Origin of the sequence: Polaromonas sp. YR568, assembly GCF_943369415.1 — a bacterium.
Taxonomy (GTDB): domain Bacteria; phylum Pseudomonadota; class Gammaproteobacteria; order Burkholderiales; family Burkholderiaceae_C; genus Polaromonas.
This window is the reverse complement of record NZ_CALRNF020000027.1, coordinates 1-55,257: the sequence shown is the minus strand read 5'-3', so window position 1 is coordinate 55,257 and position 55,257 is coordinate 1. Positions and strand designations below refer to the sequence as shown.

The 55,257-nt window shown below is 65.5% G+C and carries 54 protein-coding genes (1 of these 54 only partly in view); 16 read left to right on the top strand and 38 right to left on the bottom strand.

Translation table 11 applies throughout. The features are described from left to right. The 9 genes in view from ACLV74_RS17085 to paaA are tightly spaced (at most 49 nt apart) and all read right to left on the bottom strand, a layout consistent with a single transcriptional unit that may run on beyond the window. Window positions 1–838, bottom strand: partial view of an ABC transporter substrate-binding protein gene (locus ACLV74_RS17085; protein WP_411880601.1) — the 5' portion only. Its footprint begins 314 nt before the window's first position; the window shows 838 of its 1,152 coding nt (coding positions 1–838); its start codon is at window positions 836–838; its stop codon lies off the left edge, out of view. 46 nt (window positions 839–884) lie between these two features. Then, window positions 885–2,204, bottom strand: a complete 1,320-nt coding sequence (paaK, locus tag ACLV74_RS17080) for a phenylacetate--CoA ligase PaaK (RefSeq protein WP_411880600.1) — start codon at window positions 2,202–2,204, stop codon at window positions 885–887. 49 nt (window positions 2,205–2,253) lie between these two features. After that, window positions 2,254–3,051 carry a 2-(1,2-epoxy-1,2-dihydrophenyl)acetyl-CoA isomerase PaaG gene (gene paaG / locus ACLV74_RS17075; RefSeq protein ID WP_411880599.1) on the bottom strand — a complete coding sequence of 266 codons (798 nt, stop codon included), beginning with the start codon at window positions 3,049–3,051 and terminating at the stop codon, window positions 2,254–2,256. Further along, complete coding sequence (gene paaN, locus ACLV74_RS17070) at window positions 3,048–4,727, bottom strand: phenylacetic acid degradation protein PaaN (RefSeq protein WP_411880598.1); 1,680 nt, start codon at window positions 4,725–4,727, stop codon at window positions 3,048–3,050. The genes paaG and paaN overlap by 4 nt, the downstream gene beginning before the upstream one ends. 29 nt (window positions 4,728–4,756) lie before the next feature. After that, window positions 4,757–5,848, bottom strand: coding sequence for a 1,2-phenylacetyl-CoA epoxidase subunit PaaE (gene paaE, locus ACLV74_RS17065; protein ID WP_411880597.1), 1,092 nt, complete (start codon window positions 5,846–5,848; stop codon window positions 4,757–4,759). A gap of 34 nt (window positions 5,849–5,882) precedes the next feature. After that, a complete protein-coding gene (paaD, locus tag ACLV74_RS17060) occupies window positions 5,883–6,425 on the bottom strand; it encodes a 1,2-phenylacetyl-CoA epoxidase subunit PaaD (RefSeq protein ID WP_411880596.1) in 543 nt (180 codons plus the stop codon). Beyond that, window positions 6,422–7,171: a 1,2-phenylacetyl-CoA epoxidase subunit PaaC gene (gene paaC / locus ACLV74_RS17055; protein ID WP_411880595.1), complete on the bottom strand. Its 750-nt coding sequence runs from the start codon at window positions 7,169–7,171 to the stop codon at window positions 6,422–6,424. The genes paaD and paaC overlap by 4 nt, the downstream gene beginning before the upstream one ends. 13 nt (window positions 7,172–7,184) lie before the next feature. Then, complete coding sequence (gene paaB / locus ACLV74_RS17050; RefSeq protein ID WP_411880594.1) at window positions 7,185–7,475, bottom strand: 1,2-phenylacetyl-CoA epoxidase subunit PaaB; 291 nt, start codon at window positions 7,473–7,475, stop codon at window positions 7,185–7,187. 1 nt (window position 7,476) lies between these two features. Beyond that, on the bottom strand, window positions 7,477–8,472 hold the full coding sequence (paaA, locus tag ACLV74_RS17045; protein ID WP_411880593.1) for a 1,2-phenylacetyl-CoA epoxidase subunit PaaA: 996 nt from the start codon (window positions 8,470–8,472) through the stop codon (window positions 7,477–7,479). Between the two features lie 96 nt (window positions 8,473–8,568). Here paaA and paaX point away from each other — a divergent pair, with 96 nt between their 5' ends. Continuing rightward, window positions 8,569–9,486 carry a phenylacetic acid degradation operon negative regulatory protein PaaX gene (gene paaX, locus ACLV74_RS17040; protein WP_411880592.1) on the top strand — a complete coding sequence of 306 codons (918 nt, stop codon included), beginning with the start codon at window positions 8,569–8,571 and terminating at the stop codon, window positions 9,484–9,486. An 87-nt stretch (window positions 9,487–9,573) separates the two neighbouring features. After that, window positions 9,574–11,541 (top strand): ATP-binding protein, encoded by a 1,968-nt coding sequence (locus ACLV74_RS17035; protein WP_411880591.1) that lies wholly within the window; start codon window positions 9,574–9,576, stop codon window positions 11,539–11,541. Here ACLV74_RS17035 and ACLV74_RS17030 read toward each other — a convergent pair. After that, window positions 11,527–11,742: a hypothetical protein gene (locus ACLV74_RS17030; RefSeq protein WP_411880590.1), complete on the bottom strand. Its 216-nt coding sequence runs from the start codon at window positions 11,740–11,742 to the stop codon at window positions 11,527–11,529. The genes ACLV74_RS17035 and ACLV74_RS17030 overlap by 15 nt on opposite strands. A 412-nt stretch (window positions 11,743–12,154) precedes the next feature. Here ACLV74_RS17030 and ACLV74_RS17025 point away from each other — a divergent pair, with 412 nt between their 5' ends. The 9 genes from ACLV74_RS17025 (at window position 12,155) to ACLV74_RS16985 (ending at window position 20,271) form a co-directional block, all read left to right on the top strand. Then, entirely contained in the window at window positions 12,155–12,601 is a 447-nt protein-coding gene (locus ACLV74_RS17025; protein ID WP_411880589.1) for a nuclear transport factor 2 family protein, read from the top strand. Between the two features lie 292 nt (window positions 12,602–12,893). Continuing rightward, window positions 12,894–13,406, top strand: a complete 513-nt coding sequence (locus tag ACLV74_RS17020) for an RNA polymerase sigma factor (RefSeq protein ID WP_411880588.1) — start codon at window positions 12,894–12,896, stop codon at window positions 13,404–13,406. Window position 13,407: 1 nt separating this feature from the next. Next, window positions 13,408–14,256: an anti-sigma factor family protein gene (locus tag ACLV74_RS17015; protein WP_411880587.1), complete on the top strand. Its 849-nt coding sequence runs from the start codon at window positions 13,408–13,410 to the stop codon at window positions 14,254–14,256. A gap of 72 nt (window positions 14,257–14,328) precedes the next feature. Further along, window positions 14,329–15,690: a beta-propeller fold lactonase family protein gene (locus ACLV74_RS17010; protein ID WP_411880586.1), complete on the top strand. Its 1,362-nt coding sequence runs from the start codon at window positions 14,329–14,331 to the stop codon at window positions 15,688–15,690. After that, window positions 15,687–16,193 carry a DUF305 domain-containing protein gene (locus ACLV74_RS17005; RefSeq protein WP_411880585.1) on the top strand — a complete coding sequence of 169 codons (507 nt, stop codon included), beginning with the start codon at window positions 15,687–15,689 and terminating at the stop codon, window positions 16,191–16,193. The genes ACLV74_RS17010 and ACLV74_RS17005 overlap by 4 nt, the downstream gene beginning before the upstream one ends. Before the next feature lie 109 nt (window positions 16,194–16,302). Continuing rightward, the gene (locus ACLV74_RS17000) at window positions 16,303–16,662 is read left to right on the top strand and encodes a hypothetical protein (protein WP_411880584.1); all 360 of its coding nucleotides are present in this window, start codon (window positions 16,303–16,305) and stop codon (window positions 16,660–16,662) included. Window positions 16,663–17,062: 400 nt separating this feature from the next. After that, window positions 17,063–17,638: an SCO family protein gene (locus ACLV74_RS16995; protein WP_411880633.1), complete on the top strand. Its 576-nt coding sequence runs from the start codon at window positions 17,063–17,065 to the stop codon at window positions 17,636–17,638. A 24-nt stretch (window positions 17,639–17,662) separates the two neighbouring features. Continuing rightward, on the top strand, window positions 17,663–18,133 hold the full coding sequence (locus ACLV74_RS16990; protein ID WP_411880583.1) for a copper chaperone PCu(A)C: 471 nt from the start codon (window positions 17,663–17,665) through the stop codon (window positions 18,131–18,133). A gap of 26 nt (window positions 18,134–18,159) precedes the next feature. Beyond that, a complete protein-coding gene (locus ACLV74_RS16985; protein WP_411880582.1) occupies window positions 18,160–20,271 on the top strand; it encodes a TonB-dependent receptor in 2,112 nt (703 codons plus the stop codon). 165 nt (window positions 20,272–20,436) lie between these two features. Here ACLV74_RS16985 and ACLV74_RS16980 read toward each other — a convergent pair whose 3' ends face one another. The 3 genes from ACLV74_RS16980 to ACLV74_RS16970 all read right to left on the bottom strand — a co-directional run bounded on the left by ACLV74_RS16980 (window position 20,437) and on the right by ACLV74_RS16970 (window position 24,992). Then, on the bottom strand, window positions 20,437–21,651 hold the full coding sequence (locus ACLV74_RS16980; RefSeq protein WP_411880581.1) for a porin: 1,215 nt from the start codon (window positions 21,649–21,651) through the stop codon (window positions 20,437–20,439). A 463-nt stretch (window positions 21,652–22,114) separates the two neighbouring features. Then, window positions 22,115–23,053: a tripartite tricarboxylate transporter substrate binding protein gene (locus tag ACLV74_RS16975; RefSeq protein ID WP_411880580.1), complete on the bottom strand. Its 939-nt coding sequence runs from the start codon at window positions 23,051–23,053 to the stop codon at window positions 22,115–22,117. 124 nt (window positions 23,054–23,177) lie between these two features. Beyond that, a complete protein-coding gene (locus ACLV74_RS16970) occupies window positions 23,178–24,992 on the bottom strand; it encodes a CocE/NonD family hydrolase (protein ID WP_411880579.1) in 1,815 nt (604 codons plus the stop codon). On the opposite strand from ACLV74_RS16970, the gene ACLV74_RS16965 reads away from it, so the two are divergent. Continuing rightward, window positions 24,975–25,163 carry a hypothetical protein gene (locus ACLV74_RS16965; protein WP_411880578.1) on the top strand — a complete coding sequence of 63 codons (189 nt, stop codon included), beginning with the start codon at window positions 24,975–24,977 and terminating at the stop codon, window positions 25,161–25,163. The genes ACLV74_RS16970 and ACLV74_RS16965 overlap by 18 nt on opposite strands. 340 nt (window positions 25,164–25,503) lie before the next feature. Here the strand turns inward: ACLV74_RS16965 and ACLV74_RS16960 are convergent, their stop codons facing one another. From ACLV74_RS16960 to ACLV74_RS16945, 4 genes are all read right to left on the bottom strand, one after another. Beyond that, window positions 25,504–26,256, bottom strand: a complete 753-nt coding sequence (locus tag ACLV74_RS16960) for an IclR family transcriptional regulator (RefSeq protein WP_411880577.1) — start codon at window positions 26,254–26,256, stop codon at window positions 25,504–25,506. A gap of 45 nt (window positions 26,257–26,301) precedes the next feature. Then, window positions 26,302–27,429 (bottom strand): ABC transporter substrate-binding protein, encoded by a 1,128-nt coding sequence (locus ACLV74_RS16955; protein ID WP_411880576.1) that lies wholly within the window; start codon window positions 27,427–27,429, stop codon window positions 26,302–26,304. 317 nt (window positions 27,430–27,746) lie between these two features. Then, entirely contained in the window at window positions 27,747–27,986 is a 240-nt protein-coding gene (locus tag ACLV74_RS16950; RefSeq protein ID WP_411880575.1) for a hypothetical protein, read from the bottom strand. A 19-nt stretch (window positions 27,987–28,005) separates the two neighbouring features. Continuing rightward, on the bottom strand, window positions 28,006–28,911 hold the full coding sequence (locus tag ACLV74_RS16945; protein ID WP_411880574.1) for a LysR substrate-binding domain-containing protein: 906 nt from the start codon (window positions 28,909–28,911) through the stop codon (window positions 28,006–28,008). A gap of 143 nt (window positions 28,912–29,054) precedes the next feature. Between ACLV74_RS16945 and ACLV74_RS16940 the strand changes: the two genes are divergently transcribed. After that, window positions 29,055–29,462: a RidA family protein gene (locus ACLV74_RS16940; RefSeq protein ID WP_411880573.1), complete on the top strand. Its 408-nt coding sequence runs from the start codon at window positions 29,055–29,057 to the stop codon at window positions 29,460–29,462. Here ACLV74_RS16940 and ACLV74_RS16935 read toward each other — a convergent pair. After that, the gene (locus ACLV74_RS16935; RefSeq protein WP_411880572.1) at window positions 29,459–30,247 is read right to left on the bottom strand and encodes an SDR family NAD(P)-dependent oxidoreductase; all 789 of its coding nucleotides are present in this window, start codon (window positions 30,245–30,247) and stop codon (window positions 29,459–29,461) included. The genes ACLV74_RS16940 and ACLV74_RS16935 overlap by 4 nt on opposite strands. A 138-nt stretch (window positions 30,248–30,385) precedes the next feature. Between ACLV74_RS16935 and ACLV74_RS16930 the strand changes: the two genes are divergently transcribed. Further along, complete coding sequence (locus tag ACLV74_RS16930) at window positions 30,386–31,939, top strand: cation:proton antiporter (protein ID WP_411880571.1); 1,554 nt, start codon at window positions 30,386–30,388, stop codon at window positions 31,937–31,939. A gap of 96 nt (window positions 31,940–32,035) precedes the next feature. Here the strand turns inward: ACLV74_RS16930 and ACLV74_RS16925 are convergent, their stop codons facing one another. Next, on the bottom strand, window positions 32,036–33,793 hold the full coding sequence (locus ACLV74_RS16925; RefSeq protein WP_411880570.1) for a sensor histidine kinase: 1,758 nt from the start codon (window positions 33,791–33,793) through the stop codon (window positions 32,036–32,038). A 364-nt stretch (window positions 33,794–34,157) separates the two neighbouring features. Here ACLV74_RS16925 and ACLV74_RS16920 point away from each other — a divergent pair, with 364 nt between their 5' ends. Beyond that, on the top strand, window positions 34,158–34,295 hold the full coding sequence (locus ACLV74_RS16920) for a hypothetical protein (RefSeq protein ID WP_411880569.1): 138 nt from the start codon (window positions 34,158–34,160) through the stop codon (window positions 34,293–34,295). A 151-nt stretch (window positions 34,296–34,446) separates the two neighbouring features. Here ACLV74_RS16920 and ACLV74_RS16915 read toward each other — a convergent pair whose 3' ends face one another. Continuing rightward, window positions 34,447–35,349: an AraC family transcriptional regulator gene (locus ACLV74_RS16915; protein ID WP_411880568.1), complete on the bottom strand. Its 903-nt coding sequence runs from the start codon at window positions 35,347–35,349 to the stop codon at window positions 34,447–34,449. Window positions 35,350–35,447: 98 nt separating this feature from the next. Here ACLV74_RS16915 and ACLV74_RS16910 point away from each other — a divergent pair, with 98 nt between their 5' ends. Next, complete coding sequence (locus ACLV74_RS16910; RefSeq protein WP_411880567.1) at window positions 35,448–36,197, top strand: SDR family oxidoreductase; 750 nt, start codon at window positions 35,448–35,450, stop codon at window positions 36,195–36,197. A 27-nt stretch (window positions 36,198–36,224) separates the two neighbouring features. Here the strand turns inward: ACLV74_RS16910 and ACLV74_RS16905 are convergent, their stop codons facing one another. The 18 genes from ACLV74_RS16905 to ACLV74_RS16820 form a co-directional block, all read right to left on the bottom strand. Beyond that, window positions 36,225–36,818, bottom strand: a complete 594-nt coding sequence (locus ACLV74_RS16905; protein WP_411880566.1) for a DUF308 domain-containing protein — start codon at window positions 36,816–36,818, stop codon at window positions 36,225–36,227. Window positions 36,819–36,988: 170 nt separating this feature from the next. Further along, a complete protein-coding gene (locus ACLV74_RS16900) occupies window positions 36,989–37,576 on the bottom strand; it encodes a TetR/AcrR family transcriptional regulator (RefSeq protein ID WP_411880565.1) in 588 nt (195 codons plus the stop codon). Window positions 37,577–37,775: 199 nt separating this feature from the next. Then, complete coding sequence (locus tag ACLV74_RS16895; RefSeq protein ID WP_411880564.1) at window positions 37,776–38,021, bottom strand: hypothetical protein; 246 nt, start codon at window positions 38,019–38,021, stop codon at window positions 37,776–37,778. A 74-nt stretch (window positions 38,022–38,095) separates the two neighbouring features. Continuing rightward, entirely contained in the window at window positions 38,096–39,739 is a 1,644-nt protein-coding gene (locus ACLV74_RS16890; RefSeq protein WP_411880563.1) for a methyl-accepting chemotaxis protein, read from the bottom strand. 154 nt (window positions 39,740–39,893) lie between these two features. Continuing rightward, window positions 39,894–40,016 (bottom strand): hypothetical protein, encoded by a 123-nt coding sequence (locus ACLV74_RS16885; protein WP_411880562.1) that lies wholly within the window; start codon window positions 40,014–40,016, stop codon window positions 39,894–39,896. A gap of 57 nt (window positions 40,017–40,073) precedes the next feature. Next, on the bottom strand, window positions 40,074–40,781 hold the full coding sequence (locus tag ACLV74_RS16880; protein WP_411880561.1) for an ABC transporter ATP-binding protein: 708 nt from the start codon (window positions 40,779–40,781) through the stop codon (window positions 40,074–40,076). Beyond that, window positions 40,774–41,562: an ABC transporter ATP-binding protein gene (locus ACLV74_RS16875; protein ID WP_411880560.1), complete on the bottom strand. Its 789-nt coding sequence runs from the start codon at window positions 41,560–41,562 to the stop codon at window positions 40,774–40,776. Before ACLV74_RS16875 ends, ACLV74_RS16880 begins: the two co-directional genes overlap by 8 nt. Then, window positions 41,559–42,584 (bottom strand): branched-chain amino acid ABC transporter permease, encoded by a 1,026-nt coding sequence (locus ACLV74_RS16870; RefSeq protein ID WP_411880559.1) that lies wholly within the window; start codon window positions 42,582–42,584, stop codon window positions 41,559–41,561. The genes ACLV74_RS16875 and ACLV74_RS16870 overlap by 4 nt, the downstream gene beginning before the upstream one ends. Next, on the bottom strand, window positions 42,577–43,470 hold the full coding sequence (locus ACLV74_RS16865; protein ID WP_411880558.1) for a branched-chain amino acid ABC transporter permease: 894 nt from the start codon (window positions 43,468–43,470) through the stop codon (window positions 42,577–42,579). The genes ACLV74_RS16870 and ACLV74_RS16865 overlap by 8 nt, the downstream gene beginning before the upstream one ends. Window positions 43,471–43,523: 53 nt before the next feature. Continuing rightward, window positions 43,524–44,693, bottom strand: coding sequence for an ABC transporter substrate-binding protein (locus tag ACLV74_RS16860; RefSeq protein WP_411880557.1), 1,170 nt, complete (start codon window positions 44,691–44,693; stop codon window positions 43,524–43,526). Window positions 44,694–44,750: 57 nt separating this feature from the next. Beyond that, a complete protein-coding gene (locus tag ACLV74_RS16855) occupies window positions 44,751–45,557 on the bottom strand; it encodes an enoyl-CoA hydratase/isomerase family protein (RefSeq protein ID WP_411880632.1) in 807 nt (268 codons plus the stop codon). Between the two features lie 32 nt (window positions 45,558–45,589). Further along, window positions 45,590–47,146 (bottom strand): AMP-binding protein, encoded by a 1,557-nt coding sequence (locus tag ACLV74_RS16850; protein WP_411880556.1) that lies wholly within the window; start codon window positions 47,144–47,146, stop codon window positions 45,590–45,592. Then, window positions 47,139–47,690: a (2Fe-2S)-binding protein gene (locus ACLV74_RS16845; protein ID WP_411880555.1), complete on the bottom strand. Its 552-nt coding sequence runs from the start codon at window positions 47,688–47,690 to the stop codon at window positions 47,139–47,141. The genes ACLV74_RS16850 and ACLV74_RS16845 overlap by 8 nt, the downstream gene beginning before the upstream one ends. Next, window positions 47,687–48,532 (bottom strand): FAD binding domain-containing protein, encoded by an 846-nt coding sequence (locus ACLV74_RS16840; RefSeq protein ID WP_411880554.1) that lies wholly within the window; start codon window positions 48,530–48,532, stop codon window positions 47,687–47,689. Before ACLV74_RS16840 ends, ACLV74_RS16845 begins: the two co-directional genes overlap by 4 nt. Then, window positions 48,529–51,561, bottom strand: coding sequence for a xanthine dehydrogenase family protein molybdopterin-binding subunit (locus ACLV74_RS16835; protein WP_411880553.1), 3,033 nt, complete (start codon window positions 51,559–51,561; stop codon window positions 48,529–48,531). Before ACLV74_RS16835 ends, ACLV74_RS16840 begins: the two co-directional genes overlap by 4 nt. A 169-nt stretch (window positions 51,562–51,730) precedes the next feature. Beyond that, window positions 51,731–52,615, bottom strand: a complete 885-nt coding sequence (locus ACLV74_RS16830; RefSeq protein ID WP_411880552.1) for a helix-turn-helix domain-containing protein — start codon at window positions 52,613–52,615, stop codon at window positions 51,731–51,733. 141 nt (window positions 52,616–52,756) lie between these two features. Continuing rightward, the gene (locus ACLV74_RS16825; RefSeq protein ID WP_411880551.1) at window positions 52,757–53,806 is read right to left on the bottom strand and encodes an NADP-dependent oxidoreductase; all 1,050 of its coding nucleotides are present in this window, start codon (window positions 53,804–53,806) and stop codon (window positions 52,757–52,759) included. 24 nt (window positions 53,807–53,830) lie between these two features. Continuing rightward, window positions 53,831–55,060: an MFS transporter gene (locus ACLV74_RS16820; RefSeq protein WP_411880550.1), complete on the bottom strand. Its 1,230-nt coding sequence runs from the start codon at window positions 55,058–55,060 to the stop codon at window positions 53,831–53,833. Window positions 55,061–55,257 lie beyond the last annotated feature (197 nt).

The following is a 55,257-nucleotide window of genomic DNA, read 5'->3' as shown; positions in this document are numbered from 1 at the left end:
CGACCAGCAGCGCGGGCGACGGCATGCGCACGCCTTCGGCGGCGGGGCCGGCGAGCTTGAGGAACTCGTTGGACGCGACGCCGTGCGACTGGTACAGCGGCAGCTTCATGCCCAGCTGGGCGGCGTTCTTGGTGACGACCGCGGGCCCCTGCCCCAGGCCGAAGACCAGCAGGGCCTGGATGCCGGCAACACCGCGGATCTTGGTGAGCTGCGCGGTGGTGTCGGTGTCTTTCGGGCCGTAGGTTTCATCGGCCACCAGGGTGATGCCGTACTTCTGCGCCACGAGTTTGGTTTCTTTCGCGCCGGACTGGCCGAAGCCGCTGGTCTCGCTGAGCAGGCCGACCTTGGTGAAGCCGCGCTTTTTCATGTCCTCAAAAACCTTCTCGGCGGCCATGCGGTCGGTGTGCGGCGTCTTGAAGATCCATTTCTTGACCGGCTCCACCACCACGACGGCGCCGGACAGCGAGATCAGCGGAATGCCGGCTTTTTCCACCAGCGGCGCCATGGCCATGGTGGCGCCCGTGGTGGTGCCCGCGATCAGGAAGTCCACCTTGTCGTCGTCGATCAGGCGCTTGGTGAAGCCGTTGGCCTTGCCGGCTTCCGAGGCGTCGTCGTAGTGGACCAGCTCCAGCTTGCGCCCCAGCACGCCGCCGTCCTGGTTGAGTTGTGCGATGTAGGTCTGCAGGGTCTTGAGCTGCGGGTCGCCCAGGTAGCCGGCGGGCCCGGTGGTGGACAGGACCGCGCCTATGCGGATGGGGTCCTTGTTCTGCGCGGCGGCAGGCAGGGCCAGCGCGGCGGTCCACACGGCGGCCAGGGCGATCAGGGTGCGTTTTTTCATGTTTGTCTCCTCAGGTTAAAAATGGCAAGGCGGGAATCAGTCTTGGTCAGTTTTTGGGCCGCTTGTCGATGACGCGGCGCGACTTGCCGGTCAGGGTGCGTTCGATGGAATCGGGCCCAAGCACCGTGACCCGGGTGCTGATGCCCACCATGGTCTTGATGCGCTGCTGCAGCCAGCGGCTGATGTCGGCCACCTCGCTGGAGGGCATGGCCGCTTCGGCGGGCTGCAGCTCCGTCAGCACCTCGACTTCGTCCAGGTTGCCGTCGCGCGTGACCAGCAGCTGGTACAGCGGCGAGAGCTTGCCGTGCTTGAGCACCAGCTCCTCGATCTGCGTGGGGAACACGTTCACGCCGCGGATGATCAACATGTCGTCCGAGCGGCCCACGATCTTGCCCATGCGGCGGAAGGCGCGCGACGTGGGCGGCAGCAAACGCGTCAGGTCGCGCGTGCGGTAGCGGATCACCGGAAAGGCTTCCTTGGTGAGCGAGGTGAAGACCAGCTCGCCCTCCTCGCCGTCGGGCAGCAGTTCGCCGGTTTCGGGGTGGACGATCTCGGGGTAGAAGTGGTCTTCCCAGATCACCGGGCCGTCCTTGGATTCGATGCATTCGCTGGCCACGCCCGGCCCCATGACTTCGGAGAGGCCATAGATGTCGACGGCGTCTATGCCCGCGTTGGTCTCGATCTCGCGGCGCATGGCTTCCGTCCACGGTTCCGCGCCGAAGATGCCGATCTGCAGCGAGGTGCTGCGCGGGTCCACGCCCTGGCGCACGAACTCTTCGACGATGACCTGCATGTAGGAGGGCGTGACCATGATGATGCGGGGCTTGAAGTCCTGGATCAGCTGGACCTGCTTTTCGGTCTGCCCGCCCGACATCGGGATCACGGTGCAGCCCAGGCGCTCGGCGCCGTAATGCGCGCCCAGCCCGCCGGTGAACAGGCCGTAGCCGTAGGCGACGTGCAGCATGTCGCCGGCGCGCCCGCCCGCGGCGCGTATCGAGCGGGCGACCAGGTCGGCCCAGCGATCGATGTCGCCGGCGGTGTAGCCCACCACCGTGGGTTTGCCGGTGGTGCCCGACGAGGCATGGATGCGCGAGACCTGCGACTGCGGCACGGCGAACATGCCGAAGGGGTAGTTGTCGCGCAGGTCCTTCTTGGTGGTGAAGGGAAACTTCGCGAGGTCCTTGAGTTCCTTGAGGTCGTCCGGGTGCACGCCCTTGGCGTCAAAGGCCTTGCGGTAGTGCGGCACGTTTTCGTAAACGCGGTTCAGCGTGTCCTTGAGGCGCCGCACCTGCAAGGCGGTGATCTCGTCGCGGCTGGCCCGCTCTATCGGGTCCAGCAGGTCGGTGGGCGTGGTGTGGGCGGGCATCGCTTGTCTCCGTTTTTATTGATGTGTTGCATCCGGCCGGTTGGCGGCGCTAAGGCCCCGCGAACTTCGGCGCTCGTTTTTCCGTGAAGGCGCTCACGCCTTCGGCATAGTCCCGGCTGTAGCCCAACTCGCGCTGGAAGTCGCGTTCGAGGTCCAGCTGCTGGTCCAGCGTGTGGCCGGCTGCGGCGTCGATCGCCTGTTTGGTGCGGGCCAGGCCCAGTGTCGGGCCGGCGGCCAGTTTGCGCGCGACGGCATCGACCTCGGCCTCGAAATCAGCAGCGGGCACGCATTTCCAGATCAGCCCCCAGTCCGCCGCCTGCCGCGCGCCCAGCGCGTCGCCCAGCAGGGCCAGGCCCAGCGCACGCGCGCGGCCCACCAGCTGGGGCAAGGCCCAGGTCCCGCCGGCATCGGGCACCAGGCCCAACTTGCAAAAGGGCTGGATAAAGCTGGCGCTCTCCACGGCGATCACCACGTCGCAGGCCAACGCGATGTTGGCGCCCGCGCCAGCGGCCACGCCGTTGACCGCGCAGACCACGGGCTTGGGCATGGCGCGCAGGCGGCGCACCAGCGGCGCGTAATACTTTTCAATCGATTCGCCGAGGTCGGGCCTGGCCGCGCCGGCGCCGGCCGAAACGGCGCGGTCGCCCAGGTCCTGGCCGGCGCAGAACGCCCTGCCCGCACCTGTCAGCACCAGGGCGCGCACCTGCGGATCCGCCGCGGCGGCGTCCAGCGCGTGCTGCATCTCCAGGTGCATGGCGGCGGTGAAGCTGTTGAGCTTGCCGGGGCGGTTGAAAGTCAGGCGCGCCAGTCCCTCATCGACGGTGTAGGTGATGTCCTGGTAGCTCATGCAGGTTCCGGGGCCTGGATATGAAAGCGCCGCTGCACGACACGGAAGCGGTTGGCCACAAAGGCCGAGTCGGTGTAGGAAGCGTTTGCCGACGGGTTGCCGCCCGTGCCGTGGAAGTCCGAAAAACCCGCCGACTGGTTGACGAAGATGTTGCTGGTCAGGTTGATGGACAGCGCCACCTTGCCGCGCCAGGTCGCCTGCACCATGGCGTCCAGCACCTCGGGGCGCGTGGAGTAAATGCCCGCCGTCAGCGCGCCGTGCTCGCGCACGATGCGCTCGGACAGCGCAATCGCCGCCTGCGCATCGGCGGCGCGCACCACAAAGCTGATAGGGCCGAAGCGCTCTTGCATATAGGCTTTTTCATCGCTCGCGTCGCACTTGAGCAGCGTGGGCGTGCGGACCCGGGCATCGGGGAATTCAGGGTTGGCCAGCTTGCGGGAAGGCAGGACCACTTCGGCGTAGTGCGGCGACTCGTCAATGCGCCGCAGCGTGGCGTCCGACTGGATGGCGCCCAGCACGGCGATGGCGATTTTGGGGTCGGACACAAAGTCGGACATCGCAGCGCCCAGGTCGGCCGCGACCTCGTCGAAAGTCTTGTGCCCTTCGTCGGTATCAATCCCACCCGCGGGAACAATGAGGGCCTGCGTCGTGGTGCACATCTGGCCCGAGTACAGCGACAGCGTGAAAGCCAGGTTCTTGAGCATGGCGCGGTAGGCGTCGGTGGATTCGATCACCACGTTGTTGACGCCGGCCAGCTCGGCATACACCTGCGCCTGCTTGCAGTTCTCCATCAGCCAGGCGCCGAACTGGTTGCTGCCGGTGAAGTCCACCGACTTCACGTCCGCGTGGGTGGCCAGTAGCTGGGTGGCGCTGCGCTCGGGTGTCACAGCCAGGCTGATGAGGTTGGGGTCCATGCCCATTTCGGCCAGTACCTGGCGTATCACCGCCACCGTGATGGCGGCCGGCAGGATGGCATTTTCGTGCGGCTTGACGATCACCGGGTTGCCGGTGGCCAGCGCGGCAAACACGCCCGGGTAGGTGTTCCAGGTCGGGAAGGTGCCGCAGCCGATCACCAGCGCCACGCCGCGCCCGACGATCTCGAAATGCTTTTGCATGCGCAGCGGCGCGTTCTTGCCCTGCGGCTTTTCCCACACCACTTCGCGCGGGATGGCGGCCTGCTCGCGCCAGGCGGCCGCCACCGCTTCCAGGCCGCGGTCCTGGGCGTGGGGCCCGCCCGCCTGGAAGGCCATCATCCAGCCCTGGCCCGTCGTCATCATGACGGCGTGGCTGATCTCGAAGCTGCGCTTGTTCAGGCGCTCCAGCGCTTCCATCAGGATGCCGGTGCGCCCTTCGGCGCCCAGGGCGCCCCAGGCGGGCATCGCGGCGAGCGCCGCATCCACCAGGGCCTGCGGGTCGCAGACCGGGTAGCTGACATTCAAGGGGGCGCCGTAGGGCGACATCTCGCCGGCGTGCACGCCGGTCTGCCCCGGCTGGCCCAGTTCAAACACTTTTCCGAGCAAGGCATCGAAGGCCTGCTTGCCGTCCGCGGCGGCGGACTCACCGTACACCCTGGGGCTGGGCTGTTCGCTGTAGGGGCTCCAGAAGCCGCGCGTGGCGAGGGCTTGCACGGCCTGGGCTAGCAGGGGTTGGTGTTTTTCGAACAGGGATTGGCTCATGAGGTCTTTAAAGGGTTGGTAATAGTGGGTCAGATGTGCGCATGGTCTTCGTCGAAGTCGATGACCAGCTTGTCGGTGACGGGATAGCTCTGGCAGCACAGCACGAAGCCGCGCGCGACTTCATAGTCTTCCAGCGCGAAGTTGATGTCCATGTCGACCTCGCCCTGGACCACTTTGGCGCGGCAGGTCGAGCAGACGCCGCCCTTGCAGGAATAAGGCATCTCCAGCCCGGCCTTGAGCCCCGCGTCGACGAGGTTGTCCTGGTTCTTCTTCATCGTGAAGCTGCGCCGCGTGCCGTCCAGCACGATCTCGACTTCGCACGTGTCGTGGCCCTGCACCGTCGGGCGCGGCACGCGTGCCGCGCCGGCCGGGGTGCTGGTGCCGAACAGCTCGATCTTGATGCGCGACTTCTCCACGCCCTGGTCCTGCAGCGCTTTCGAGGCGGCCAGCATCATGTCTTCGGGGCCGCAGATGAAGGCGGCGTCGATGCCGGCCGGGTCTATCCAGTGGGTCAGCAGCTGGCTGCACTTGTCGTAATCGATGCGGCCGCTGAAAAGGGGAATCTCCTGCGACTCGCGGCTCATGATCCACACCAGGTTGAAGCGCCCCAGGTAGAGGTCCTTCAGGTCTTCGAGTTCTTCCTTGAACATGACGCCGCTGGACGAGCGGTTGCCGTAGACCAGGGTCACGCTGGTGAGTGGCTCGGCCAGCAGCGTGGTCTTGATGATGGACAGGACGGGCGTGATGCCGCTGCCCGAGGCAAAGGCCACGATGTGGCGGGCCGATTGCGGCGCCAGCGGAATGTTGAAATGACCTTGCGGCGGCATCACGTCGATGCGCATCCCCGGCAGCAGGGTTTCGGCGGCCCAATTGGAAAACGCGCCGCCCGCGACACGCTTGATGGCCACGCGCAGGCGCTTGTCCTGCACGGCCGAGCAGATGGAATAGGAGCGGCGCAGTTCCTGCCCGTCTATGTCCGTGCGCAGCGTCAGGTACTGGCCCTGCGCATAGGCAAACGCCTCGTTCAGGTGCTCAGGCACGTCGAAGCAGACGGCCACCGCGTCCCGCGTGACGGGCCGGACCTCGCGGATGCTCAGTGAATGGAATTGGGGTGATGCCACGGTGTTCAGTATGTTGGGTTCAGCACGCTTGGGTTCAGTGCGGTTTGAAATAGTCGAAGGGCTCCAGGCAGTCGCTGCACTGGTAGAGCGCCTTGCAGGCGGTGGAGCCGAACTGGGACAGCAAGCGCGTTTTGCGCGAAGCGCACCGGGGGCAAGGTACGGCGGCGCGATGCGGCATGAGGGCGGTGATGTCTATGACCTGGCCGCCGGCACCGGAGGCGCGATGCACCGGGGGCGCAATGCCGTAGTCGCGCAAGGCATCGCGGCCTCTGGGCGTCATCCAGTCCGTCGTCCAGGCGGGCGAGAGCTGCGTGCGCACCTCCACCTCGCCAAGGCCGCGATCGCGCAGCGCGTCGCGGATGGACGCGGCGATCACTTCGGTCGCGGGGCAGCCGGAATAGGTGGGCGTGACGATGACAGCCCAATCCGCGCTGTCGGCCCGCCACTGCACGTCGCGCACGATGCCGAGGTCGACCACCGAGACCACGGGCACTTCGGGGTCCATCACCTCGCCCAGCCACGCGAAGATTTTTTCGCGAGTGGCGGGCTCGGTGCGCGGCAAGGCGGCGGCGCTCACCACTGCGCTCCCGGGTAGGTGCGCTGCACGAACTGCAGCGAGGTGAGCAGGTGGCCCAGGTGTTCCGAATGTGTGCCCTGCTTGCCGCCGCGCTGGTGGCCGGTGTAAGCCGGCATGGCCAGCGTTGCGCGGTCCAGCACGGCCTGCACGGTGGCGCGCCAGGGCGCGGCCAGGCTGGGCGCCGCGGGGGCGATCCCCTCAGCCGCGCATTGCGCATCGACGGCGTCGGACTCGAACCATTCCTGGGTGTAGGGCCAGAGCTGGTTCACCGCGTCCTGCATGCGCTGGTGGCTCAATGCGGTGCCGTCGCCCAGCGCGATCATGAGGCCCGCGCTGCGCTCGACGTGGTAGCGCACTTCCTTCACGGCCTTCTGTGCGATGTCGGCGATGCGCGCATCGCTGGACCGGCTCAGCCCCGCCAGCAGCTGCTGGTGCCAGGCGTCAAACAGGAACTGGCGCGCCACGGTGTTGCCGTAGTGGCCGTTGGGTTGCTCGACCAGCAGCAGGTTGCGAAAGTCCGGGCCGTCGCGGCCATAGGCCAGCGCGTCTTCGTCGCGGCCGCGGCCTTCGACCTCACCCGCATAGGAGAGCCACAGCCGGGCCTGGCCCAGCAGGTCCAGCGCCACGTTGGTCAGCGCCAGGTCTTCCTCCAGCGCCGGCCCGTGGCCGCACCAGGCGGCGAGCTGCTGGGACAGCACCAGGGCGTTGTCGCCCAGGCGAAGCAGGTATTCAAACTTGGCGTCCATGCGGGTCACGGCCTCAGAGGTTCTTCACGCCGTCGGGCGTCGGGTAGAAGGTCGGGTGGCGGTAGGTTTTGGTCTGCGCCGGGTCGAACAGGGCTTCCTTGTCGCCGGGGCTGCTGGCGATGATGTCGCCGGCGCGCACCACCCAGATGCTCACGCCTTCATTGCGCCGGGTGTAGACGTCGCGCGCATGCTGCACCGCGCTGGCGCCGTCGACGGCGTGCAGGCTGCCCACGTGCTTGTGGGCCAGGCCGTGCTGGCTGCGGATGAAGACTTCCCACAGCGGCCATTCATGGTTCTGTGTCATGTCAGGCGGCCTCTTGCTGGTGGGCGGCTTCCTGCTTGGCCGCATGCGCGCCCAGGGCTTCACGGAACCAGGCGCCGTCGTTCCAGGCCTTGTTGCGCGCGGCGAGGCGCTCTTCGTTGCAGGGGCCCTTGCCTTTGACGACCGCAAAAAATTCTTCCCAGTCGATCTCGCTGTAGTCGTAATGGCCGCGCGCCTCGTTCCACTTGAGGTTGGGGTCCGGCAGCTCCAGGCCCAGGAATTCGATCTGCGGCACCGTCTGGTCGATGAAGCGCTGGCGCAGTTCGTCGTTGCTGTTCTGCTTGATCTTCCAGGCCATGGACTGGGCGCTGTTGGCCGACTGTTCGTCGGCCGGGCCGTGCATGGCCAGCGACGGCTCCCACCAGCGGTTGAGCGCATCCTGCGCCATGGCTTTTTGCGCCGGCGTTCCCCGGCACAGCGTCACCATGATGTCGAAGCCCTGGCGCTGGTGAAAAGACTCTTCCTTGCAGACACGCACCATGGCGCGCGCATAGGGGCCGTAGGAGCAACGGCACAGCGGTATCTGGTTGACGATGGCCGAGCCGTCGACCAGCCAGCCGATGGCGCCTATGTCGGCCCAGGTCAGCGTGGGGTAGTTGAAGATGCTGGAGTACTTGGCCTTGCCCGAGAGCAGGTCGAGGTAGGTCTGGTCGCGCGTCACGCCCAGCGTTTCCACCGCGCTGTACAGGTAGAGCCCGTGGCCGGCCTCGTCCTGCACCTTGGCCATGAGGATGGCCTTGCGCTTGAGCGTGGGCGCGCGGGTGATCCAGTTGGACTCGGGCAGCATGCCCACGTATTCGGAATGCGCGTGCTGCGAGATCTGTCGGACCAGGGTTTTGCGGTAGGCCTCGGGCATCCAGTCCTTGGCTTCCGTCTTGATGCCCGCGTTGATTTTTTCCTGGAAGGCGCGCTCCTGCGGTTCCATCTCGTCAAGGGTCTTGACGGCCTTTGCGCCCGTATCCACCAATTGTGCGTACATGCCTGTCTCCGTTTTTCGTGGGCTGAATGGTCGGATGTTAGTGATACAAAATGACTCATACAATCAGGTTTTGTGTATCACTTCTGGACAAGTGCCGTGCGCGCCAGGATTTCAAACGACCAGATTTCAGCCAGGATCGCCCGCGTGCGGCGCGGCCTGGTGCTGCGCGCCAATTCGCTGCTGATCACGATTTACGGCGACGCCATCGCGCCGCGCCGGCAGGCGGTCTGGCTGGGCAGCCTGATCACCTTGATGGAGCTGTTCGGGCTGTCGTCCCGGCTGGTGCGCACCAGCGCCTTCCGGCTTTCCGCGGACGACTGGTTCACGGCGACGCGCATAGGCCGGCGCAGCTTCTACGGCTTGTCCGACACCGGCCTGCAACGTGTGCAGCATGCCGACAGGCGCATCTACGAATTCGACCTGCCGGCCTGGGACGGCCACTGGACGCTGGCGCTGCTGGACCTGAAGATGCGGGCCAGCGCGCGCCAGCATTTGCGGCGCGAGCTGCTGTGGGAGGGCTTCGGGCAGGTGCTGCCCAACCTGTATGCCCATCCCCATGCGGACCCGCTGTCGCTCAAGGAGATCCTCAAGGCGGCGCAGGCCGAAGACCAGGTGGCCGTGCTGCAGGCGTCGAGCATCGAGGGCTATTCACGCAAGCCCTTGCAGGCCATCATGCTGGACACCTTCAAGCTGATGGAGGTGGAGCTGGCCTGGAAGCAGTTCATCGCGCGCTTCGCACCGGTGGTGGAATACCTGGCGGACCTGAGCCAGGCCGAGGCTTTTTTTGTGCGCACGCTGTTGATCCACGAATACCGCCGCGTGCTGCTGCGCGACCCGAATTTGCCCGAAGCCCTGCTGCCTGCGGGCTGGCCGGGCATACAGGCCAGGGCGCTGTGCGAGACGCTTTACCGCGGTTTGCTGAACAACAGCGAAAGCTTTCTGCATACGCTGGTGGAGACGCCGGAAGGCCCGCTGATGGCAACGCCTTTGTCGGTCTCGCTGAGGCTGGCCTGAGACCATGCGGCGTTTGGGCGATCTGCCCGGATAATCCACGCGCAAGACCCCAACCGGTAAACCTCCCCGTCACACCCTGAAGGCCGCATGAGAAACCGCCCCAGCCCCCTCTTCGCCAATGTGGTGTTCGTCCTCTCCGTGGCCGTGCTGGTCGCGGTGGGCGCCTGGTACCTGGCGGGCGGCGGTGCGCAGCCGGCTTCGGCCAGCCTGCACCTGACGCAGGCCGACTGGCAGGTGGCGCAGGATGCGGCGGATTTCAGCGCGCCGCCGCTCACGCAGGACAGCAAGGCCCTGGCGGGCGCCTGGGAGCATGCCGTGCTGCCCTCGGCCTTGCCCGCCGCGCCGGATCAAAGCGCCGGCAAGGTCCGCACCACCTGGGTCAGGTTGTCCGCGCAGGGGCAGCCCATGCCCTCCGGGCCGCTCGCGCTCTACGGGGCGCGCCTCAAGGTCGAAGGCACGGTGGCGGTGTATGCCGACGGCCGGCTGGTGCACCGGGCGCAGCAGCAGGGCCAGTTGTGGAACAGCCTGTTCACCCCGCTCTGGCTGGTGCTGGACAAGCGCGCGGACGACGCGCCTGTCAACGAAATCCTGATCCGCCTGGAACACCCGCCCGCGGTGCGGGTCGGCCTGTCGTCGCTGTGGCTGGGCCCGCCCGAGGCCTTGCGCGGGCGTTATTACCTGCGCCAGTGGCTGCAGCGCGAGCTGCCCGCCACACTGAGCGCGGCCTTCCTGGTGGTGGGCATCTTTGCCTTGCTGGTGTGGATGCGGCGCCGGCAGGAAACCGACTACCTGCTGTTTTTCAACCTCGCCGCCGTTTCTTTCGCGGGCCACCTGCACTACTACGTGGGCCTGCCCATCCTCAACGACTGGTTTGCCTGGCTGACCAGCAACGCCCTGTTCTGGCTGGTCACCGTGCTGCATCTATTCCTGCGCCAGCTGCACGGCCGCCGGCTGACCTGGCTGACGCGCGCCGTGGTCGGCGTGACCGTGCTGACGAGCGTGCTGACGCTGCCGGTGGTGGCGGTGCTGCCGGTGTTCCCGAGCACGTCCGTGCTGGTGCCGGTGATGTACGCGATCGTGGTGCTGATGGCCGCCACGGTGTGCCTGGTGGGCGGCATCAGCGCGTGGCGCCGTTCCAGTGAAGGCCGGCTGCTGGCCCTCGGCCTGGGCGTGTGCACCTTGCTGGGCGTGCCCGACTGGCTGCTGCACAACAACGTCATCAGCCCCGAGGGATGGTTTCTGGGGGCCTACACCAATGCCGTCACCTTTGCGATGTTCGGTTTCCTGATGTACCGGCGTTACGTCAACGCCATCGGCAAGGTGGAGCAGCTCAACGCCAGCCTGGAACAGGTCAATGCCGGCCTGGCGCAGCGCCTGCAGACGCGCGAGGCCGAGCTTGAACTGAGCTACCAGCGGCTGCGCGAAGCGGAGATGCGGCAGACCATCAGCGACGAGCGCCAGCGCCTGATGCAGGACATGCACGACGGCCTGGGCTCCTACCTGATCAGCGCCATCCGTTCCGTGGAGCGCGGCGATGCCAGCGACCTGCAGGTCTCGCAAATCCTCAAGGACTGCCTGGACGACCTGAAGCTGACCATAGATTCCATGGAGCCGGTCGAGGCCGACCTGCTGCTCTTGCTGGCCACGCTGCGCTTTCGCCTGGAGCCGCGGCTGGAGGGCACCGGCGTTGCGCTGTTGTGGGAGGTGCGGGAGTTGCCCACACTGGCCTGGCTGGACCCGTCGAGCGCGCTGAACATTTTGCGCATCGTGCAGGAAACCATCGCCAACATCCTGCGCCACACCCGGGCCAGCGAGATCCGCGTGGGCACCGCACTGTCGGCCGAAGGCGTTCAGGTGACGATTGAAGACAACGGCCAGGGCTTCGACGTGGAAAAAGCCCTGGGCGCCGCTGCGGGGCGCGGCCTGCACAACCAGCAGCGCCGTGCCCAGGCTGTTGATGGCAAGGTGAGCTGGGAGTCGGGGCCGGCGGGGACGCAGTTCATGCTGTGGCTGCCGCTGGAGCGCGGCGGCCGGCAGCCGTTACCACAAGGCTGAGTCGCGCAGGCTCTCGGTTTGCTCGCGTTCGCGCCGCAGCCGGAGCCAGCGCCACACCTCCAGCAGCGCCAGGGCCGCGGCGGCGAGCACAAACACTTCCCAGAGCCTGAGGGGGCGGCCGATGACGGCCGGCATCGCGACCCAGAGCAAGGCGCCGAGCAAAGCCGCGGCGACAAGGTTGACGATGAGGGTGGGACGCATGGTTTGAAAGTTCACGGGTCCATTTTCCACGCCGGAGGACTCAAATCCTTGGGAGAAATACCGATCGTGGCCTGGATGCAACGTCAAACGGTCTGAAAATGTAAGCGCCGCCAGCCCCTTTCCCCCTGGCAGACGGAAATCCACGCGGACCCAGGCTAAAAAGAAGGATATCCGGAACTTATCCACATCCTGGGCGTCCCTGCATCGAAAGATGAGTCAAGGCATTGACAGGAAAACCGGCTCGGGCTTCATCGCAATCGGGCAAGCGTGAGCCGCGTGCGTGAATTTTCCCGGCAAGGCGAAGGCCGGCTAAAACAAGGCTGAAAACAATTTTTCGAATCCATTGGAATAAGTGCGAAGGCCGGCCCGTCTATGCAGAGGCTTACTCCCCTCAACTTCCACTGGATTCACCATGAAACGCTATTTCCTCACCACCTCCCTCGCCCTCGGCATGCTGGGCGCCGCCCATGCGGGCCAGGCAAGCAATGACGCCGGCACGCACTTCCAGGCCATCGCCAGCGGCGACCTGGGCATCTTGATGCGCGGCTACAGCGAAGCAGCCCAACTCCAATGGCTGGGCGGCCCGCTGGACGGCAGCTATGCCGGCACCGGGGCCATTCGCGGTGTCTGGGAAAAGCTCGGCAAGGCCCAGGGCCCGCTGAAAGCCACCGTTGAAGCCCTTGAAGAGTCCGCCAACCCCAAGGGCGCAACCGTCACCGCCAACGTGCTGTTTCTTGGCAAGGCCCCGATCAAGGTGCGTTATGTGCTGGTGTACCGCGACAACCTGATCGTGTCCGAGACATGGCAGATCGACCCGAAACTCAATGTCGGCCCCGTGGCGGCCGCGCCTGCCTACTGACAGCTCGCCCTCAAGCATCGCTGGGCGCAGGCGCACTTTGGCGCAGGCCGGTACGCCGGTGCGGCCTGCTGCCTGGCGTCTGCAAAAGCGGCAAGCCTTGCGCCGGCAGGTGGCGTGGCGCATGCTGGCAAGGCGGAACATCAAAAAATATTTTGAATTGCCTGGAATAAATGCCGGGGCTGCAGCGTCTATACCGGTGTTCAGCTTACTTTCTTTCAAGGAATTCACCGCGTGGCACACCCTCCCATGACCATCGTTTTCGCCGAATCCCGCCCGGACCGTTGAAACAGCCATGCGCGCCCGGAACGAAGCCGAGATCGTGGCCTGCATCCCGCAGCTGCGCCGTTACGCGCGCGGACTGGCCTCGGGCCGGGAGCAGGCGGATGACCTGGTGCAGGACACGCTGGAGCGCGCCTGGAGCAAATACGCCCTATGGCAAAAGCGCGGTGAAGTGCGCGCCTGGATGTTCGGCATCATGCACAACCTGTTCATAGACCGCGTTCGCAGCCAACGGGCGCGCCCGGAAGACAGCGCCGGCGACGCGCTGCCGGAGGTGGCCGACCGCCCCAGGCAATTCGACCGCCTCGAGATACGCGACCTTGACCGCGTGCTGCAACGCCTGCCGCCCGAGCTGCGCGAGGTGCTGCTGCTGGTGGGGGTGGAGGAATTGAGCTACCAGACCGTGGCGGAGGTGCTGGACGTGCCGATAGGCACGGTGATGTCGCGCTTGTCGCGGGCCCGCGAGCGCATGCGCGCGGAACTGGAAGGACACACCGTGATTAACAGGATACAGCGGGTGAAATGACATGGAAAAAATCAAACTCACATCTTCTTCCAACGGCGGCGGCGCGCCTGTGACCGAGTCCGACCTGCATGGCTATGTCGACCTGCAACTGACGCCGGCACGCCGCGCCGAGGTCGAGCACTACCTGGATGAACGCCCGGACGAGCGCCGGCGCGTCCAGCAATGGCAGCAGCAGAACGATTTATTGCGCGGCTCCCTGGACCCGGTGCTTGAAGAAGCCCTGCCCGCGCGGCTGCCGCTCAAGCCTCCGGCCACGGTCTACCCGTGGCGGGGGCTCGCCGCGGGCATCGCCATCGCGGCGGTCAGCGCCAGTTCGGCCTGGTTTGTGCGAGGCTCGGTCGACGGCGAAGCGGCGCGCCTTGCCCTGGCCAGGGCAAGCAGCATGGTAGCCGCCGGCAACAGCGAGCTCACCGGGTTCGCGCGCCGCGCCGCCGTGGCCCACGTGGTCTACAGCCCGGATATACGCCGCCCGGTTGAAGTGGGCGCCGACCAGGAGCAGCAACTCGTCACCTGGCTGTCCAGGCGGCTGGGCACCGCCGTCAAGCCGCCGGTCCTGCAGGGCATCGGCTACGAACTGATAGGCGGGCGTTTGCTGCCCGGCGACACCGGCCCCGTGGCGCAGTTCATGTACCACGATGCCACCGGGCAGCGCCTGACGCTTTACGTGACCCGTGAAGTGCCGAAGATTGCCAACCAGCCCGAAACCGCCTTCCGTTTTGGGCAGGACGGCCCTGTCAACGTTTTCTACTGGGTCGACAGGAATTTCGGCTACGCCATCTCGGGTGGCGCCGACCGCAAGGAGTTGATGCGCGTCTCGCAAGAGGTGCATCGGCAACTGGCATCCAGCTGAGCATTCGCATTTTTACTGTCTTCCGCGGATACCCGCGGTGGATGCGGCTTTCCTTTTTTTAACGGATATTCCATGACCACACAACGACGCGACCTCCTCAAATTCAGCCTGGCCGCCGCGGCCGGTGCCGCCCTCCCCCTGGCAATGGCACAGCCGGCCAACAGAAATGTTGACCCGCGCGACCGCGTCTTCATCACCAACGAAGACTCCAACACACTGGTCGTGATCAATCCGCGCACCAACACGGTGGAGAGCACGATCAACCTGACCAGCTTCGACGAAGACCCGCGCCCGCCGTTTCGCTACGTCACCAACGGCGTCGCGCCGACCCACGCCGCGATGATCCACAAGCCGCTGTACCACGGCTGCATTGACGCGCACGGCGCCGTGCCCTCGCCCGACGGCCGCCTGCTGGCCACCAGCGGCCGGGGTTCCAGCAATATCTACCTGATCGACGCCGCCGAGCGCCGGGTCATCGGCAACACGCCCAATCCCGCCGCCGGGCCCACGACCGTGGCGGACCGGCTGAGCAGCGGCATCCTGCTGGGGCGGGAGCCGCATGAGCCGACCTTCACCCGAAACGGCAAGGAGCTGTGGGTCACCCTGCGCGGGGAAGACCGTATCGCCATCCTGGACGTCGATCGCGCGATACGCCAGCTCAAGGGGGCCGACACCTCCGCCATCCGCCAGTTTCTTCCGACGCTCTACGGCCCCTCGCAGGTGTGGTTCAACCGGGAGGGAACGCTGGCTTTCGTGGGCAGCCAGAAGATGGCAAGCATCGATGTCTTTCGCGTGAACACGGGCGCCGACGGCCACTCGCAACCGCAGCGGCTCACGACGCTGGACATCAGCGCCCAGGACAAGCCCGGTTTCACGCCGTTCATGAAGACGACGTCCGACGGCAACGAAGTCTGGCTGTCGCACAAGCTGGCCGATACCTTGTCTTGCCGCTCGACACACGGCGGTTTTGAGCTGCTCGACAAAGTCCCGCTTGGCGCGATGGCCAGGCCCAACCACGTGGAGTTTGTTTCCAATGCCAAAGGCAGTGTGGTGTACGCCAGCCTGGCGCGCGTGGACGACAGCGGGCCGGGCGGTGTGGCGTCCAGCCAGATCGCCATCATCGACCGCGGTGCCAAGACAGGTGAGCGCAAGATGATCGGCAGTTTCTTCACCCGCGGCCGTGAAGCCCACGGCCTCTGGACCAACCCCGAGAACACGCTGCTGTATGTGGCGCATGAACAGGACGAGTTGCCCGGCAGCCCGAATGCCGGCCAGACGGTGTGCAGCGCCTTCGACGTGAGCGATCCCATGAAGCCGGTGTTCATCGCGCAGATACCGCTGGGCAACCTGGCACTTCCCTCGGGAGAGCTGCGCAACAAAAAAAGCATCAACCTGGTCTATGTGCGGGTCGGCGTGAAGGGACAGACAGCGTGAAATGGGGGCGCTTGCACCAGTTCGCATTCACGCCGTTCATCTGGCTGATGGCATTGAGCGCCGCCATCATCGTCATTGCCGGGATGCCGGGCGCCGGCGGCGAGCCGTTTGAAGCGGACGCTGCCGCCCGACACGACCACGTGGCCGAGGCGATGGCCGGTTCGATGTGCACATCGACAGGTGCGGGCTCTGACTTCCAGCGCGACATGGAAAAAGGCATGGGCCGCATGATGGCCGACATGCATTCGCCCGGCTACAGCGGCAACGTGGACGCCGATTTTCTGGCGATGATGGTCCCGCACCACCAGGGCGCGGTGGACATGGCGCGGCTTGTCCTGGTGCACGGCCGCGACCCGGCGACCCGCATGCTGGCCGAGGAAATCATCGCGGGCCAGACGATTGAGATCCAGAGCATGCAACGCCGATTGGCCTTGCTGCGGGAACCGGATCGGGTGGTTGCCGAGAGCGAATTTCCAGTACTCGGTGGGACACGCGGTCCCTGATCGAATTCCCAGGTGCCCACGCTGCCGGGCTCCGCCGGTGCCGTCCCGTCTCCGGCAGCTCGATGTCCCGCATGTGTCCTGAAAAAAAACGCGTCTACACTGAAAACATATGCACGCCTTGCGAACTTCTTCAATCCTGGCCCGCCTTGTCCTGGCGTGCTTCGTCTTGATGCTGGGTGTCGCGGGGGCATCGCCCATCGTTCATCCCACGACCATGGAGATCGTCTGTACGGCGGGGGGCGGCATGAAGATCGTTGTCACCAGCGATGACGGTCAATCGGCGGGAGCAGGCCGGCACACGCTCGATTGTTCGCTGTGCCTCACCGCCGCGCCGCCGCCTCCCCAGCCCCGTGCCACGCCGGAAATTCCGCAGGTGCCGGCGCGCGCCCTCAAGCCCGCCGCCGCGGCGCATATCGCCGCGCTCGCCGGCGCTCCGCTGCCGCCTCGCGGGCCGCCGATCTTCGCCTGATCGTCCCGCAGCTCGCAGCCTGCATCGCAGGTTAGCCGGCTGCGAGTTCCGCACCCGATGGTGGCGGGATTCGAGCCATGCCGCCTGGGTGGCCACCACTCAAAACACACCGCCTGCTTGTGCCGGGTACGGGTCCGTTCGCGGCCCATCGCGCCCACACGGCCTGGCAGCGTGCCTGCAACAAGGCAAGCGCCCCCGCCAGTTCTTCGTTTGAAGTGACGGGCGGCGGCCGATTGCGTAAACACAAAGAGGAATACTTTTTATGAATCAACCAGCTCCCGATCCCCTGGCATCCATAAGTGCTTTTGCGATAAAGAGAGATTGTCTTCCTGGCTCACTTGCGAACGGTTTGCCGGCCGTGAATGCACCCCCGCTTCCCCGCAAGCCGTCACGACGCGCCATGGTGTTGTCCGGCATCACGCTGGCCGCCCTGTCCCTCGCAGGCTGCGGGAAAGCCGCGCCCGCGGGTTTTCACGGCATCGACATCACCGGCGCCGGCTACGGCAAGGACTTCCGGCTGAGCGACCCGGATGGACACGTGCGCACGCTGGCCGATTTCAAGGGCAAGGCCGTGATGATGTTTTTCGGATTCACGCAATGCCCCGACGTGTGTCCTACCGCGCTGATACGCGCCGCTGAAGTCAAACGGCTGCTCGGCGATGACGGCAATCGCTTGCAGGTCATCTTCGTCACGGTCGATCCCGAGCGCGATACGCCGGAAGTTCTCAAGGGCTACACAGCCGCCTTCGACCCGGGCTTTCTCGGCCTGTACACGGACCTGCAGCGCACCGCCGAGACGGCTCGGGAATTCAAGGTTTATTACAAGAAGGTACCCACGGGCGCCTCTTACACCATGGACCACTCGGCGTTCAGCTACGTGTTCGACCCGGCAGGCAAGCTGCGCCTCGTCTTGCGCCACGACCAAAGCGCGCCGGACTACGCCGCCGACCTGCGCCAGATCCTGCATCCCGCCTGAATTTCAACCCCGAAGGAAACCCCCATGAAACCCGCCATTCACACCCTCGTCATCGCCATTTCCCTGCTGGCAACCGCGGCGCACGCCCAGGTTACCGTCAAGGATGCATGGGTGCGCGCCACCGTGCCGCAGCAGAAGGCCACGGGCGCCTTTATGCAACTCAGCGCGCCAAAGGACATGAAGCTGGTCTCGGCCAGCTCGCCCGTCATACCCATCGTCGAAGTTCACGAGATGGCGATGCAGGACAACATCATGAGGATGCGCCAGGTTCCCGCCGTCGGACTGCCCGCCGGCAAGAACGTGGAACTCAAGCCGGGCGGTTACCACGTGATGCTGATGGGCCTGAAGCAGCAGGTGAAGGAGGGCGACACCGTGCCTTTGATACTGGTGTTCGAGGACAAGGACGGAAAGCGCGAGACACAGGAAGTGATGGCAAAGGTGCGCGCCCTCAATACCGCCGCCCAGCCGGCCGCGCACGGCGAGTCCGGGCACTGACAGGCCATCACCACGGGCAACAAGCTATGACCAAAAATCCTGTCTTCCTGGCGCTTGCCGCGCTGCCTGCGTTCGCGCTCCCCGCATGGGCGCAAGGGGCATCAGAAAGCAAACCGCTGTCCGCCGTCACGGTCGTGGGCAAAGCCCCCAAAGACGGGCAGCGCGCACCGAATCTGGCCACCGGAGTGGCGGACTCGCCGCTCGAAACCCCCTTCTCGGTTACCGCAGTCCCCGCGGAGCGCGTGCGGGAACAGGCCGGCACGACGCTGCAGGACGCATTGCGCAACGTGCCCGGCGCGCAAGCCGACTCGGGCTTTAACGGTTCGCACACGCAGTTCTTCATCCTGCGCGGCGCCGTTACCGACAGCGGCACGGGCTCGAACCGCGTGCTGCGGGACGGCGTGCGCTTGTCGAACTATCCCTATGTTCCCGCTTTTGTCGAGAGCGTCGACGTGCTGCGTGGACCCGGCGCCGCCGTCGGCGTGCGCAGCGAGCCGGGCGGCACCGTCAACCTCACCACGCACCAGCCCCGGCTGGAAAATTTCGGTTCCGTCTACCTGGGCGGCGGAAGCGCCGGCGCGCAAGAAGTCTCGGTTGACCTGAACCGTGTGCTGTCGCAAGACGGTGAACTCGCCGCGCGCATCACGGCAACCCGTTCCAACGGGACCGAATGGCGCCACGTGCCTGACCGGCTCGACGGCATCAAGCTGGGCCTGGCCAAGAGCGACGGCGGACGCTACCACTTGCGCGCCGGCATCGAGGCGACGAACCAGGCCTATCGCCCGGACTACGGCGTGCCGGCGCTGAACGGCCGGCCCGTTGACGTGCCCAGAGACCGCCAGTTCGGCGAGCCCTTCGGCGACTCGACCACGAACAACCGCATCGCCGACCTGCATGGTGACATTGCCGTCGGCTCCGACACCCGCCTGGCCGTCGACGTCACGCGCCTTGAGGCAAACTCCACGTCGATCAAGAACACGCTCACCGGATCACCGCTGGCCGGCCAGCCCGCCGGCACCTACGCGCGCATGTCGTCGTGGGAGCCCGGAACGACGCGGCGCATCGACTCGCTGGCCACCTCGTTGACCAGCTGGCAAGCCATCGGTGACGTGATGCATCAGGTCTACCTGGGTGTCGACTACTACCGGGAGTTTCTGGACCAGCCCTCGCTGTCCGTGCCGGCTTCGACCAGTCCGAATATCAACGTGTTTGATCCGCTGTATGGCCGCGTGACGGCCCCGGTTGCCGGCGCCGCGTTGGCACGCACGCTCACAACCGAGAACCTCAAGGCCATCGGCGCCACCGCCCAGGACAAGGTGGACTTCGGTGCCTGGTCGGTGGTGGCCGGGGTGCGCTTTGACCGGCAGACATTTTTGTACGGTGCCACCGGCGTGCTGCCGGTCGAAGAATCACGCTGGTCCCCCAAGCTTGCGGTGCTGCATCGAAACTCGGACACCGATACGGTCTACGCCAGCGTCTCGACCGGCACGTCGCCCAACCAGGTGTCCTCGTCCCGGAACCAGTCCCTGCCTTCGCGCCGGTCCGCCCAGGCTGAAGTGGGCTGGAAGTCCTTGTGGCGCGGTGGCGACTTGATCTCCGAGCTGGCAATCTACCGGCTTGACCAGAGCAACATGATCTCGTCCGATCTGAGCACACCGTCCAACAACTTCGATTTCACGACAGCCGGTTCCGCCCGCTCGCAAGGCTTGGAAGCCTCGTTGACCGGGGCGCTCACCGACCGGTTGAACCTGGTGGCGACCTACGCCTACACCAACGCCGGCTACGGGCAGAACTCGGTCTACGCCGGAAAGCGGGTTCCCAACGTGGCGCGCCACGTCCTGAGCGTGTGGGGCCAGTACCGCTGGGATGCCGCGTGGAAGACGGGCGTGGGCGTCTACGCACAGAGCCGGCGCTTCGCCGACGAAGACAACTCAACGGTGTTGCCCGGCTACACACGTGTCGACCTGGTCCAGACGTGGACGACAAACACAGGCTCCGGCCAGTTGCTTGAAGTGCAGCTGGCGCTGCGCAACCTGCTCGATACCAACTACTACGTGTCCAGCCACCTGCATGTGTCGCGCTGGATCACGCCGGGCCAGGGCCGCAATCTGGCGCTGTCGGCCACCTACCGGTTTTGATTTCCTGCAACGGCAAGAATGCCTTCCCATCCCCATCGATCGCCGCCACGCCAGAGCGGCGTTTGCCGAACCCCGATGGAAGAAGCACCGAAGGAAAATGCCGCCTTGTTCACCAAGGCGGCATCCGAAAACGGACTTCTTTCAAGCCCTGCCGCCGTCGCTCAATCAGAAGGTGTGGCGGATGCCGACGCCCAGCGCGGACGTGCTGTTGGCGGCGCCTGGGGCGGTGGCCAGGATGCCCGGGCTGTACATCGCCGATGCGGTCATCGTGGAGAAGGTGCCGTAGAGGGTGGTGCGTTTGGACATGTTGTATTCCGCACCCACCAGGTATTGCTTCAACTTGCCCCGGGTGGCGGCGCCGGCGAAGTCATAACGAGCCTGGATGTAGCTGGCCTTGAGCTTCCAAGGCCCGGTGTAGTAGTCGCCGCCCACGTCGATGATGCTGGACTTCGTGTTGTTGGAGCCGCCGGCGGCAAACGCGCCCGAGCCCGCTGCACGCAGGAAAGCCGTGGTGAAGTTGGGCGCCGCGCCGGCCGATGCGGTGATCAGCGGCTGCTTCACCTCGGAAATCGCACCGCGCAGGACCAGGTCGCCGAGCTTGTATTTGGAGCCGATCATCCAGGTCTTGATGCAGGTATCGCCCGGCTGGCCGAGGCCCGCCGTATTGCAGCCCGCGCCGCTGGTGGCGCCCTGGTCGCTGCTGGTATTGCCGGCGGCGTTCACGACACCGAGCTTGGACTCCCAGTAACCAAAGCCGATGGCGAAGGGGCCTTCCGGCGCGTACATGGCGCCATACCCCAGCGAGCGGCCCGCGGCATTGGTTCCTGCGGTTTCACCAAAGCCCACGGAAATGTTCGCGCGAAACCCGCTGAAGACCGGTGTGCTGTAGTACAGCATGTTGTTGGCGCGGTTGCCCCCAACCCGGTCCAGGTTGTTGGCGTGAACGCGCGTGATGAAGGTGCCGAAAGGCGTGATGCTGGAGAAGGGCTCGGCGATCTCATCGGTGAAGTCCTTGCGGCGGCCGATCTGGAGGTTGCCGAAGTTCTCACCACTCAGGCCGACCACGGAGCGGCGCCCGAAAAGCGCGCCGCCCTGCGTGGAGCTTCCGTTGTCGACAGCGATGCCGCCTTCCAGCGCGAACAGGGCGCTCAGGCCGCCGCCCAGGTCCTCGGTGCCGCGCAAGCCGAAGCGCGATGCCTGGAGCAAGCCTGAATCGATGCCGCTGAACGAACCGGCAACACCCGTGGAGCCCGAGGGCGCGGCCTTGGTCTGGTAGGCGAACCCTGCGTCGAGGATGCCGTAGATGGTGACTGTGGTCTGCGCATGGGCGGCGTTCGCCAGGCACAGCAGCGCGGCACAGCCAAGTAGCGTCCTGTTCATAAATGGATTCCCTCGTAAATGGTTCATGGTTAATGGTTCATGGTTAATGGTTAATGGTTCATGGGTTCAACGATGCCGATGCAAACAATCGTCTCATTGAACGATACGATGTTATGTTTGGCGATACGATATTAATGTCAGCGCGATGTGCGTGTCAATTTTTTGTCTCTTTTGTTGTAACGCTGTTTCATTGAGCGATACTACCGTTGCACATTCACGTCGGGTGCGGCCTTGCTTCAAGGGCAGCCATTTCCGGTGCAACGGACAAAAAAAAGCCAAGTGAAAAATCACCCGGCTGAAGCGCGATGAGGATGTGAAGCGAGCCTGAAAACCAGCTCATCGCACGGCGATACCCGCGCGGTAACGCCCACCTTGGAGAAAACAGGACTTAAGCAGTCTTACGGAATTCGGCTCCTTCTTCCTGGGGGCTGTTGCTTCGTGTGCGCCAGGCCGGGCAACTCCATCACTCCCCAAGGCTCAGTTTCTTTTCCTTGATGAGACGGCCCCAGAGCACCCTGTCGCTTTGCACGATGGCCGCGAACCTGTCGGCCGTCGTGGGCGCCGCGTCCGCGCCCAGTGCGGCGAATTGCTGGACGAGTTCAGGGTCCTGCAAGACACCCTGCACGTCAAGATTGATCTTGCTGACCAGAGCGGCCGGTGTTCGGGAAGGCGCGAACAGGCCGTACCAGATGGTGAAGTCAAAGTTGGGATACCCGGCCTCGATCATGGTCGGGACATCAGGGAACGCGCGATCACGTTTGCGGGTCGTGACGGCCAGCGGAACCAGCTTTCCGGTTTTTATATGCTGCAGGACGCTGGGTGTCGCATTGATGCCCAGCTGGACCGTTCCGGCAAGCAGTTCCTGCACGGAGGGAGCCGCGCCCTTGTAGGCGATGTGCACCATGCGCGTGGCGGTTTGCGCGGTGAACATTTCCATCATCAGGTGGTTGGGGCTGCCCATGCCGCTGGAGCTGTAGTTCAGCTCACCGGGCTTTCTGGTGGCGTAGGCCACCAGGTCCTTGACGGTCTTGATACCGAGCGAGGGGTGCACCGTGAGGATGGGGGTATTGGTCAGGACCTGCACCACGGGAACGAGATCGCGCTGGGGGTCATAGGCCACCCTTTTATTGAGCAGCGGATTGGTGACGATCAGTGAGCCCGCGCCAAGCAGCAAGGTATAGCCGTCCGGCTGCGAATTGATGGCGGAAATCACGCCCGGCGCGCCCGGCCGGTTGTCCACGATCACGGGCTGCTTCCACATCTCGCCCAGCTTGCGGGCAAGAACCCGTGTACTCGAATCGGCGGCCGCGCCCGCCGGGAAGGGCACGACGATGCGCACCGGGCGGTCCGGCCACGCGGCGGCCGCAGCCGTCGCCGCGGTGTGCGTGAAGAGCAAAAGCACAGAAGCAATAGAAGCAATAGAAGCAATAGAAGCAAAAGCTGCAAAAGCTGCAACAGGGCGGACTAGAAGATTTCGCATGGTGACTTCCGGTAAGGGTGTTGATACGTCAGGAAAAGCGCATGGCTTACAAAGGGTCGGCATCCAGGGGGACCAGGGGCAGGATCACGTGGGACGGGTGGCGCGCATCAAGGTAGATGCGGTTCTTCGCGATCAGCAGGTCTTCGGATTGCGCCTCGGCGGCGCCCGTGTTGGGATTGACGTCGAAGCGCGGGAAATTGCTGCTCGAGATGTCCACGCGTATGCGGTGGCCGCGCTTGAACAGGTTGCTCGTGGGAAAAGCTTCGATGCGTATCCTGCAGATTTCGCCCGGCGTCATCAGCACCGGCTTCTCCCACGAATCCCTGTAGCGCACCCTCAGGATGCCGTCGGTGAGGTTCATCGCATAGCCGTCGGGATAGTCGTCGCTGGGGGGATAGACGTCGATCAGCTTGGCGGTGAAGTCGGTATCCACGCAGTCCGAAGACACCCAGAGCACGAACTCGATCGCCCCCGTGACCTCGACGTCGGCGGCAAGCGGCTCCGATTCGAACACCAGCACGTCCTGGCGTTCGCTCAGCGGCGCGAAGGGCGGTTCACACCCGAAGAACTTCTCCGACGCCACCTGGTTGTAGGCGCCGGCCAGGATGGCCGGCGGCCTGGACACGACGGCACCGCCCAGCGTCGGCACCGGATAAAGCGGGTTGAAGATGTACTCCCTGAATGCCGCGTCGTCCACCGGCATCTCGTTCGCGAGCGCCCCGCCCTCGTGCAGGAAAAACTTTGCGGGCAGGGCGTGCGGCAGGGGCCAGGTCCGTTCGGCGCGCCACTTGCCGCCATGGTCCAGGCGGCCGTCGCGGTTCTTTTTCCCCGTGCCCCCGCCCATCACGAAGATCAGCACGGGGGCACCGTGGTCGGCGCCGTTGTCCAGCTTCTTTAACCAGCGGTCAAACCATTTCAGCCGCATCTCCAGGAATCCCGGCGCGACATTGCCTTCAAATGCGGCGCGCTTGCCGAAGTCGACGTCGCCGGCGAATGTCTCCCACCGGTCGCCATGCGTCCAGGGGCCCAGTATCAGGCGCGCCGGCGAGTTGCCGCCGGCCATGCCCTGGAAGTTCTCCACCGCCGTGCGGGGGTAGACGTCGTACCAGGAAGAGATATGCAGGGCGGCGACATCCCGCATCAACGGATAAAAGCCCTGCGCATAGATGCCGGGCTGCTTCCAGTAATCGTCGAACACCCCTTTTTCCCATTGGTCGAACAGGAACTCCTCATACTCCGGCGAGCCGGTCAAGGGTGAATCGCCGCGCCGCCAGGGCATGCGCTTGAACCAGTTGTCCAGGTCCTGCGGCGATATCTGGAATTCGCTGGAGCCGGACAGCCTGGCGGTCTGGGCCGCGAACATCACGGCCCAGGCGGCCTGTTTCAACTCGTAGGCCCCGCCCTGGCGTATGCCGCTGCCGTAGCCATTGGAGAAGCCGCCCGAATCGACGCACATGGCCTTCAGGCCGGGCGCGCCCGCCGAGGCCAATGCCATTTGTGTGTGTGCGGCATAGGAAAGGCCTTTGGTTCCGATGTTGCCGTCACACCAGTCCTGGGCCACGATCCATTCACAGGTGTCGTAGCCGTCGTCGGCATCGCTCAGGTACTTGGTGAATTTCCCCTCGGACCCGTGGCGGCCCCGGCAGTCCTGGTAAATCACCACGTAACCGTGAGAGGTGAAAAAATTGGCCACCTCCGCGCGGCTCAGGGGCTCATGGCCGGCGCCCGGTTTTTCAGACCGGCTCACCACCGACTTCCCGTAGGGGGTGCGCTCCAGGATCACCGGGAACTTGCCGTCCATGCGCCGGCCGTCGGCGCCCGGAAAGTACACATCGGTGGCCAGATGAATTCCGTCACGCATCCGGACCATGACGTCTTTCTCCAGGCAGGCGGACGGCTTCTCAGGGGGACGGGGAAATTCTCTGGTGTTCATTTTTTTCAGGTGCGGGTCGGCAACTCACAAGCTGCGGATGGATTTTTTTCGGCGACTTTGGCAGAGCTGTTTACCCTGGCTCGTCGTATCGTCAAATGATACAGTAGATCATTTAATGATACAAGAGAGAAAGAACGATGGGGGCGCGGGAGTCCGCCGCACCGGCCGGGATGCCGCCAGGACACGGCGACGCCGGCGGGCATTGCAACACGCGGCTTTCCCCGGCGCGGGCACTCTGCGCGGGCGGTGTTTTTAGAGGGAGCGGTCGGCCGCCGGCCTGCCAGGGCCTCTCAGCGGCGAAACCGGCAGGCGGTGCGGACGCCTGATGGCGCCGGTGAACAGGGGCCCGCGTTCAGCAACCGTGCTGTCGCGAAGCTGGTGAAGCGGCAGGGAATTTCCACAACGCGGCCGATGGCGTCATGGACGGCTGTTTTCCTCGCTAGCCCTTCCAGCCCAGCTCGGCGGAAAGCGCGGCGGCGCTGGCCTTGAGTTGCTGCAAGTGCTTTGACAGGTCGGACGGGGTGCGGCCCACCGGTATCGCCATGGACAAGGTGGATGAGGCGTGGCCGTCCGCATCAAAGATGGGCGCGGCCAGCGCCACGATGTCGGCCGCGATCTCGCCCGAGGACTGGGCATGGCCCTGCTCCACGATGCGCTTGACTTCCTGTTTCAGTTTGGTCTTGCTGACGATGGTATTGGGCGACAGGCGGACGATGTCGCCCTCGAACACCCGGGCCTGAACATCCGCCGGCGCATAGGCCAGCAAGACCTTGCCGGATGCGCCCGCATACAGCGGACGGCGCTTTCCGAGCGGGATCTGCACCCGCACGTCGTGCGTGGAATCTATTTGCGCCACGGTGACCGACTCCAGGTCGTCGCGCACCAGCACGGCGATGGTTTCGTTGAAGCGCTCCTGCAGGCTCGCCATGTATTTGCCCGCCAGCCGCGTGACGCTGACCTGCTGCTGGGCGGCCAGGCCCAGCACCAGTGAAATGGGGCCCAGCGAGTACGTCGTCGCGTCCTTGTCGCGCCGCACGAAAGACGCCTCCTCCAGCGTCACCAGCATGCGGTAGGTGCGGGCCTTGGTGATGCCGGCGCGCTTGCCGATTTCGGTAACCCCCAAACCCGGGTTGTGCGCGATGATCATCAGGACGCCCAGGGCCTCCCTCACCGCGGCTACCGTGTACTCCATATCCATCCTCGGTTTGTTGGTTTCGAGGAGGGATTATGTCAGCTATTACTGCATCATCTTCCCGTCGGAAGCCAGGATTCCGATGTTGACGTAGGTGGATCCCGAGTGGTTTTTCGGGGAGAAAGCGATGGAAAGACCGCCCGCGTCAAAACTGCCCAGGCGCTCAAGGCTTTGCCTCAGTTTCGCCGGCGTCGGGTTGGGGCCGGCCTGCCGCAGCGCCTCCACCAGCACCTTGGCGGCGATGTAGCCCTCCAGCGCGCCCTGGGTCAACTCGAAGTTCGCGTCCCGGTACTTCCTCACGTTGTCCTGGAACTCCCGCACCACGCTGGTCCTGCGGTTGGCCGGGTCGGGCACCACCTGCGCGATGCCCAGGCCGCGGGCATCGATGCGGCCGATCAGCTTGACCACCGTCGCGGCATCCACCGTCGAGAACGCCAGGAGCTGGACACGCTGGCCGCCGTTCTGGTTCAGGCCTTTGTAGAGTTCCGCCGCCGCGCTGCTCACGCTCGCCGCGATGATCGCGTCCGGCGACGCCGCGCGAAGGGCGGCCAGCGCGGGTTTGACCTCATTGCTGTTGAGTTCATACGAAGCCACCGCGACCGGCTTGAGCCCCGCCCTTTTCATCGCCTCTTCCGTGTGCCTGGCGGCCTCTTTGCCGAACGCCGTGTTCTCATGAAAGATGGCGATCTTCTTGAAGCCTATGGTGTTGAGGTGGTTGACGATTTTTTCCGCTTCGACCGCATAGCTGGCCCGCGTATGAAACAGCCACGGGTTGACGGGCTGGTGCAGGGAAGCGGCGCCGGTGCGGATGCCGACGACGGGAAGCTCCGCCTTGTCGAGCACACCTTCCTTCAACAGCGCATCCATAGGCGCCGTTCCCTGCAGGGCGATCAGCGCGATGGGCTGGTACTGCTCGATGAGCTCACGTGTTTTGGGAACCGAATCGGCGACCACCACGCTGCGGTCCTTGGCCACCAGGCGCAAGCTGGCGTTGTGGATTCCCCCCGCGCGGTTCACCACGTCGAAGTACAGCTCCACCCCGCTCTTCATCTGGTAACCCGCCACCAGCGGGTCGAGGATGGGGGCCACCTGCCCCACAACGATTTCTTTCGACGCCGCACCCTCCCACGCGATGCAGGCAAGAAAAGTCAGAAAAGCAATTTTCAGGTTCATAAAACCTCTGGCTGGGTTGAAGAGAAACGGCAGGCGCGCGACGCCATGGGGAGAAAACCGGACCCGGCGGCGTCTTTTCCGCCCGGCATGAAATGTCGCCCGCGTTTCTTTATACGATACGTTGTATCATCAGTCAATACCACGTATCGGGATGCGATCTTCCCTTGAAGGTGGTGAGAGGCGTGCGGGCATACCTGCGGATGCGCCGCCGTGTCCGCGCTTTGTTGCCTGGATTCCCGGCCACGTACGGCGCTTGCCGCCGCTGGCGCGATTGGGGGGCCGGGGTTCAACCCGGTTTCTGAAATGCCCCGGCGGTTCTATCGGGGCAGCCCGGCCTCGAAGTGTTCCAGTTCCTCCTCCACCGTCGCCCCGCGGCCGCTGAAATCCCGCCCGGCCTGGCCGTACCAGTATTGGGCGTTTCCCAGGTCGCCTTCCTGGATGTGCAGGATGCCGTGCAGCCAGGCGGCCGGCGCCGATTCATCGCTTTGCACCAGCATGTGTGCCTCATCCCAGCGCCCCGCGCGCATGTGGACCAGGGCTTGGCGAAGAATATCCATGGGTGGCTCCTTGTATTTTTTAATGGGCATGCCGCGCCATCAGCCCGGCGATCCAGTCGATGAACACCCGCAGTTTGGCGCTGACATGCCGGTTGGGCGCAAAAGCCACGTACAGGGGCATGGTATCCAGGCGCCAGTCCTTGAACAGGGGCAGCAGTTCGCCGCGAACCACGTGCGCCCGGGCCATGTAGTCCGGCAGCCAGAGCACGCCCAGGCCCGCCAGGCCGGCCGCGAGGTAGGCGTTGCCGTCGTCAAACGAGAACAGGTGGCGGCCTTGCACCTTGATGCTTTCGCCTTTGCGGTGCATGGCGTAGGGAAAGGCCTTGCCGGTGCGCGCCCACAGAAAGCCCACGATGCGGTGATGCGTGTCCTCCAGCTCGTGCGGGTGCGCGGGCGTGCCGGCACGCTCCAGGTAGCCCGGCGCGGCGTACACCCCCAGCCGCAGGTCGGCCACCTTGCGGGCCATCAGCGACAGGTCGGTCAGTTCGCCGCCGCGCACGACGCAATCCACGTTGTCGCCTATCACGTCCACCATGCGGTCGCTGACCCCCATGTCGAGCTGGATCTCGGGGTAGCGCGCGTGGAATGCCGGCAGGGCCGGCACCAGGACCAAACGGGCCAGCGGGCTGGGCACATCGACCCTGAGCCGGCCCCGGGGCGACGCCGACGCGGCGGACAGGCTGGTCTCGGCATCGTCCATGTCGGCCAGGACGCGCAGCACGCGCTCGTAGTAGGCCGCGCCGTCGGCCGTGACATGGACCTGGCGTGTAGTGCGGTTAAGCAGCTTGACGCGCAAGCGCGCCTCCAGCTGCTGCACCAGTTGCGTCACGCTGGTCTTGCTCATATGGAGCGTGCCGGCCGCTTTGGTGAAGCTGCCCGCTTCCACGACGCGGGCGAATGCCTGCATGGCATCGAAACGGTCCATATGTGCTTCCCCGGCGTGAATGATTGTTTGGATTCTACGAACAGTGATGGTTGGACTTGCCTGTTTATCCGCGAAGCCCCTTGCCCTAAAGTTGTTTCATCGTTAACCACCACCGGCTTCGGCCTTGATGAAGGAGATCTTTTATGACAACACGCGACGTCGTTTTTCCGCCCGGGCGCCGGGCGCTCTATGAACGCAACCGCTATTCGCCGGCGGTGAAGTCCAACGGCTTCCTGTTTGTTTCAGGCCAGGTCGGCAGCCGCGAGGACGGATCGCCCGAGCCCGAACTGGAGGCGCAGGTCAGGCTTGCGTTCGAGAACCTGAACGCCGTCCTGAAAGCCGCGGGCTGCAGCTTCGACGACGTGGTGGACGTCACCGTCTTCATCGTGAACCCGGAGTCGACGTTCGAGACGATCTGGAAGATCGTGCCGGAGTATTGGGGCAGCGCGCCGCACCCCACGCTGACGGGCATCGGCGTGACCTGGCTTTATGGTTTCCAGTTCGAGATCAAGGTGATTGCGAAGCTGCCGGAAAGCCGGCCTGGAGCCTAGACCACCGTGTCCACCACGCCGCCGTCGACCCGAAGCGCCGCGCCGGTCGTGGCGGACGCCTGTTCGGAACTGACGTAGAGGATCATGTTCGCCACCTCCTCCACCCGGGCCGCGCGCCGGATGATGGAAGAGCTTCTGTGGGTGTTGACGAAGTCAGCCGCGACCTTTTCAAGGCTCTCGCCGGTGCGTTCCACATCGGCCTTGAGCATGTCGGCCACGCCTTCGGAAAGGGTGGGGCCCGGAAGCACGGCATTGACCGTCACGCCCGTTCCGGCCATGCGCTTGGCCAGGCCGCGCGAGACCGCCAGCTGGGCCGTTTTCGTGAAGCCGTAATGGATCATGTCGGAGGGGATGTTGACCCCCGACTCCGACGAGATAAAAACAATCCGCCCCCATCCGCGGCTGGCCATGCCGGGCCCGTAGGCCCTGGACAGCTGCACACCCGACATGACGTTGACCTGGAAGAAGCGCTGCCATTCGCTGTTGGGCGTCTCAAAAAAGTCCTGGGGCCCGAACACGCCGAGGTTGTTGATGAGGATGTCGAAGTCCGGGTATTCCGAGACCAGCCGCGCGCAGGCCGCTTCGTCGCTCAGGTCGCCGGCAAAGCCGGCCACCCTGGCTGCCGGGCCGCCCAGCTTTGCGATGGCGGCGGCCACGCTTTTCTCGCTGCGCCCGTTGATGACGACACTCGCGCCCGACGCCAGAAAACCCCTGGCGGCGGCAAAGCCGATGCCGCTGGTTGAACCGGTGATGAGCACCCGGCGCCCCGTGAAATCAATGATCATGATGCAGCTCCTTGTGTAGGGCGTCTACTGTGAATCATTTGCCATTCATTGACAATCGCCCCGGTATCAAACCTTGGCAACCGCCTGGGCATCCTGCACGGCTTCCCGGAAATGTGCCCCGATGCCATACTCCCGGCCATGGGCGGACTCGAGCAGATTCTGGTGATCTTCGGCATGGCTGTCATGCTGGCCGCGGTGGCACGGCGGGTCGGGGCGCCCTACCCGGTATTCCTGGCCATCGGCGGCGCCTTGCTCGCCTTCGTGCCGGGCACACCAAGCCCGGCGTTGCCGCCCGAGCTGGTGCTGGCCTTGTTCGTCGCACCGGTGCTGGTGGATGCGGCCTTCGATGCCTCGCCGCGCGACCTGCGTGACAACTGGGGGCCGCTCGTGAGCCTTGTGGTGGTCGCCGTGGGGCTCACAACCGCGGCGGTGGCGGTGGTGGCGCACATGCTGGTGCCGCAGATGCCCTGGGCGGCGGCCGTCGCGCTGGGCGCGATCGTCGCGCCACCCGATGCCGTGGCGGCCACGGCGGTGCTGCGCAAGCTGCGCCCGCCACAGCGGATCCTGACCATCCTGGAAGGCGAAAGCCTGCTGAACGACGCGAGCGCGCTGCTGATCTACCGCGTCGCCGTGGGCGCGGTCGCCGCGGGCAGTTTCTCCGTGCAGTCGGTGGCGCCGACCTTCCTGCTCGCCGTCATCGGAAGCCTGGTCGCGGGACCCGCCCTGGCCTGGCTCACCCAGCACGTGCTGGACCGCGTGCAACATGTCCCGACGTCCATCATCCTGCAGTTCGTCGGCACGTTCACGGTGTGGCTGGTGGCGGAACACGTGGGGCTTTCGGGTGTGCTGACGACGGTGTGCTTCGCCATGACGCTTGCGCGCCTGGGACCGGCGCGCATGCCGGCGCGCATCCGCGTTCCCACCAATGCGGTATGGGCGACCGTCATCTTCGCTCTCAATGTTTTCGCCTTCATCTTCATCGGCCTGCAGATCCGCCCCATCCTGGCCGACCTGGGCGTGCTGGAGCGCGACCGCTACCTGCTCGTGGCCTGCGCGGTGCTGGCGACGGTCATTGCCGTGCGCATGGCGTGGCACATGAGCTTCAACGCCGCGGTGCGGTGGCGCGACAAGCGCTTCGGCTTCCATCCACCGCGGCCCATGCTGCGGCCCACCGTCGGAAGCGGGCTGGTGATCTCATGGGCCGGCATGCGCGGCATCGTGACATTGGCCGCGGCGCTGGCCTTGCCCGCGGCATTCCCGATGCGCAACCTGATCGTGTTCACCGCGTTTTCCGTCGTGCTGGGAACGCTGGTCATCCAGGGGCTCACGCTCAAGCTGTTGCTGCGCGTCTTGCGCCTGCAAGATGATGACCCGGTCGCCGGGGAAGTGCGCAAAGCCCGGGACCACGTGGTCGCGGCGGCTTTGGCCTGCCCATCGGCAGCCGGCGGCCGGGCAGGGGAATTCGTGCGGATGCGCTTCGAACGCCTGGCCCGCGGCGAACCCGGCCAGCCCGCGCCCTTGCGCGCCGAAGACGCCGCGTACCGCGCCGCCTTGCACGCCGCCCGCCAGGCCTTGCTGGATCTGCGCGAGTCCCGCAGCATAGGCGACGACGCCTTCCACACCCTGGAAAACGAGCTGGACTGGATGGAAGCATCCGACCCCTTGCGCGCCGCCAACGCCGACGAGTCATAGCCCGCGGCAAGCCCCCGGCCTGTAACCCTGCTCATTTTTCGCAACCCCGAGGTGCCTGGCCTCAAGGTTCAGGGTTCAGGGTTCAGGGTTCAGGGTTCAGGGTTGAGGATTCTCCGTTCCGGTTTTCGGGGCGAGGGTGAAGAAAACAGAAGTGCCTTCACCAGGTGTTGATTCCAGCCATATCCGTCCCCCGTGCCGGCTGACGATCCTCTCGCAGGTCGTCAGTCCAATGCCGGTGCCGCTGAATTCACTGGCGCTGTGGAAGCGCTGAAACGGCTGGAAGATCAGCCCGGCCCCGTCCGTATCGAACCCGACGCCGTTATCCTGCACACAGATCGCCGCTTCGGGCGCAGCAATGTCCTGGAACAGCCGGATCGATGCATCCTCGCGCCTGCCCGTGAACTTCCAGGCGTTGCTGAGCAAATTGGCCAGCAGTGGCCTGACCAGGCTCAGGTCCGCCTGCACCCGGAGTGATTCCGGCGCATCGAATCGGACCTTGCGCTCGGGAGCCTGGTCCTGCAGTTCCTCCAGAATTTCCCTGGCAAGCGGGACAAGGTCCACATTCCTGATGTTCAGCTGGGCTGTCGAAGCCCGGGACAATGCCAACAGGTCGTCGATCAGGTTGGCCATCTGCTTGGCCGAACGATCGATACGGGTCATCATTCTTGCGCCCTCATCTCCGAGGGCGGATGCATAACGCTTCTTGAGCAGCTGGGTATACCCGGCCACGGTTGTCAACGGTGCCCTCAAATCATGGGCGATGGTCCTGGCGAAGGCGTCGAGCTCGGCGTTCACGCGCTGCAGCTCGGACGTGCGTTGCGCGACCTGCCGTTCCAGGTCCAGGTGGCTTGCCTCCCGCAGGGTCTCCCGCTCCTTGTTCGCGGTGATGTCCTTGAGTATTCCTCCCATCATGGTGACCAGCCGCTCGTCGTCAAAGATGAGCCGCTTGCGGTCGCTCACCCACTTGACCTCGCCCGATGGCGTGCGGATGCGGTATTCACAGCTCGCCTCGCCTTTTGCAAGAAGCGTGTGGCGTGAGGCCGCGGCAATGCCGGCGTCGTCCGGATGCACGACCTCAAGCCACAAGTCGGGGTTCGCGATCAAAGCCTCCGGGCTATGGCCATAGATATGCTCGACCGCGGGGCTGACATACAGCAAGGTGCGGCCGTCGGCATTGGCGATCCACAGCCCGTCGGCCAGGCTCTGGTGCAGTTGCCGGAACTGCGCCTCCTGGCGTTCAAGCGCCCGCTTGGACAGGACCTCCGCCGTCACGTCGAGCGCCATGACCATGGCGGCCTGGCGCCCTGCGAACTGGACGCCATGCAGGGCAAGGTGGACAAAAACGACTTCACCGGTTTTCTTGCGGTGCCGGACAACCCCGATGTCCCTGTGGCCGCCCATGGCGTTTTGCCTCGCGGCAAGAAAGCCCGGCACATCCTCCGCGGGGCGGATGTCCTTCAGGGTCAGGCGCATGAATTCGTCGCGTGAGTATCCGTAGTAACGTATCGCGGCATCGTTGACGGCGAGAAACCCGAGGGTCTCCTTGTCATACACCCACATGGGCTGCGGATGCTGCAGAAACATGTCGCGCATCCGGAGTTCCGTGCTTTCGGCGCGGGCCTGCGCCTGGAACAGCCGCTTGTAGCCAGCGTTGATCAGGAAAATAAGCGCAAGAGAGGTGCTGAGGACATAGAAGATCCCCTTGTAGCGTTGCGCCGATGCCGTCCACTGGGGATCGGTGGAGATCGATGCCACCAGCGCGTCCGACCCGAAAATCCACACCACACCGAGCACGGCGTACAGCACGCCGATGCCCAGGGCTGTGCGCACCACGCTTGGCAGGATTGTCTTCATGGCCGCGGATGTTGCCCTTGCATTTTCTCCAGCCTCTTCAAAAATTGCATGCCGGGGGTTTGATTGTTTCTCCCGGGCATTCGCGCCGGCGCATCACCTGGATGCTGAAACCCGCAAACTGCTTTTCCACCATAGCACGATGGGGTGCGGGGAAGGTCATCGTTTTCCAGCACGCAATCGCGGCTGCACCGGACGCCCGGACCCGGGGCCGCGCCGCATTTTTGGCCGCCGCGCGCACTCCCCGCGTGGAAAGGAACCCCTTGAATGGCCGGAAGACTTTAGTTCGCAGCTTGTCACCGGCGCAAACTACAGGTACTTTCCAGCCATGCCGGCACCAACGACAAACGTTTCCTGAAATCTGCCCATGCGTGATTCGAGCTTCTTCGCCGAAGATGACGAGCCCATGCGGACCGGCCGGGCACGTGTGGCCGACATGCTTGTGGCGCTGGCATTGACCGCGGCCGCGGCGATTCTGGTGCTCGTGGCCAGCCGGCTGTGGTGACGCGGTGTTTTCCTACAAACCGCGGCATGAAAGCTGGCTATATTGGATTTGCGATTCCCGCAATCGCACACTCTCCCTGGAATTTCCAAAAAGTTGAGCCCGGTTTATCCGGGCTTTTTTTTGCGCCGGTTGATCCGCTTCCCGCGGCGGCTTACCCGGCCGCCTGCCCGCGCGCGTATTGCGTGGGCGACTGCCCGACGTGGCGTGTGAAGGCCACGCTGAAGGTGCTCCCGGAACTGTAGCCGACGCGCCCGGCGATCTCGGTGAGGCCGGCTTCGTTGCGGCCAAGCAGATCCTTGGCGAGCGCCATGCGCCAGGCCAGCAGGTATTCCATGGGCGCCAGGCCGACCGTGCGGCTGAAGCGCTCGAAGAAGGTCGAGCGCGAGAGCGCGGCCTCCTTCGCCAGTTCCGCGACGGTCCAGGCACGCGCCGGCTCTTCGTGCATCGCCCGGATGGCGGCCGCCAGGCGTGTGTCGGCAAGCCCGCGCACCAGGCCCGGTGAGGCCGCCGTCCCCGCCGTCGAGCGCAAGGCCTCGATGAGCAGCACTTCCAGCAGGCGGGCGAGCACGACTTCGCGCGCGGGCCGTTGCCCGCGCGTCTCCTCGCTGACCAGCTGCACCAGCGTGGCAAGCCGCTGTTCGCCGCGCACGTGAACCAATTGCGGCAGCAGCGAGACCAGCAAGGCGGCGTCCGGCGAGCCGAAGCTGCAGTGGCCCGCCAGGATGCGCAGGTCCGTCGGGCCTTGCTGCGCGCCGACCCTGAACAGCCCCTGGCCCACTTCGACCGGCACGGAGTCGGCCGTGCCGGCCGGCGGCTGCAGGCTTGACATGGCAACGCCGAAGGCTGCGGGGATGAGCACGAAGTCGCCGGCCTGCAGCTCGGCCGGCTCATGCCCGTCGAGCGCGAGGCGGCAGCCGCCCTCGAGGATGACGCAATAAAAAGGCTGCCCGGCGTCCGAACGGCGTATCCGCCACGGGCCCGCGCCGACGACGTGCTTGGCAAAGCGCGCGGCCGGCTGCAGCAAGGTCACTACCTCGGCCAGTGGATCAACCATGTCGGACTCCTGAACATGAGATATGGACTCCGGATGGTAGCAAGTCCGGGCCTGGCGGCTTATCGTCGATGCATTGCCCACCTCTTGAAAGAACTTCCATGCCAACCATCCTCATCACCGGCTGCTCTTCCGGCTTCGGCCTCGAAACCGCGCGCCATTTCCTTGAACGCGGCTGGCAAGTGATCGCCACCATGCGCACGCCGCGTGAAGACCTGCTGCCGCCGTCGGCCCGCCTGCGCGTGCTGCAGCTTGACGTCACCGACGCGAACAGCATCCGCCAGGCCGTCGAGGCCGCGGGGACCATCGACGTGCTCGTCAACAACGCCGGCTTCGGCGCGCCCGCGCCCTTCGAGCTCACGAGCATGGAGACGATGCGCGCGCTGTTCAGGACCAACACCTTCGGCACCATGGCGGTCACGCAGGCGGTGCTGCCGCAGATGCGCGAGCGCCAATCCGGCGTCATTGTGAACGTGACATCGAGCGTGACCTACAAGCCCCTGCCCCTGGTCGGCGTGTACCGCGCCGCCAAGGCGGCCGTGAATGCCTTCACCGAATCGCTGGCGGCCGAGGCCGAGCCCTTCGGCGTGCGCGTGCGCATCGTGCTGCCGGGTTCGTCGGGTGAGACCAACTTCCGCGAAACCGCGCGGGCCGGGCTGCGCGGCATCGAGGACGAGGCCTACGGCGAGTTCATGAAGCAGGCCATCGCCCGCATGATGGCGTCGACCGGCCCGGGCACGCGCGCCACGGACGTGGCCGAGGCCGTCTGGCGCGCGGCGACCGATGCGTCGGCGCCGCTGCACATCCCGGCCGGCGCGGACGCCCTGCAGTGGGCGGCCGAAGCGCGCTGACCGGCCTGCGCGCAGGCGGCCAAGGTACTAGGCCTGGATGGACGCGGCTTTGCGGCTTCGCATGTCCGACACCACCAGCCAGATGGCCGACAGGAAGAAATAAAAGGCACCGAAGGCCGCGTAAGGGGCAATGTCGGTGATGCCGGGGACCGTGGGTGCGTTTGCCTGCCTGACGAAGAAGGCGCCGGCGAGCGCCGACTGCGCCCCGCTGAGAATCATCGCCCACTGCGCGCCATGGGATTTCCAGCGGCGCACGCCCGTCGCGAGCTGGAACAGGCCCGACAGAACGGCCCACACCCCAAACACGCCGAGCACCGCGTTCATGCTGATCCCGAGTGCGATCGCAACGGCCGCGGTCGTCACTGCGCTGGCAAGCATGTTGAGCGACTGCGAACGGTTTTGCTGCAATCCCCCATTGCGCCGCGCGTCGGCGAAATTGGCCGCGGCGTCCCAGGCCGGATAGACAAGAAGCAGCGCGGCCGCAACACCGGGCATGCTTTTGCCAAGCGTGAAGGCGGCCAGCACCCAGACGGCGGAGAACGCCGCGCGCGAAAAATAGTAGGGCTTGAGCCACTGGTTGCCCTGCGGGGAAGCGGGCTGGCGGGTGCTTGTATCGGTCATGGGTTTCTCTCCTGGGTCATTAACAAAAAAATTGAATCCTTGCCGCGCATTGCGCTGCAGGTGTTTCCGCAATGGAAAGGTTTGCCACCTTTTGCTATCTACTAGTTGGTAGATTCATGAACTGAAAAAAAGACAGGCGCCGGCCCCTTGAGGCCAAGGCCTGCCGCAGATCAGGCCGCGCGCGTCAGCCGCTCTACGCTTGCCCCCACAATCGCGGCGAAGACCTCGGGATCGCCGAGGGCGCGGGCCGACAGCATCGCGCCGTGGACCGTCGCCATCAGCGCCATCGCCTCCGGCTCCGGCTCGGCGCGCAGCCGGAAGACGCCCTTGGCGGCGCCTTTTTCCAGAACACCTGCAAGCCAGGCCGCCAGGTCGCAAAAATGCCCCCTGACCTCGTCCGCCACCAGTTCGGGGATGGACGGCAACTCGGCCGCGAGCATTGCGCAGACGCAGAAAGACGACGACCCGTCGCGGATGCAGGCATCCCAGTACGCCGTATACGCCTGAAGTTGCGCCAGCGGATCGCTGATCTGGCGTTCCATCGCGGCCAGGCCTGTGCGCGCTTCCTCGCGGTACAGCTTCACGACCGTCTGCACGAGGTCGGCCTTGCTGGGGAAATGATGGTGGACGCTGGCTTTGCTGATGCCCACCGACGCCGAGATGTCGGCGTAGCTGAAGCCGTTGTAGCCTCCAGCCGCCAGGAGTGTCCGGGCGCGCGCGATGATTTCGCCGGCTCTGGGGGAAAGTTCTGATTCCATGGCGCCAGTCTACCAACTAGTTGGTTAATGTCAAGAGGCGCCGGTTTTTCCAGTCCGGCCCGTGGCGGCGTCATGAGAGCCCAGGCGGCGCGTGGCGCTTGCGGCCGCCCTTGCGGTGCACGGTTCCAGCCGTGCGGCGCTGCGCAGCGACATTCGCGACACGGCCTGTCATGTGACCCGCCATCCAGGGTTAAACCCCTCAGGCCTGCTGCCGCAAAGCGCCCTCGCGGGGTATGCCGGGTACATCGACGGCCCGCTCCAGGTTTTCGTCTATCTTGCGGCAAGCGGATTGCGACGCTTCGTGCAAGGCGCGCTCGGCCGTCCCGGTATGCCGGCCCTCGCCAAGAAGCGTTCCTTCCAGCTGCTGGCTGGACATCCACTGCTCGCCTAGCCGGCGCATGTGAATCGTGACGATCCGGTGGTGGTAGATAAAACTGTGTTGCATGGGATGGCCCGGGATTGCCGTGTTGATTGAAGCCGCCGCAGGTGACCTTTTAATGACATATGCGCCGCCCTGCGCTACGAAGCGGCGATCGCCTTCCAGGCCTGCGGCGGTTGCCTTGGCGCCGGCGCCGCGCCCGCGCGGCCGCGCCGCACCAGGCCGCGCTGCTCATGCCCGGCGCCCAGCCTGAACACGCTGACCAGTTGCGACAGGCTGCCGGCCTGCTCCTGCAGCGAAGAGGCAGCGGCGGCCGCCTCCTCGACCAGCGCGGCATTCTGCTGCGTGACCTGGTCCATCTGCGTGATGGCCTGGTTGATCTGCTCGATGCCGGAGGTCTGCTCCTGGCTGGCGGCGCTGATCTCGGCCATGATGTCGGTCACGCGCTTGACGCTGTCGACGATCTCGTCCATGGTGCGGCCGGCCTCGGCGACCTGCTTGCTGCCTTCTTCGACCTTGTCGACCGAGTCGCTGATCAGCGTCTTGATCTCCTTGGCCGCCGCCGCGCTTCTTTGGGCCAGGTTTCTGACCTCGGCCGCCACGACGGCAAAGCCCCGGCCCTGCTCGCCGGCACGGGCCGCCTCCACCGCGGCGTTGAGCGCCAGGATGTTGGTCTGGAAGGCAATGCCGTCGATGACAGCGATGATGTCGACGATCTTGCGCGATGAGGCATTGATCGCGCCCATGGTGCCGACCACTTCGGCGACCACGCTGCCGCCCTTGACGGCGACGCTCGAAGCGGACACCGCCAGCTGGTTGGCCTGGCGCGCGTTGTCGGCGTTCTGCTTGACGGTCGATGTGAGTTCTTCCATCGAGGCGGCCGTCTCTTCCAGCGAACTCGCCTGCTCTTCGGTGCGCGACGACAGGTCGTGGTTGCCGGTGGCGATCTGGCTGGAAGCCGTCGCGATGGTGTCGGTGCCGCTTCGCACGTCGCTGACGATGCCGGCCAGGCTTTCGTTCATGTCCTTGAGGGCCTGCAGCATCTGCCCGGTCTCGTCCTTCGCGGTGACGACGATGGTTGCCGAAAGGTCGCCGTCGGCCACACGCCGGGCGATGGCGACCGCCTCATTCAGGGGCCGCGTGATGCTGCGCGTGGCCAGCAGGCCCAGCGCCATGCTGACGGCCGCGGCCACAGCGGAAATGAGCAAGAGCAGCATCCGGGTCTGGCTGGCCTGGGCCGACGATTCCTTGCCCGCCTCCACCATCAGGCCGGACTGGAGTTCAATGATGTTGTCCAGCACGGCGAAATAGGCCAGCTGGGTCGGGCGCACCTGCTTGACCAACAGCGCCAGCGCTTCGTCCTTCCGGCCTTCCTTTGCCAGCGCGATAAAGGCGGTCCTCTGGGTGACAAACAAGGCCCTCGACGCATTCAAGGCGTGCATCAGTTCGCGGCCCTTGCCCGAAGTGATCGTCTTGTCCAGCTTTTCGAGCGATTCGGCAATGATGCGCGTGCTCTCCTCGATGTTGGCAAACTCCTTTTTGATCTCCTCCGCATCGCTCATCAGCAGGATGTTGCGCATGTTGCGGGCGGTTTCGTTCAACTCGTCCTTGACCGTGTGCGAAAGCACGGTCTTGGGATAACGGTCCGTATTCATCAGGTCGATGTCCTCGCTCATTCCCGTCACCCGGGTATGCGCCAGGGTTGCCAGCACCAGCATCAATGCGATCACGGCGCCGAAACTGAGCATCAGTTTCTGGCCTATTTTCAGGTTTGCGATATTCATTTTTTCTCTCCCTTGGTTGAAGCAGGTCGACCAGCAAGTACCGCATCGGCCATGCCGTCGAAAGAATGCTTACTGTTTGCTTATCGGCAACCATGGGAAGAACTTGAGGCGGCACACCTGCCCGCGCGTTTTTTGGGGGCGGGTGGCGCGGCGATCAGGTGTGAAAGGGCACCCAGAGCATCTTCACGTCGACGTTCAACATGCCGGACTGCACCGTCGGGTCGTCGTTCCCGATCCTGGTGGCCTCCTCAATATCCGCGGCTTTGAAGATGGTCATGCCGCCGCCGGCCGGCACGCCGCCTTGCTCCCCTCACCCGCTTACCCCCTCACCGCTTCAGACCGCAATCCGCTGGAACAGCTCGCCGCGATGCGCGGCATCCGAGGCGGAGCCTTCCAGCGTGACCATTCCACGCTCCAGCGCATAGAACCGCGTGGAAATATCGATGGCGCGGCGCACATTCTGCTCGACGAGGATGATGGGAATGCCCCTGAGCCGGAGGCCGTCGATGATGCGGAATATCTCGTCGACGATCTTCGGGGCCAGCCCCTCGGTGGGCTCGTCGATCAGCAGCAGTTTGGGTTCACCGGCCAGCACCCGGGCCATGGCCAGCATCTGTTGCTCGCCACCCGACAAGGTAGTCCCCATCTGGGACCTGCGCTCGCCCAGGCGCGGGAACTGCTCATAAAGCTCGGTGATACGGCGCCTGGACTCGGTGCGTGAACGCCCCGGGCACTGCATGAATCCCAGCACCAGGTTTTCCTCGACCGTCAGCCCCGGAAATATGCGCCTGTCTTCCGGCACGAAGCCCACGCCGCGGCGGCAGATGACATCGGGGGAAACGCCGCCTATCGGCTTTCCGTCGAGCGTGATCGCGCCTTGCGTGGGCGCGAGCCAGCCGGCGATGGTTTTCATGACGGTGGTCTTGCCGACGCCGTTGCGCCCGAACAAGCCGACGACTTCGCCGGCCTCCACCCGAAGCGACACGCCCTGCAGCACATGGCTCAGGCCGTAATGGGTATGCACGTTGGTGAGCTCAAGCATGCGCTGCATCTCCAAAGTAGGCGGACTGGACGGCGGGATTGCGCCTCACGTCCTGCGGCGTCCCCTCGTAGAGCTTCTGCCCCTGGTGCATGACCACCACGTGGTCCGAAAGGCTCATCACCAGGTCGACGTCGTGCTCAACCAGCAGGATGGTCAGGGAGTCGGCGGCCAGCCGGCGGATCATGGCGCCGGTTTCCTGCGTGTCGGTGTGGCTCATTCCCTGGGTCGGCTCGTCCAGCAAGAGCATGCGGGGGCGCGAGGCCAGCGCAACCGCGATCTCGAGGCGGCGCTGTTCGCCGTGCGACAGAAAGCCCGCCAGTTCTTCCGTCTTTTTGCCAAGGTTGAATTGCTCGACCAGTTCGTCCACGCGCTGGAGCGCGGCGCGGCTGCTGGCGATGGGCCGCAGCAATCCGCGCCCGCGCTCGAGAAACTGCGACGCCAGGCGAAGGTTCTCCCGCACGCTCAGCTCAAAAAACAGGTTGGTGATCTGGAAGGAGCGGGCCAGCCCGGCCGCCAGCATCTGTTTCGGCCCGGCGCCGGTCAACACACGCCCGTCAAAGCGCACCACGCCGGCGCTGGGCGTGATCGCCCCGCTGACCAGATTAAAAAGCGTGCTTTTACCCGCGCCGTTCGGCCCGATCAGCGAAGTGATCTTCCCGCGCCCGGCCTCAAAGCTGACCTTGTTGACGGCGACCAGGGACCCGAACCGCACCGTAAGGTCGCTGACGGACAGCAGCGCGTCCGCCTGCCCTGCAACCGGTGTTTCAAGCTCTTGCATCATTTGGGGTGTCCTTTGCGCGAGTTCCTGCGGGCGAGCGCCTCGATCGCGTAGCCGATCAGCCCGCGCGGAAAGAAAATCACCGACACGATGAAGATCACGCCGATCACGAGTTGGTGATGCTCCGTCACCGTGCCTATGACGGAACGCAGCAGGGTCAGGATGGCCGTCCCGTACAAGGGCCCGATCAACGTTCCGGTGCCCCCGACCAGGACGTTGATGATGGCGTTGCCCGACACCTGGAAGAACATCAGTTCGGGCGAGACAAAGCCCCGCAGCATCGGATACAGGGCGCCTGAGAGGGCCGCCACATCCGCCGCCAGCACAAAGGCCGCAAGCTTGTAGTGCCAGGGATCGAAGCCCAGAAAGGGAACGCGGCTCTCGTTCGCCTTGATGGCGGCCAGCTGGTGGCCGAACGGCGTTCCCAGCAAGTAGGTCAGGCCCAGGTAAAGCACCGCCGTGAAAGCCAGCACGACCAGAAAAAACCCGGCAGGGCTGGCCGCGTCCACCGAAAAGAACACGAATGAAATCTGCGGAACCGGCACGCCGATGATGCCGTCGGAAGCCCCCAGCTCGCGGGTATTGAAGACCACCTTCGAGACCACCTGGGCAAGCCCGAAACTGATCAGCCCGAAGTACACACCCTTGGCCCGGATCGCAATCAGCCCGGCGACCGCCCCCACCACCGTGGTGGCAAGCAGGGTGACCAGCAGCGCCAGCCAGAAGGACGCGATCGCATGCTTCAGCACCAGGGCCGAAACATAGGCGCCGAAGCCGAAAAAGAGCGCCTGCCCCAGGGGCAGCAGCCCGGTCCGGCCTAGCAGCAGGTCCACCGACATGGCCAGCCCGCCAAAGATCAGCGCCTCGCAGGCCAGGCGCAGAAAGAACACGTCGCCGCGGATCGCGGCCAGGACCGCGAACACCAGGGCCAGGCCAAAAAACACCCAGGCGAAAAGCGTTGCGGGTTTCGGGGGCGATGCGGCGGCGGCCGGCACCGCCTTGGAGGGCGCAAGGGCATCATGCATGTCCGAGCCTCCCGAAAAGACCCTGGGGCCGCCACATCAGGACGATCACCATGATGGCAAACAGCAGCGGGTCGCTCCAGACCGGCGAGATGTACAGGCTGGAGATGGATTGAATCTGGGTGAGGACCAGCCCGGCAATGACGGCGCCTTTAATGGAGCCCATGCCGCCAATGATCACCACCGAAAAAGCGATGAGGACAAAGTCCCTGCCCATGGTCGGGAACACCGAGTAGATGGGCGCAAGCAAGGCGCCGGCCAGGCCGGCCAGGGCGACACCGAAAGCGAAGGTGCCGGCGTACACCACGCTGACCGGGACCCCGAGCGATGCGGTCATGTTCCTGTCGTAGGCCGCGGCGCGCACCATGGCGCCCAGCCGCGTGCGGAAGACCACGACCCAGACAATGCCTATCACCAGGCTGCCGACCGCCATGACGAAGAGCCGGTAGTTCGGGAAAAACAGGCCGAGAAATTCACTGGCGCCCGAGATCGGCGCTTCAAGCCGCAGTGGATTCGCCCCGAACACAATCTTCAGGGCATCCTCCAGAACAATCGCCAGGCCGAAGGTGAGCAGCAAGGTCAGCGTGTGCCGGTCCTTTGAATGAAACACCCGCTGGATGAGCGCCCGCTCCGTGACATAACCGAGGACGGCCATCATCAAGGGCGTCAGGAACAGCGCCCACCAGAACGGCACCCCCACACCCAGCAAGCCCACCGCGGCGTAGGCGCCTATGGCATAAAACTCGCCATGCGCCATGTTGATCACGTCCAGCAGGCCGAAAATAATGGTCAGCCCCAGGGCCATCAACACCACCGCCACGCCAATCGACGCGCCATTGATCACTTGCGGCGCCAGGACAAACTGCAGCCACTCAAACAACTCTGCCATCTCGGCTCCCCGTAAGTGGCGCCCGGACCGGGCCGGGCGCCACGATTGATTGACTAGAACCTGGTGCAGGTGTCCGCGCCTATGGCCTGGGCGCCGGCCACTTTGCCGACGATCTCGAAGTCGCCGCCCTTGACGCGCACCGCGTACATGTCCTGCATCGCCTGGTGGTCGCCCGCGCGCATGGTCTTCATGCCTTGCGGCGTGCTCCATTGCAGGCCCCGCATGGCCTCCCGGACTTTTGCGGTGTCTGTGCTCCTGGCCTTTTCCACCGCGGCCTTGTAGAAGAACAGCACGCCGTACGAGTCCGCGCCGTAGAGGTCGGGCTGGGCCTTGTAGGCGGCGGTGAAACTGGCCAGGAATTTTTTGTTTTCCGCGCTGTCGATATTCGGCGAATAGCCGACGCCGGTGACGAAGCCGTCGGCGGCCTTGCCGATGGCGGTGACGTTCTGCGACGTGATGGTTCCCGAGGCGCCCACCACCTGCACGTTGCGGCTCACGCCGAACTCGGCCATCTGGTTGAACAGGCGAACGGTGTCGTTTCCCGCCATCGAGGTGTAGATCACGGCGGGTTTGGTCGAGCGGATCTGGCCGAAGAAGGGGGAGTAATCCTTGTTGTCCAGCGGCGCGTAGACCTCACCCACTGTCTTGGAGCCCTTGGCTTCGGCCGCGCTCTTGAAAGCGGCGACGGTGCTGCGGCCCATCTCATAGTCGGGCCCGAGGTAAAACACATTGGCTTGCGGTTTTTCCTTGGCCAGCCATTCCGCCAGCGCGGCCGATTGCATGCCGGCCCGGGCGTTCACACGGAACACATTGGGCGAGCACTTGTCGGTGGTGATGGCGTCGGAAAACGACACGGTCGTCGCGATCAGCTTGTTGTTGCGCTCCGCGACCTGGCCCACCGCGAGCGTCGAGCCGGAGTTGACGGTTCCCGTGAGGAAGTCCACCTTGTTGACCTGGAAGAGCTTTTCGGCCTTCTGTGTCGCGACGGCCGGGTTCGCCTCTTCGTCCTCGTACAGGAGTTCAAGCTTGCGGCCGTCGATGCCGCCCGCCGCGTTGATTTCGGCGGCGGCCAGGTCGAGGCCCCACCGGACCTGCTGGCCTATGCCCGCATAGGTGCCCGACAACGGGGTGACGACGCCGATCCTGACGGGGCCGGCCTGGGCCGCCGCAAGTATCGGGGCCGAGCAAAGCACCGCCAGGGCGGTGAGTCTGTACATCTTCATTCTTGTCTCCTAGTTTCTGGTTAATGGTCCCGTTGCACGGGGTTGCTGCCTGCTTCTTTACTGACCGGTGAAATTCGCACGGCGCTTCGCATGGAAGGCCTCCACGCCCTCGCGGAAGTCTTCCGAACTCCGCAGGCGTGAATAGCTGTGCCCCTCAAGCTCAATGGCGATGGACAGGGGAGAGTCCTCCGTGTCATTGAGAAGTTTTTTGGCGGTGCGCTGGGCCAGCGGGGAAAAAGCCCGCAGCTCGTTGACCAGCGCGTCGGTCACGCCTTCCAGTTCGGCGTCCGGGACGCATTCGGTGGCGACGCCCCACTCCGCGGCCTGCACACCGGATATCCGGCGCGAGCGCATGACGATGTCCTTGGTGCGCGTGATGCCCACCATCTTCTGCAGGCGGGCCGAGCCGCCGGAACCGGGGATCTGCCCCAGTTTCTGCTCGGGCAGGGCATACAGCGTGGTCGGCGTCACCAGCCGGAAATCGCATGCCAGGGAAATTTCAAAGCCCACGCCGAAGCAGTAGCCCCGGCCGGCGGCAATGACCGGCTTGGAGCAGCGCGCCGGCGCGGCGATGTTCCACGCCAGCCTGGAAACATGCTCGGGCGAGGCCTCGAGGAAGCCGCGGATATCGCCGCCGCTGGAGAAGTGCTCGCCCTCCGAGCGCAGCACGATGACGCGCACGCGCTCGTCGCCGTCCAGCGCTTCAAAGACCAGGCGCAGCTGCTCGCGCTGCGTCATGCTGATGACGTTGAGCGGCGGGCGGGACAGGACAATGTCCGCGCGTTCGCGTTTCTCGTCGACGGTGACCGTGAACCCGTCCAGTTCCTGCGGCAGGCTGTTCAGCTGATGGGGGAGATCGTTCAATTTCACTGTTGCGTTCCTTGGTGGGTTGAAAGTCAATGGCCGGATCCGGGCACATGGGTACGTGGGTCCGCCGGGTCCGCGTCGAATTCGCCGGCGACGAGTTTTCGCCTGAGGATTTTTCCGACAGGCGATTTGGGAATCTCGCGCACGAACACGTACTCCCTGGGTCTTTTGAAATTCACCAGGTCCGAGGTGCGGCAATGCGCATCGAGGGCGTCGGCGGCCACGGGCTCGCGGGTCTTCACAAACGCGACCACGCGCTGGCCCCAGCGCTCGTCGGGCAGGCCCGCCACGGCGACCTCGTCGATCGCCGGGTGCAGCGACAGCACCGACTCGATGTCGACGGGAGAGATGTTTTCCCCGCCGCTGATGATCATGTCGTCGACACGCCCCGTGACGAAGAGGTCGCCGTCCGCGTCGAAGTAGCCGGTATCGCCGGTGAAGTACCAGCCCTTCCTGAGGCTGCGGGCGTTCGCGTCGGGGCGCTTGTGGTAGCCCTCGAAGGCCTCGTCGCCGGCAAGCTCGGCAAGGATTTGCCCTTCCGTGCCCTGCGCGGCCGTCATCTCGGGGTCCACCGCATCCAGCTTGACGATGCGAAGGCGGGCATTGATACCGGCCTTTCCGGCCGAGCCGGGTTTTGCCACCGCATCCTGGTTGATCGCGCAGGTATAGACCTCCGAGCTCCCGTAGTGGTTGACGAAGAGCTCGGGCTTGAACGCCAGCACCAGCCTGTGCAGCAAGGCATCGTGCATGGGCGCCCCGGCGAACCCCAGCTTGCGGACGCTGGAGACATCCGAGCGCGCGAACGCGGGATGCGACAGCAGGTCGTGGTAGAGCGTCGGCACCAGGTAGAGATGCGTCAGCTTTTCCTTCTCGATGGCCGCCAGCGCGGCCTGGGCCTCGAACTTCGGCATGCAGACAAAGCAGCCGTCGACCAGGGCCATGGCCAACAGCGAGCGCACGCCCATGGTGTGGTACAGCGGCATGACGCCCAGCGTGCGCTCGGACCTGGCGTAGCAGTTCTGCGCGACGTGTGCCAGCGCGGCCATGCGCTCTATGCGCTGGCGCCGCGGGACCCCCTTGGGTTTTCCCGTCGTGCCGGAGGTGTAGAGCATCAGGGACAGGTCCTCCGGGCCCGCCAGCGGCTCGGGCATGCACGGGCTTGCCAGCCAGTCGCCGAACGACACGGCGGCATCGCGAACCTCGCCCACGCCTATCGTGATGACGCCCTCGGGCAAGCGCGCGGCGGTTATCGCCTCCTGCATCACGGATTCAAACACCAGGACCCTGGCCCCGGAGTCCTCCATGCAGTATTCGATCTCGTCGGCCTTCGCGCGCCAGTTGACGGGCGTGATGACAATGCCCGCGAACTGGCAGGCCCAATGCAGGGTGGCGGCTTCCAGCCTGTTCTGCAGCGCCGACAGCAGATGGTCGCCGCGCCTGACCCCCAGGTCCGCCAGCGCCTTCTGGACGGAGCCTATGCGCAGGGCCCATTGCGAATAACTCAGGCGGGTATCTCCGTCCACCACGGCCAGTGCGCCGGGGCTGCGTTCCGCGCTCTGCAGGAAAGTCCGTCCGAGATCAAGCATGGGATTCCTTTGCGGCGGCGGCCCGTGCGGCGGCGACTTCCATGACGGCGGCCACGATGGGCGTGTAGCCGGTGCAGCGGCACAGATGGCCCGACAGCATGTCGCGCACCTCCGCCTCGCCGGGGATGCGCGGCACGGCGCCGGGGGCATGCAGCCGCCCCAGCCAGTCGGCGCACGACATCAGAATGCCCGCGGTGCAAAACCCGCATTGCAACGCGTGATGCCGCTTGAAGGCCAGCTGAAGGTCGTTCATCACACCGTCTGAATCGGCCAGGCCCTCCACCGTCTCGATGGCTTGCCCATCGACCTGGACGGCCAGCGTCATGCACGCGCGGCAAGCGATTCCATCAATGCGCACGGTGCATGCGCCGCACACGCCGTGCTCGCAGCCCACGTGCGTGCCGGTTGCGCCCAGCTCGTCGCGCAGAAAGTCGGTGAGCAGCATACGCGGCTGGGCGTGGCCGCTGCGCGCTTTGCGGTTAAGGGTGAGCTGGATGGGCTGCTTTTGCGCAGCCGCCATCGGGATGGGAATTTTGGGGGTCATCGTGGGGTCGTGTTCAAGGTTCGGTTTGTCATGGCCTGTCCAACGGCGCGGCGGCCCAGCGTCCTCACGAGCTGCCGCCGCAGCTGGGCGCTGGCCTGTGGTTCATCACGGGCTTCCAGGGACCAGGCGAGATCGTTCAGGGCGTCTTCCAGGGCGTCGCCGCTGAGCGCCGGCAAGTCGCGGGCGGTGGGCCGGTCCGCGACGCCACCCACGGCAATTCGCAGGCCACCGGCATCAAGCACCGCAGCGACGGCACACACCGCGAAGTCGCCGTGCCGCATCGAAAATTCTTCGAAGCCGTAGCCGGTGCCGGGGGTCGCCACGGGGAACCTGACCTCTTCGATCAGCTCTTCCGGCCGCCGCGCCGTCATCAGCATCCCGGTGAAGAAGTCCGCGGCCTGGAGCACCCGTTTTCCCTTCAGGCGGCGCAGCACCACTTCGCCCTTCAAGGCCAGCAGGCACAGCGGAAGTTCGGCCGACGGGTCGGCGTGCGCGATGGAGCCGGCAACGGTTCCGCGGTTGCGGATCTGGAAATGCGAAATATGGGGTAAGGCCAGGGCCAGCAAAGGAACATCCCTGGCGAGACCGGCCATGTCCTGGACCCGGCCTTGGGTCACCGCCGCGCCTATGCACAGGCGACCCTCCGAGATGCGAAGGCCCGCCAGCTGCCGGCTTCGCGAGATGTCGACCAGCAGGGACGGTTGGGCCAGCCGCATGTTGAGCACCGCCATCAGGGATTGCCCGCCCGCCAGGATGCGCGCGTCTTCCCCGTACTGGGCCAGCGCCGCAGCGGCCTCGTCGGCCTGCTCAACCCGCAGGTAGTCAAACAGGGGCGGCTTCATGGTGTGCGGCTCCAGAATTTTTTCAGGCGCAGCCACCACGTCGCGTGCGCCGCATGCGCCTCACCCGTCGCCTGGCGGCCCAGCGATTCAAACAGCTGCGCAAGAATGATGCGGGCCGCGCCTTCCAGCATCCGGCTGCCGACCGCGGCGACTTTCCCGCCCACTTGCGCCGCGTAGTCGTAATGCAGCAAGGTCCCCTCCACGGTCGCCTCCAGGCGGACGGTCCCGCTTCCGGCGCCGGTCCCCAGCGAAGACGTCCCCTGCCCGGCAAGCCTCAGGCTGTGCGGCGCGTTGATCTCGGACAACACGATTTCCGCCGCGTAGCGCGCTTTCACCAGCCCCACGCCCACGGTCACGTCGGCGCGGTAGCTGTTGTCCCCGGTGGACAGGAGTTCATGGCAGCCGGGAATCACCTTGGCGAGTGCGGCCGGGTCCAGCAGGACGGCAAAGACTTTTTCCGGCGGCGCCGCGATGCGGATTTCGCCGCTGGCGTTCAGGGACAGGCCGCCCTGGGCCTTGGGCACCGGGCGGGCGGCCATCGATGTGGCAAGCGCGGCCGGCGGCGGCGGTTCGGCGGCCGCGACCAGGGCCAGCACGCGGGACGGCGTCAGGGGCAGGCGGATGTCGCTGACATCGCCTATCCTTGCGCTCAGCGGCCGCAGGGCATCGGCAAACGCATTGGCAATACATACCGGCGTGCTCATGTTGTTGCCCTCGCCCAGGCCCTTGGCGCCCAGCGGCGTGAACGGCGAAGGCGTCTCCATGTGCACGATGTCCGGATCGGGAACCTCACACGCCGTCGGCATCAGGTAATCGGCCAGCGTGCCCGACTGGAAGCCGCCGTCGGGCGCGTAGCGGAACTCCTCGAGCAAGGCCGCGCCCAGGCCTTGCGCGAATGCGCCGCGTATCTGCCCATCGGCCATGCCGGGGTGCAGGATTTTTCCCGCGTCATGGGCGGTGACGTAGCGGTCCACCGTCACGCGGCCGGTTTCAGGGTCCACCAGCAGGCCGCAGATGTCGAACACAAATCCGTAGGCAGCCGAGGTGTTGACGCGGTCATTGGCATCCGGCGCCGACAGCGTGGGCGCGCTCCAGAACGCCGTCTCGCGCAAGCCGGGTTCCACATCCGGCGGAAGCAGCCCGGGGGCCCAGTGCGGGCTGGCGGCCAGCCGGGTGAAGGGCTGGGACTGCGCGGGCAGGCTTGCGTTGAAAACCTTCCCGTTCGCGAACCTGATCTCGCCGGGGCTGCAATTGAAGGCCGCGCCGGCGATGCGCGCCAGCTTGTCGCGCAGCTTGTTCGCGGCGAGGAACACCGTGCCGGCCACCGCGCCGGCAAACCGGCTTGAATAATTTCCGGCCGCCACCGACCACGCATCCTTGGCGGTGTCGAACTCGACGTTCACGACAACGTCTTCGGGCCGCAGCCCGAACACGTCCGCCACCACCTGGGAACACACCGTCATGTGGCCCTGCCCGGCGGGGGCGGAAGCGATGTTGACGTTGACGCCGCCCAGCAGGTCGATGGCGACGGTGGCGCTGGCGATCGCGCCGTTCTTGGGCCCGGCTTTGGCGCGCTGCTCCGGCGTCAGCACCGTGCTGATGTAGCCCATGTTGGAAATCGACGGCTCGACGATGGCGGCGCACCCGATGCCGTAGAGCATGCCGGCGGCCCTGGCCGCATCGCGGCGCGCGTAGAGAGCCGGCATGCCGGCGCGTTCCGTCGCGAGATCGAGTGCCCTGGCGTAATCACCGGAATCAAGGACTGCGCCCGCGGCCGCATGAAAGGGAAACTGGTCTTTGCGGACGAAGTTGCGGCGCCTCAACTCGAAGGGATCGATGCCGAGCTCCGTGGCGATGCGGTCCATGAGCCGCTCGAGCGCAAAGTACACCTGGGGCCCGCCGAAGCCTCGCACCAGGCCTGTGGGCGTCTTGTTGGTCAGCACGACGCGGTTGCGCACCTCCAGGTTGGACACGTCGTAGGCGCCGGTCAGCGCGCCGTGCATGCGGTAGAAGGTTGCCGGCTCGGGCGCGCGCACGTAGGCGCCCACCTCGTCCATCTGGTCGTAGCGGATCGCCTGAACGCGGCCGTCGGAAGACACGGCCGCTTCTATGCGCGTAAGGCGGGCGGTGGCCGAGGTGGCGGCCGTCAGGTGCTCAAGCCTGTCCTCGACCCACTTGACCGGCGCGCCCGCTTTGCGCGATGCCAGGCACATCAGGACCACATAGGGAAACACCGCCTGCTTGACGCCGAAGCTGCCGCCCGAGTCGCGCGGAATCCGGTGCCGGAGTTTGTTACCCGGCACCTTGAGCGCCAGGGCCATCACCGCATGCAGCGAGAAGGGGCCCATGAAGTTGGACAGCACGTCGTAAGCCCCGTCACCCGCGAGATGCTCGGCCACCACCACACCGCATTCAATGGGCGTGCAGGAGTTGCGCGGGTAGTGCACCGTGGTGGACACCGTGTGGTCCGCGGTGGCAAAGGCGTCGGCGCAGTTGCCGTAGGAAAAACGCCGGTCCGAAACAATGTTGCTTCCGACGTCCGCGTGCAGCACAACCGCCTGCGGCTCCATGGCCCGCTCGATGTCCACCACCGAAGGCAAGCCCCGGTAGTGCACCTTGATGGCGTCGAGCGCGTCTTCCGCCAGGTAACGGCTCTCCGCGACGACCACCGCAACCGGCTCTCCCGCATACCTCACGCGGTCGGTCGCAAGCGCCCAATGCTGCATGGGCTGTTTGACGCCGACCACAAAGGGCTGCGACCATTGCCTGACGTCTTCACCCGTCAGCACGGCGCGAACGCCGGGCATCAGCAGCGCCGCGGCGGCATCGATGCCCAGCAACTCGGCATGCGCATGGGGTGAGCGCAGCACCGCGGCATGCAGCGTTGCAGCGCTGACGCCGAGGTCGTCGCCGAAGCGGCCGCGCCCGGTCAGCAGCGCGCCGTCCTCGACGCGCTCGACGGACTTTCCGACATGCTCCAGGTCCGCAGGCCGGCTCAGCGCCGGCGCCTCGGTCAATTCACTCTGCACACTGTCTCCTGCTTTTAGCTCTTGATGGAGCTTAGGCAGGCATCACCGTATGGCGTGAACAGGAAAGTCCGGCAAAGGACCAAATCGTCTGGTATTGGACCGGTTAATCCAGCGGATTCGATGCTGCATCGCAGCATCGCGGTATTGCCGCGAGTGCGGGCGGCTGCGCTTAAAGCAGGTCGGAGACGGGCGTCTCTTCCCGGGGCGGCTCGTACAGGTTCACCGCACGGCGGTAGTTGGACGGCGTGATGCCCAGGTGCTGGCGAAAGAACCGGGCGAAATGGCTGGAAGTCGAGAACCCCAGCTCATGGCCGACATTGCCGACGGGGATCGTCGAGTCTGAGAGTCCCTTGATGGCGGCTTCAAAACGCAGGACGTTGGCGTACACCAGCGGCGTGACCTGGGTGTCGCGGTGGAACAGCGAGAAGAAGTGCGCCCTCGACAGGCCCGCATAACTGGCCAGGTCATCCATGTCGAAGTCCCTGGCGAGGTTCTCGCGCATGTGGGTAATGACCTTGCGCGTCCGCGGGTCAATCGCCGACGGCGGGCGCGACTTCAGGAGCCCGGCGATGTCCCGCCAGCCGGAATAGCTGTCGATGACGGAGATCACCAGGTTGAACAGCAGGTCCTCCAGCCGGGCGGCGGCGACCTCATCGGCCCACCAGAGCTCAAGCACAAACTCCTCGACGATTTTTTGCGTGCGGGCGTTGATCTTGACGCAGGACTCCGGAAAGAAACGCGGGTGGGACGACAGCGACAGGGACCGCTGTATGTCCGAAAGCCAGGAGGGTTCGATGTAGAGGGCCAGGATCAGGGTTTGCTCTCCCTGCGGCGGCGCATGCGTGTAGGCGTGCGGTTCCCAGGCGTTCACCAGCACGGCCGTGTCGGCCGTCAAAGGCCGGCTGGCGCCCCTGACCCAGAACGCGCTGTCGGCTCCGCCGGCCTTGAGCAGGATGTGGCAGTGGTGGTGCGCATGGCCTATCAGCGAGGCATTCATGTCCAGCAAGGCGACTCGACCAAAACGGCCCTGGAAAATTTTGATGGCGTTCGACATGGCGGTTCAGGTACTGGTAGGCCGGGTTTTTCATCATAGATGGCTGCGCCGCGAAGCGCAAACGGGCAAACCATGGGCTTTGGGATTGCATGGAAAAACCGGCAACGAAAATCCGCCAACAGACGTCCGCCGCCCCTGCCGCTACGCCTGCAGATGGACCACGACCTTGCCGGAGTGGCGGCCCTGCAGCAGATCCGACAAGGCAGCAGGGGCATTCAGCAGGCCATCCACCACATGCTCCACCGCCTTGACCTTTCCGCTGCCGACCCACCCGTCCATTTCACGGCGGAACAGGTCGAAGCGTTCGCCATAGTGGTCAAGAATGATGAAGCCCTGCACGCGCACGCGCTTCTGCAAAATCGCCGCCAGGAATTGCGGCAGTTCATGGCTGCCGTGTGATCCAGGTGATCCGGCCGCGTCGTTGTAATGCGCGACAAAACCACACACGGGCATGCGGGCGCCTATATTGAGCAAGGGAAGGACCGCCAGCAACACATCCCCGCCTACGTTCTCAAAATACACGTCGATGCCCGCCGGGCAGGCGGCGGCCAGCGCCTCCCCAAAGCGCGGCGCGTGCCTGTCGACGCAGGCATCAAAGCCCAGTTCGTCGACCGCCTGCCGGCACTTGTCCGCACCGCCGGCGATGCCGACCACGCGGGCGCCCTTGAGTTTGGCGATCTGGCCGACCATGGCGCCCACCGCGCCGGTGGCCGCCGCGACCACCACCGTTTCACCGGCATGGGGCTGGCCGAAATCGAGCAGGCCCACGTGCGCGGTGAAGCCCGGCATGCCGAGCGCGCCCAGCGCCAGCGAGGGGCGGGCCATGTCGCTGATCGCCTGCAGATCGCTGCCGTCGCTCACGGCGTAGTCCTGCCAGCCGGTGTTGGCGAGCACGAGGTCACCCACGCGGTACTGGGGATGCCTGGAATCGATCACGCGGCCGACCGAGCCGCCCGGCAGGGTGCCGCCCAGCGGAACGGGTGGCGCATACCCGGGCCCTATGCGGTCCATCAGGTTGCGCATGTACGGATCCAGCGACAGGAACAGCGTTTGCAACAGCACCTCGCCTTCGCCCGGGCGCGGCACCGGTTCAGTCACGAGATCGAAGTCGGACGCGACGGGCAGGCCGCGCGGGTGCGCCGCCAGGGTGATGCGCCGGTTGATGTCCGGCTCGGGTTTCGGATTGGTCACGATGGCCACCGTGCGCTTCGTGCTTCAGCCGCGGCGCGACCCGGGACCATTGCGCCAGGCCAGCAGGCCGCCCAGCGCGACGGCCACCATGGCAAAGGCGGGAGCGCCCAGCGCGCCTGTCCAGTCCACCATCAGGCCGCCCACAATGGCGCCCGTGGCAATGGCGATCTGGAAGGCGGCCACCAGCAAGCCGCCCGCGGCCTCCGCCTGGTCGGGCGCGGCGCGCACTATCCAGGTCTGGAAGCCGACCGGGAACGCACCGAAGGCGAAGCCCCACAAGGCCACGGCCACGGCGGTGACCACGGTGGAGCTACCGCCCACCAGCAGCGCCGCCGCCAGCACGGCGATCATCGCGCTGCCGGCGACGATGGCGTGGCGCTCGCTGCGCCCGGCCAGCCAGCCGCCCGCGAAGTTGCCGAAGAAGCCGCCTATGCCGTAGCCCAGCAGCACCGCGGAAATCGCCGCCACCGGCAACCTGGTCACGTCCTCCAGCACGGGCCGGATGTAGGTGAAGCCCGCGAAGTGGCCGGAGATCACCAGCAGCACGGCCAGCAGCGCAATGCGCACCGGCCCGCGCGTGAGCAGCTCGCGCAGGCCCTTCAAGCTGGCCTGGTCGCGCGGCGGCAGGGCCGGCAGCGCGACCAGCTGCACCACAAAAGCCAGCAGGCCGACGATGCCCGCCGCGACAAACGCGCTGCGCCATCCCCAGAGATTGCCCATCCACGCGCCGACCGGCGCCGCGCAGACGGTGGCAATCGAGACGCCGGTCAGCACCAGCGACATCGCGCGCGGGAACAGCCTTTCGGGCACGAGGCGCATGGCCAGCGCCGCCGCCATGGACCAGAACCCGCCCAGCGCGACGCCCAGCACCACGCGCGCGAACAGCAGCACCGCGAGTGAGCCGGCCGTCGCCGCCAGCACGTTGGACACGAGCAGAAGCGCGGTGAGCGCCAGCAGCACCCGCTTGCGGTCGAAGCGCGCCGTCAGCAGCGGGATGGTGGGCGCGGCCACCGCGCCGACGAGCGCGGTGGCCGTGACGGCCTGGCCGGCCGCGCCCGCCGTGACGTGGAGGTCGGCCGCCATGGCGGTCAGCAGGCTGGCCGGCAGGAATTCCGCCGTGACCAGGCCGAATACACCGAGGGAGAGGGATGCGACCGCCGGCCAGAGCGCGGCCGCCTCGCCGGGCGAACCGTTGGCGGGGGCTGGGCCTGCAGCCAGCGGATCCAGGGTGGCGGAAGAAGAATTGGATGACATGGAATGTGAAGCCTTGTTGCGGACAGGGTGACCAGCTTAGGCCTAGCATCGGCACTTTCCCATGGCGAAAGAGCCGAAATGCTTGACGATTCCTCCAGAACTTTCACGCCCGTCATCCAGCCGCCCCACGAAGGTGCGGGCCTGCCTGCCGCGGGGCCCGATCCCCTCACCCAGATCCTGCTGGGCCGGCGCCTGGA

Excerpts from the sequence above, each read along its gene's own strand:
- ACLV74_RS16945 (WP_411880574.1), bottom strand. The coding sequence starts at position 28,911 with ATGGACCGTTTCGATGCCATGCAGGCATTCGCCCGCGTCGTGGAAGCG.
- ACLV74_RS16905 (WP_411880566.1), bottom strand. The coding sequence starts at position 36,818 with ATGACCGATACAAGCACCCGCCAGCCCGCTTCCCCGCAGGGCAACCAG.
- ACLV74_RS17020 (WP_411880588.1), top strand. The coding sequence starts at position 12,894 with ATGCGCGCCCGGAACGAAGCCGAGATCGTGGCCTGCATCCCGCAGCTG.
- ACLV74_RS16885 (WP_411880562.1), bottom strand. The coding sequence starts at position 40,016 with ATGACCATCTTCAAAGCCGCGGATATTGAGGAGGCCACCAGGATCGGG.
- ACLV74_RS16870 (WP_411880559.1), bottom strand. The coding sequence starts at position 42,584 with ATGCATGATGCCCTTGCGCCCTCCAAGGCGGTGCCGGCCGCCGCCGCA.
- ACLV74_RS16980 (WP_411880581.1), bottom strand. The coding sequence starts at position 21,651 with ATGAACAGGACGCTACTTGGCTGTGCCGCGCTGCTGTGCCTGGCGAAC.
- paaB (WP_411880594.1), bottom strand. The coding sequence starts at position 7,475 with ATGACACAGAACCATGAATGGCCGCTGTGGGAAGTCTTCATCCGCAGC.
- ACLV74_RS16880 (WP_411880561.1), bottom strand. The coding sequence starts at position 40,781 with ATGCTTGAGCTCACCAACGTGCATACCCATTACGGCCTGAGCCATGTG.
- paaA (WP_411880593.1), bottom strand. The coding sequence starts at position 8,472 with ATGTACGCACAATTGGTGGATACGGGCGCAAAGGCCGTCAAGACCCTT.
- ACLV74_RS16950 (WP_411880575.1), bottom strand. The coding sequence starts at position 27,986 with ATGGATATTCTTCGCCAAGCCCTGGTCCACATGCGCGCGGGGCGCTGG.
- ACLV74_RS16860 (WP_411880557.1), bottom strand. The coding sequence starts at position 44,693 with ATGAAGATGTACAGACTCACCGCCCTGGCGGTGCTTTGCTCGGCCCCG.
- paaC (WP_411880595.1), bottom strand. The coding sequence starts at position 7,171 with ATGGACGCCAAGTTTGAATACCTGCTTCGCCTGGGCGACAACGCCCTG.
- ACLV74_RS17015 (WP_411880587.1), top strand. The coding sequence starts at position 13,408 with ATGGAAAAAATCAAACTCACATCTTCTTCCAACGGCGGCGGCGCGCCT.
- ACLV74_RS16920 (WP_411880569.1), top strand. The coding sequence starts at position 34,158 with ATGCGTGATTCGAGCTTCTTCGCCGAAGATGACGAGCCCATGCGGACC.
- paaN (WP_411880598.1), bottom strand. The coding sequence starts at position 4,727 with ATGAGCCAATCCCTGTTCGAAAAACACCAACCCCTGCTAGCCCAGGCC.
- ACLV74_RS16915 (WP_411880568.1), bottom strand. The coding sequence starts at position 35,349 with ATGGTTGATCCACTGGCCGAGGTAGTGACCTTGCTGCAGCCGGCCGCG.
- ACLV74_RS17010 (WP_411880586.1), top strand. The coding sequence starts at position 14,329 with ATGACCACACAACGACGCGACCTCCTCAAATTCAGCCTGGCCGCCGCG.
- ACLV74_RS16850 (WP_411880556.1), bottom strand. The coding sequence starts at position 47,146 with ATGCTTGATCTCGGACGGACTTTCCTGCAGAGCGCGGAACGCAGCCCC.
- ACLV74_RS16955 (WP_411880576.1), bottom strand. The coding sequence starts at position 27,429 with ATGAACCTGAAAATTGCTTTTCTGACTTTTCTTGCCTGCATCGCGTGG.
- ACLV74_RS16930 (WP_411880571.1), top strand. The coding sequence starts at position 30,386 with ATGGGCGGACTCGAGCAGATTCTGGTGATCTTCGGCATGGCTGTCATG.
- ACLV74_RS16865 (WP_411880558.1), bottom strand. The coding sequence starts at position 43,470 with ATGGCAGAGTTGTTTGAGTGGCTGCAGTTTGTCCTGGCGCCGCAAGTG.
- ACLV74_RS16940 (WP_411880573.1), top strand. The coding sequence starts at position 29,055 with ATGACAACACGCGACGTCGTTTTTCCGCCCGGGCGCCGGGCGCTCTAT.
- ACLV74_RS16845 (WP_411880555.1), bottom strand. The coding sequence starts at position 47,690 with ATGACCCCCAAAATTCCCATCCCGATGGCGGCTGCGCAAAAGCAGCCC.
- ACLV74_RS16935 (WP_411880572.1), bottom strand. The coding sequence starts at position 30,247 with ATGATCATTGATTTCACGGGGCGCCGGGTGCTCATCACCGGTTCAACC.
- ACLV74_RS16970 (WP_411880579.1), bottom strand. The coding sequence starts at position 24,992 with ATGCGTGACGGAATTCATCTGGCCACCGATGTGTACTTTCCGGGCGCC.
- ACLV74_RS16840 (WP_411880554.1), bottom strand. The coding sequence starts at position 48,532 with ATGAAGCCGCCCCTGTTTGACTACCTGCGGGTTGAGCAGGCCGACGAG.
- ACLV74_RS16900 (WP_411880565.1), bottom strand. The coding sequence starts at position 37,576 with ATGGAATCAGAACTTTCCCCCAGAGCCGGCGAAATCATCGCGCGCGCC.
- ACLV74_RS16925 (WP_411880570.1), bottom strand. The coding sequence starts at position 33,793 with ATGAAGACAATCCTGCCAAGCGTGGTGCGCACAGCCCTGGGCATCGGC.
- ACLV74_RS16960 (WP_411880577.1), bottom strand. The coding sequence starts at position 26,256 with ATGGAGTACACGGTAGCCGCGGTGAGGGAGGCCCTGGGCGTCCTGATG.
- paaK (WP_411880600.1), bottom strand. The coding sequence starts at position 2,204 with ATGCCCGCCCACACCACGCCCACCGACCTGCTGGACCCGATAGAGCGG.
- ACLV74_RS16820 (WP_411880550.1), bottom strand. The coding sequence starts at position 55,060 with ATGTCATCCAATTCTTCTTCCGCCACCCTGGATCCGCTGGCTGCAGGC.
- ACLV74_RS17030 (WP_411880590.1), bottom strand. The coding sequence starts at position 11,742 with ATGCGTCCCACCCTCATCGTCAACCTTGTCGCCGCGGCTTTGCTCGGC.
- ACLV74_RS16995 (WP_411880633.1), top strand. The coding sequence starts at position 17,063 with ATGGTGTTGTCCGGCATCACGCTGGCCGCCCTGTCCCTCGCAGGCTGC.
- ACLV74_RS16875 (WP_411880560.1), bottom strand. The coding sequence starts at position 41,562 with ATGATGCAAGAGCTTGAAACACCGGTTGCAGGGCAGGCGGACGCGCTG.
- ACLV74_RS16990 (WP_411880583.1), top strand. The coding sequence starts at position 17,663 with ATGAAACCCGCCATTCACACCCTCGTCATCGCCATTTCCCTGCTGGCA.
- ACLV74_RS17000 (WP_411880584.1), top strand. The coding sequence starts at position 16,303 with ATGCACGCCTTGCGAACTTCTTCAATCCTGGCCCGCCTTGTCCTGGCG.
- paaG (WP_411880599.1), bottom strand. The coding sequence starts at position 3,051 with ATGAGCTACCAGGACATCACCTACACCGTCGATGAGGGACTGGCGCGC.
- ACLV74_RS16895 (WP_411880564.1), bottom strand. The coding sequence starts at position 38,021 with ATGCAACACAGTTTTATCTACCACCACCGGATCGTCACGATTCACATG.
- ACLV74_RS16910 (WP_411880567.1), top strand. The coding sequence starts at position 35,448 with ATGCCAACCATCCTCATCACCGGCTGCTCTTCCGGCTTCGGCCTCGAA.
- ACLV74_RS17035 (WP_411880591.1), top strand. The coding sequence starts at position 9,574 with ATGAGAAACCGCCCCAGCCCCCTCTTCGCCAATGTGGTGTTCGTCCTC.
- ACLV74_RS16890 (WP_411880563.1), bottom strand. The coding sequence starts at position 39,739 with ATGAATATCGCAAACCTGAAAATAGGCCAGAAACTGATGCTCAGTTTC.
- ACLV74_RS17025 (WP_411880589.1), top strand. The coding sequence starts at position 12,155 with ATGAAACGCTATTTCCTCACCACCTCCCTCGCCCTCGGCATGCTGGGC.
- ACLV74_RS16965 (WP_411880578.1), top strand. The coding sequence starts at position 24,975 with ATGAATTCCGTCACGCATCCGGACCATGACGTCTTTCTCCAGGCAGGC.
- ACLV74_RS16985 (WP_411880582.1), top strand. The coding sequence starts at position 18,160 with ATGACCAAAAATCCTGTCTTCCTGGCGCTTGCCGCGCTGCCTGCGTTC.
- ACLV74_RS16830 (WP_411880552.1), bottom strand. The coding sequence starts at position 52,615 with ATGTCGAACGCCATCAAAATTTTCCAGGGCCGTTTTGGTCGAGTCGCC.